This window comes from Streptomyces sp. IBSBF 3136, from assembly GCF_036815105.1.
Lineage (GTDB): Bacteria > Actinomycetota > Actinomycetes > Streptomycetales > Streptomycetaceae > Streptomyces.
The window spans coordinates 263-42,168 of sequence record NZ_JAJSZC010000054.1 but is presented as its reverse complement, the minus strand read 5'-3'; the positions used below and the strand labels follow the sequence as shown (position 1 = coordinate 42,168).

Here is a 41,906-nt window from a genome sequence, read left to right as displayed (position 1 = left end):
GCCAGGTGGGCGGTGCCGGGCGCGGTGGCGTAGGCGCCGTGGTCGGTACGGGAGCCGGGGCCCACGAGGTAGCCGCCGGCGCCCCGGATGTCGATGCCGGGGGCCAGCCGCCCGGCCGAGTTGGGGACGGCGACGTCCGGGGGGCCGGTCAGCCACAGGTGGCGGCCGCCGCTGGGGGTGAGGACCACGACCGTCTCGGGGATCGTGAACAGGTGGCGCAGGGCCAGCTCGCGCAAGGCGGTCGAGGAGTCGGTGCCGGTCTTGGTGTCGAGGTCCACGCCGATCAGGTGGTATGGCGGCAGGCCGCAGGCGATGCCGTAGCCGGTGGCCCAGGGCGCGGCGGCGAACAGGGCGCGGATGCGGGCCGGGTCGGTCGAGGCGTCGTACACGCCGTGGCCGTAGCGGCCGCACTGGCCGTGGCAGGGCGTGGGGCCGGGGGCGTCGCGGTGCGGGGAGCGCAGGGCCGGGAGCTTCGTCCGGGACAGGGGGATGACGGCCAGTCCGCGTTCGGCGGCTGACAGGGCGTGTGCGAGGGCCAGCGTCGTGGCCTGCCGGTCGGTGGTGGCCATGGGTCCATGTTCGTACTCATGTTCGAAAAAGGGAAGCGGGAGTCCCATGCGGCGCGCCGGACCAGGGGAAATGGCCGGAAGGGACGGCGGAACGATTCGCCTCTTGTGGTGCTTGGGTGGCCGAAGGTCTGCTCTGTTGCTTGTTGTGGCGAGAGGAGATCAAAAGTGGCGATAGGGGTTTATCGACTTGTCCTCACGCTTGCGTGGGAATCACGGCTTCCGGGATGGTTCGCCGGGGATTCGGTGGGCAACTCTGGTCTCGCGACGTCGTTCACGAAAGCCTGAGGCGGTCGGCCAACCGCCCTGCTGATAGCCGTAGTTCACGTGCTGTCGGTCCCCGGACCGATGAGCGCCCTGTTCTGGAGGAACAACATGGCAGGTATCCGTACCGCCCGCGTCATCGCCGCCGTCTCCGCGCTCCCGCTCGCCGCCGCTCTCTTCGCCGGTGTCGCCGCGGCGGACAACGGCGCCCTCGCGGGCGACGGATCGAACGCCGGAGTGGCCAGCGTCGTCGGCAGCGGCGTCGGACACGACAACAACGGAAACTCGTCCACCACACAACAGAACGCGGTCGGCTCGGGGGCGACGAACCAGAGCAATACCGCGCAGGTCAACGGGTCCGCCTGGACGGCCCTCCAGCAGGGCAACGGGAACGTGGCCGTCCACTTCACGCCGCTGTGGTGGTGAGTCCAGGCTGAGGTCCCTCGTGGGGAGGGCCCTCAGGGGTGTGCTTCGGGGTCGCAAGGCGTCTGCGCGGCGGTGCTTCGGTGCCGCCGCGCAGGCGTTTCCCGGTGCCGCCCGGCCTTGACAGGGCTGCGTATCTGACGGACAGTCAGAAATCGTCGCGGCGAAGCGGCTCGGGACGACGAGGGGGCCTGGGTGAGCGGTGAGGCGGACCCGCTGGGGGCGCGGCTCAGGACGTACGAGGGGCGCGCGGCCGCCGTCGGGGGCGTCGGCAAGGACCCGGTGAACACCCCCATGATCCGGCACTGGTGCGAGGCGATGGGCGACACCGGCGCGGCGTACCGCGGACCGGACGCCACGGCCCCGCCCACCATGCTCCAGGTGTGGACGATGGGCGGCCTGTCCGGGCACGACGGCCGCACCGGCGCGTACGACGAACTCCTCGCCCTGCTCGACGAGTCGGGCTGCACCTCGGTGGTGGCCACCGACTGCGAGCAGGAGTACCTGCGGCCCCTGCGCCCGGGCGACCAGGTCACCTTCGACGCGGTGATCGAGTCGGTCTCCGGCCGCAAGTCCACGAAGCTCGGCACCGGGTACTTCGTCACGACCCGCATGGACGTCAGGGTCGGCGCCGACCTCGTGGGCACGCACCGCTTCCGCATCCTCAAGTACGCCCCCGCCGCCCGCGAGACCCGGGCCGGGCGTCCCCGGCCGGTCGTCAACCGGGACAACGCCGGCTTCTGGGAGGGCGTGGCCGCGCACCGGCTCCTCGTCCAGCGCTGCACCGGCTGCGGCACCTTGCGCCACCCGTGGCTGCCGGGCTGCAACGCCTGCGGGTGCCTGGACTGGGACACGGTCGAGGCGAGCGGCGAGGGCACGGTCTACTCGTACGTGGTGATGCACCACCCGCCCTCCACGGCCTTCGCCGAACCCGGTCACGGCACCGAACCCGGTCACGGCACCGGCACCGGCACCGGGGGCCCCTACGCCGTCGGCCTGATCGAACTCGCCGAAGGAGTGCGGATGGTGAGCAACGTGGTGGGGGTGCCGCCCGACAAGGTGCGCATCGGCCTGCCGGTCCGGGTGGAGTTCCGCACGTACGACGCCCCGGGGGGCTCGGCGTCCTCGGGGGCCCGGGGCACCCCGGACCCCGGTGGCGCCGGGGAGGGCGCGCTGGTCCTGCCGGTCTTCCGGGTGGTCGGGGGTGAGGGCTGACATGGCCCGGGAGCCGAGGCCACCGGCGCCGGGCGCCGCGCTGCCGCCGCTGGAGATCCCGATCACCCGCACCCTGATCGTGGCAGGGGCCATCGCCTCCCGTGACTACCAGGACGTGCACCACGATCCGGAGCTGGCCCGGCGGAAGGGGGCGCCCGACGTCTTCATGAACATCCTGACGACCAACGGGCTGGTCGGCCGGTACATCACGGACCACTTCGGCCCGGCCGCGGTGCTCCGCGCGGTCGCCATCAGGCTGGGGACGCCCAACTACCCAGGGGACACCATGGTGCTGACGGGCCGGGTCGAACAGGTCGACGGGGACACGGCCACGGTACGGGTGACGGGCGACAACGCCCTGGGCCGGCACGTGACCGGCACGGTGACCGTCACCCTGCCCGCCGCCCTCCCCGGCCGGGGGACCGCGTCATGAGCGCCCGCGCACGGGACTTCCTCGGCGGCCGTGCCGCGATCGCCGGCATCGGGGCCACCGAGTTCTCCAAGGACTCCGGGCGCAGCGAGCTGCGGCTGGCGGTGGAGGCGGTGCGGGCCGCCCTGGACGACGCGGGGCTCGCCCCGGCGGACGTGGACGGACTGGTGACGTTCACGATGGACACCAGCCCGGAGATCACGGTGGCCCAGGCCTGCGGGATGGGGGAGCTGTCCTTCTTCTCCCGCGTCCACTACGGAGGCGGGGCGGCCTGCGCGACCGTCCAGCAGGCGGCGCTCGCGGTCGCGGCGGGCGTGGCGGAGGTGGTGGTCTGCTACCGGGCCTTCAATGAGCGGTCGGGCCGCAGGTTCGGCGCGGGCGTGCGGCACCGGGAGCCGACCGCGGAGGGGGTGGCACTCGGCTGGGCGCTGCCCTTCGGGCTGCTCACCCCGGCCTCCTGGGTGGCGATGGCGGCCCAGCGCTACCTGCACGCCCACGGCCTGACCCCGGAGGCGTTCGGCCACGTGGCCGTGGTGGACCGCAAGTACGCGGCGACGAACCCGGCGGCCTGGTTCCACGGCCGCCCCATCACCCTCGCCGACCACGCCGCCTCCCGCTGGATCGCGGAGCCGCTCAGGCTGCTGGACTGCTGCCAGGAGACCGACGGCGGCCAGGCCCTGGTGGTGACGTCGCTCGAACGGGCCCGGGAGCTGCCCCGGCCGCCCGCCGTGATCGCCGCGGCCGCCCAGGGCGCGGGCCGGGCGCAGGAGCAGATGACCAGCTTCTACCGGGACGACCTGACCGGCCTGCCGGAGATGGGGGTGGTGGCCCGGCAGCTGTGGCGGACGTCGGGGTACGGCCCGGGCGACATCGACGTGGGCATCCTCTACGACCACTTCACCCCGTTCGTGCTGATGCAGCTGGAGGAGTTCGGCTTCTGCGGCAGGGGGGAGGCGCCGGGGTTCGTGGCGGCGGAGCGGCTGCCGCTGAACACCCACGGGGGCCAGCTCGGGGAGGCGTACCTGCACGGGATGAACGGTGTGGCGGAGGCGGTCCGTCAGGTGCGGGGCACGTCCGTCAACCAGGTGCTGGGGGCGTCCCGGGTGCTGGTGACGGCAGGCACCGGGGTGCCCACCTCGGGGCTGGTGCTGACGGCCGACGGGTGACGACTCAGGGGTGAACCCGTAGAGAGGTACACCCGCAGTCCACCTTCAGGAGGTGCAGGAAGCCCCACCCCTACAACCTGAGGGGGACGAGGCTTCGGGACCTGGGGCCGATCCCCGGCGCACGGTCCGCTCCTAGCGTGGAGCCATGACCACACCCGTCTGCACCAGCGCCTCGGCCGTCGCCGATCCAGCGGGACAGACCCGCCGGCTCCGCGCGGCCGGGGGGACCCCCACGTACCCCTCGTTCTCGTCGTACGTGCGGGCCCGCCAGCCGGTGCTGCTGCGCACCGCCCGCTCGCTGACCGCCAACCCCAGCGACGCCGAGGACCTGCTGCAGACCGCGCTGGCCAAGACGTACGTGGCCTGGGAGCGGATCGAGGACCACCGGGCGCTCGACGGCTATGTGCGCCGGGCGCTGCTGAACACCCGGACCTCGCAGTGGCGCAAGCGCCGGGTGGACGAGTACGTCTGCGACGAGCTGCCCGAGCCGGACCCGGCGCCCGGCGCGGACGACCCGGCCGAACGGCAGGCGCTGCACGACGCCATGTGGCGGGCGATCACGAAGCTGCCCGCGCGGCAGCGGGCCATGGTCGTCCTCAGGTATTACGAGGACCTCAGCGAGGCGCAGACGGCCGAGGTGCTCGGGGTCTCGGTGGGCACGGTGAAGTCTGCGGTCTCGCGGGCCCTGGGCAAACTGCGCGAGGACCCCGAGCTGGTCCTCGTCCGCTAGCGCCGCATTTCGTCCCCTCCCGCGGCCTCCCGGGGCCTCGCGAGGCCCCGAGTTTGCCGCCCCCTAGTGACATACCGCGCGGTATGTGCGCAGAATCAGCGCAACCTCTACCACCGCGTAGGCAATGTCGCCCGGGAGGACGCCGTGCTGAGCACCATGCAGGACGTACCGCTGCTGATCTCGAGGATCCTGACCCACGGGCAGGCGGTCCACGGCTCGTCGCGGGTGACCACCTGGACCGGCGAGGCCGAGCCGCACCGGCGCACCTTCGCCGAGATCGGCGCCCGCACCGCCCGGCTGGCACACGCCCTGCGGGACGAACTGGGCGTCCGGGACGACGAGCGGGTCGCCACGCTCATGTGGAACAACGCCGAGCACGTCGAGGCGTACTTCGCGATCCCCTCCATGGGCGCGGTGCTGCACACCCTCAACCTGCGGCTGCCCGCCGAGCAGCTGGTGTGGATCGTCAACCACGCCGCCGACCGCGTGGTCATCGTCAACGGCTCGCTGATCCCGCTGATCGCGCCGCTGCTGCCCAAGCTGCCCACGCTGGAGCACGTCGTCGTCTCCGGCCCCGGCGACCGCACCCCGCTGCACGGCGGCACCGCCCGCGTGCACGAGTACGAGGAGCTGATCGCCGGCCGGCCCGACACCTACGACTGGCCCGAGCTGGACGAACGCCAGGCCGCCGCGATGTGCTACACCTCCGGCACCACCGGCGACCCCAAGGGCGTGGTGTACAGCCACCGTTCGATCTACCTGCACTCCATGCAGGTCAACATGACGCAGTCGATGGGCCTCACCGACCAGGACACCTCGCTGGTCGTGGTGCCGCAGTTCCACGTCAACGCCTGGGGCCTGCCGCACGCCACCTTCATGACCGGCGTCAACATGCTGATGCCGGACCGGTTCCTGCAGCCCGCCCCGCTCGCCGAGATGATCGAGCGGGAGCGGCCGACGCACGCGGCCGCCGTCCCCACCATCTGGCAGGGCCTGCTCGCCGAACTGACGGCCGAGCCCCGGGACGTCTCCACCCTGACCCAGGTCACCATCGGCGGATCGGCCTGCCCGCCCTCCCTGATGGCCGCCTTCGACCGGCTCGGCATGCGGGTCTGCCACGCCTGGGGCATGACGGAGACCTCCCCGCTCGGCACGGTGGCCCGCCCGCCGGCCCACGCGGTCGGCACCGAAGAGGAGTTCGCCTACCGCCTCACCCAGGGCCGCTTCCCGGCCGGCGTCGAGGCCCGGCTCACCGGACCCGGCGGCGAACGCCTGCCCTGGGACGGCGAGTCGGCGGGCGAGCTGGAGGTGCGCGGCCCCTGGATCGCGGGCGCCTATTACAACGGCCCCGACGCCGAACCCCTGCGCCCCGACGACAAGTTCAGCGAGGACGGCTGGCTGAAGACCGGGGACGTCGGCACCATCTCCCCGGACGGCTTCCTCACCCTCACCGACCGCGCCAAGGACGTCATCAAGTCCGGCGGCGAGTGGATCTCCTCGGTCGAGCTGGAGAACGCGCTGATGTCCCACCCGGACGTCGCCGAGGCCGCCGTGGTCGCCGTGCCCGACGACAAGTGGGGCGAGCGCCCGCTGGCCACGGTCGTCCTCAGGGAGGGCGCCACCGCCGACTTCGAGTCCCTGCGCGCCTTCCTGTCCGAGGAGGCCGCCATCGCGCGGTGGCAGCTCCCCGAGCGCTGGACGATCGTCGAGGCGGTGCCGAAGACGAGCGTCGGCAAGTTCGACAAGAAGGTGCTGCGCCGGCGGTACGCGGAGGGCACGCTGGACGTCACCCGGCTCTGACCGGCACCCGGCAGGGGAGCGCGGCCGCCGTCACCGACGGGCCGCCGTGCTCCCCCAGCCCAGCACCAGCCAGATCCCCGCCACCGCGCTGACCCCGCCCCAGCCCCAGTGGGCGTAGGCGAGACCGGCCAGGACGGAGGCGAGGGCACCGCCGGTGAAGCCGGCGACCACGTAGGCGGTGTTGGCGGTGGCCGGCGCGGAGGTGGTCGTCAGGGCCAGCGTCTGATTGGCCACGTGGGAGGCGACCAGGGCGGCGTGCAGGGCGACGGCGGCCACGAACAGCGCGACGAGGATCTGACCGCCGAGCCAGAACAGCGGCACGGAGACGGCGGCCAGCAGATAGGCGTACCGCACGACCTGGGCGGCGCCGAAGCGGTCGACGAGGCCGCCCGCGAGCGGGGCCACCGCGGTGGCCGTGAGGCCGAAGAGGCCGAACAGGCCGGCGGTCGCGGTCGACAGGCCGTAGGCCGGGCCGGTCAGCAGCAGGGCGAGCGAGGTCCACAGAGCGCTCCAGGCGCCGAACATCCCGGCCTGCCGCACGCACGCCCGCCACAGGTCCGGGGAACGGCGGACGAGTCCGGGCAGTTCGGCGATGCCCGAGAACAGCGCCCCTGTCCGGTGGCGCCGCTCCCGCGGCAGGGCCAGGGCGGTGGCCAGGCCCAGGACGAGGGTCAGCACGCCGGATCCGGCGAACACCCAGCGCCAGCCGAAGGCCTGCCCGGCCAGACCGCCGGCCACCCGGGCCGCGACGATCCCGGTGAACAGACCGGCGATGACGGCCGCGACATGGCGCGCCCGGCGGTGGGCCGGGGCGCGTGCGGCGACCAGCGGGACCAGCAGTTGCGGGATCACGGTGGCCGCGGCGGCCACGAAGACGGCGGCCGCGAGTGCGGCGGCGCCGGGCGCGGCCGCACCGAGCCACAGCGCGGCCGCGGTGGCCAGCGAGAGCAGGGCGACCAGCGGGCGCCGGTCGACCCGGTCGCCGAGCGGGGCGAAGAAGAGGAGTCCGGCCGCGTAGCCGAACTGGGCGACCGAGGCGATCCAGGTGACGGCGGAGGGGGCGGTGCCGAAGTCGTGGGCGATGAGCGGCAGCAGCGGCGCCGCGAGGTAGATGTTGGCGGCCGTGACGGCGGTGCAGACGGCGATCAGCAGGAGGAAGAGCCGGCCGGAGGCGGCCCGTTCGGGGACGGGGACCCGGGTGCGCGGTCCCTGGTGGGTGGTGGTCGCTGACGGCATGAGCGGCGGCACTCCTTGGAGTCGACTCTCGTAACCAACTGGTTGGTTGCCTCAACAGACTGCACCGCTCGCCAATTCCATGTCAACCAAACAGTTGGTTACTTGGGCGGTACGCTGACCGCATGGGAGCAGTCAGGGACCCCGAGGCCACCCGGGCCCGCATCTTCGAGGCGGCGGTCGCCGAGTTCGCCCGGCACGGCATCGCGGGCGCCCGCATCGACCGCATCGCGGCCGCTGCCAAGGCCAACAAGCAGCTGATCTACGCCTACTTCGGCAACAAGGCGGAGCTGTTCACCCAGGTCCTGGGCCGGTGCATGGTCGATCTGGCCGCGGCCGTGCCCGTCGACCCCGACGACATCGGGGGCTGGGTCGACCGGCTCCTCGACTACCACGCGGCCCACCCCGAACTGCTGCGCCTGCTCTTCTGGGAAGGCATCGAGTACGGCAGCGCCGAACTGCCCGACGAGACCGAGCGCCAGGACCACTACGCCCGCAAGGTCGCCGCGATCGAGGACGGCCAGGCCCGCGGGGTCATCACCGACGCCATCCCCCCGGGCGACCTGCTCTTCCTCCTGGTCGCCCTCGCCAACTGGACCGCCGTCGTCCCGCAGATGCGGCGCGTCCTCACCGGCGGCGAGGACTCCGACCGCGCGCGGCTGCGCGCCTCGATCAAGGAGGCGGCCCGCCGGTTGGTCGCCCCCGGGGGCACGTCCTAGTTGGTGCCGATGCCGGCCAGCAGGTCCACGATCCGCGCCTGCACCTCGGGGCTGGTGGACCGCTCCGCGAGGAACAGCACCGTCTCGCCCGAGGCCAGCCGCGGCAGGTCGGCCTGGTCGACGGCGGCGGTGTAGACGACCAGCGGGGTGCGGTTGAGCTGCCCGTTCGCCCGCAGCCAGTCGATGATCCCGCTGAACCCGGCCTGCCGGCGGTGCACCTGCATCAGGTCCATCACCACGAGATTGGGCCGGAACTGCCCCGCCAGCGTCACCGCGTCGTTGTCGCTCGCGGCCCGCGCCACCTGCATCCCGCGCCGCTCCAGGGTCGCGGTCAGCGCCAGCGCGATCTCCGCGTGCTCCTCGATCAGCAGGACCCGCGGCGGGTGCTGCTCGCTGTCCCGCGGCGCCAGCGCCTTCAGCAGCACGGCGGGGTCGGCGCCGTACGCCGCCTCGCGCGTCGCCTGCCCGAGCCCGGCCGTGACCAGCACCGGCACCTCGGCCGCGACCGCCGCCTGGCGCAGCGACTGCAGCGCGGTACGGGTGATCGGACCGGTCAGCGGGTCGACGAACAGCGCGGCGGGGAAGGCCGCGATCTGGGCGTCGACCTCCTCGCGCGAGTGCACGATCACCGGCCGGTAGCCACGGTCGCTCAGCGCCTGCTGGGTCGTCACGTCCGGCGCGGGCCACACCAGCAGCCGGCGCGGGTTGTCCAGCGGCTCCGGCGGCAGCTCGTCGTCCAGCGGCTGCGGGCGCGGGGTGTCCGCGACCTCGACCGCCCCGCCGGGACCGTCCAGCGGCTCGGGACCCTCGGCCGCGTTCGCGTCGGGGGCGCCTATGGCGTACGACCGTCCGGCGCCCTCGGTGGCCGGGGCGAGCCGGGACTGACCGGCCAGCGAGGGCTGCGCGGGCGGCTGTTCGGCCGACGGGTGCGGGCGGCCCGGCTGCTCCGGCTGCTGCTCCGGCTGCGCGGCCGGGTCGGGGCGCGTGCCCAGCTTGCGCCTGCGGCCGGAGCCGCCCGGCGCGTGCGGGGGCGGGGTCGCCGTCGGCAGCTGCACCTGTGCCGCCTGCCGGGCGAACGGCACGCCCTGGCCGAGTGTGCGCACGCTGATGGCCCGGCCCTGGGTGGAGTTGGGGTCGACCGCGGGTCCCGGCGCCTCGGCGGGCAACGGCTGGGCCGCCCGCTGCGCGCCGGTGTGCTCCGCGGGGAGCGGGGCGCCGGGCGCGGGGGTGGCGGAGCCGGGCTGCGCGGCCTGCGGCGCGGGGCCCGCCTGGGGCACCGGTACGCCCGCACCCGAGGTGCCGTCGCCGCCGGGCCACTGCTGGGGCACCGGGGCGGCGGCCGGCGCGGCCTGTGCCGGGAGCGGCTGACCTGTCCGGGGCGCGGCCGGGTCACCGGCCGGCGGAGCCAGCGGGGCGGGCACGGCGGGCGCCTGCTGCCCCTGGGGCACGGCGGCCTGCGCGGGCACGGCCTGCGCGGGCACCGGTCCGCCGGTAGCGGGCTGCGCCGGAACCGGCTGTCCCGGTGCGACCGGCACGCCCTGACCGGCGGTGCCCTGGGCGGGCACGGTCACGTCCGGTACGGCGGTGCCGGGCGCGGCGGCCTGGGGCGCACCGGTGGGAGGCACCGATGCCTGGGGCACGGCGGTGTGCGGCGCGGCGACCGGCTGACCGGGTGTCGGCTGACCGGGAGCCGGCTGCGCCACCGCGGGACCGCCGGGACCGGCCGGAGCCGCGCTGCCCTGGGCCGGGACACCCGCGCCCGGAACCGGCGGGACCTGCCCGGGCCGAACAGGGGCCGCCTGGACGGGAGCCGCCTGGGCCGGAACGGTTCCGGCGAGCTGGCCCGGCGCGCCGGGGACGGCGGGCGCCGCCTCCACGGCCTCCCCCGGGTGGGCCACGGCCCGCCTGCGGCGACCGGTCGGCGCACTCGTGGGATGCGGCTGCGGCGGGGTGTGGTCCTCGGCCTGGTCGAGCGGTACGGCGTCGTGCCCGCCGTCCTGCCCGGGCGCCCCGTCGGCCGGCACCCGCACCTGGCCGGGCACCTGAACGCCCGGGGTCACGGCCGTACCGGCGCCCGCCGCGGCGTCCGCCGGCTCCGGGGAGCGGTCGGCCTCGGCCGGGGGCAGGGCGAACACCGTACGGGAGCCCGCCTCCTGCGCGGCGGCCCGCTCGGCGGCGGCGGCCAGCGCGCGCCGGCGTCGTCCGGTCGGCTGTCCGTCCTCGCCCTGTACGGGCCCGTCCGGCAGCACCCCGGCCGCCGGCAGCGCGGGCGGCAGGGCGGCCTGCGGTTCGTCGGAGTCACGCCGGGCGCGGCGCCCGGTGGGGGCGGGCACGCCCTGCGGCGGCACGGCCGTGCCGCCGAGTCCGCTGCCCGCGGCGGCGGTTCCCGCGGCGTGCTCGGCCGCGGTCATCACGGCGCCCTCGGAGACACCCGGGTCCGCGTTGTTCTCGGCGGGCCGGCCGCGGCGCCGTCCGGTCCCGCCGGACCCGGTCTCCGGGCCCTCGACGATGGCCGGCGCCGCCTCGACGGCGGCCGCCGCGCGCCGCCGGCGCCGCCCGGTCGGCAGGTTCTCCCCGGCCTCGCCGTCGCCCGGGTCACCGGGAACGTCGCTGTCCAGGAATGCGTCCGTGGAGCCCCGCCGGGCCCGTCGCCGGCCGCCCACGCCCTGCTCGGCGGTCACCGGGCCGTCGGTCGGCCCGGGTGCCGCCTCCAGGGCGTTCCCGGGGGCGGGAGCCGGTGCGGCGACCGCCCCGGCCCCGCCGCCGAGCGGGACCTCCAGGACGTACGCGCTGCCGCTCATGCCGGGCACGTCGTGCGTCTGCAGCACACCGCCGTGCGCGCGCACGATCCCGCGCACCATCGGCTCGTGCACCGGGTCGCCCCCGGTGTACGGCCCGCGCACCTCGATGCGCGCGACCTCGCCGCGCTGCGCGGCCGCGACCACGACCGTGTTGTCCAGGTAACCGCCCGCGGAGACGGGCGTGTTGCCGGTGGCGTCGACGCCCGCCACGTCCGCGACGAGATGCGCGAGCGCGGTGGCGAGCCGCTGCGGGTCGACCTCGGCCTCGATGGGCGGCGCGTGCACGGCGAACTGCACGCGGCCGGGGCCGATCAGCTCGACGGCTCCCTCGACGCCCGCGGCGACGACGGCGTCCAGCATCACCTTCGTACGGGTGATGTCCTCCAGGCCCGCGTCGAGGCGCTGGTAGCCGAGGACGTTGTCGATGAGGGTGGTGATGCGTGAGTACCCGGCCGAGAGGTGGTGCAGCACCTGGTTGGCCTCGGGCCACAGCTGCCCGGCGTCGTCCGCGGCCAGCGCGGCCAGCTCGCGGCGCAGCTCGTCCAGCGGCCCGCGCAGGGACTGGCCGAGCAGCGTGAGGAGCTGCTCGTGCCGGCCGGCCAGGGCCTCGTAGCGGTCCTTCTCCCGCTCGCCGAGCGCGGCGTACCGCTCCTCGCCGGCCGCCAGCTCCTCCTCGTGCTTCTCGCGCAGTTCCTCGACCTCGGTGACGTGCTGCTGGCGCAGCGCGGTCAGGTCGGAGGCGTGCTCCTCGGCGAGCCGCTCCAGCTCCTCGGCGTGCGCCTTCTCCAGCGCGGCCTTCTCCTCGGCGAGGCTGTCGTAGGGGCGCCGGTCGGTGAAGGTCATGACCGCGCCGACGAGCTGGTCGCCGTCGCGCACGGGCGCGGTGGTCAGGTCGACCGACACCTTCCGGTCGCCCTTGGACCACAGCACCTGCCCGCGCACCCGGTGCTTGCGCCCGGAGCGCAGGGTGTCGGCGAGCGGCGACTCGTCGTACGGGAACGGGGAGCCGTCGGCGCGGGAGTGCAGCACGAGGGTGTGCAGCTCCTTGCCGCCCAGCTCACCGGCCCGGTAACCCAGTATCTGGGCGGCGGCCGGGTTGACCAGGACGATCCGCCCGTCGGTGTCGGTGCCCACGACGCCCTCGGACGCGGCCCGCAGGATCATCTCGGTCTGCCGCTGCGAACGGGCCAGCTCGGCCTCGGTGTCCACGGTCCCGGACAGGTCGCGCACGACGAGCATCAGCAGCTCGTCGCCGGTGTAGCCGTAACCGTCGTACGCCTGCTGGCCGTTCTCCAGGTTCGCGCTCGTGACCTCGACCGGGAACTCGGAGCCGTCCGTCCGGCGCGCGACCATCCGGGTCGGCTTGGTCCGGCCGCGCGGGTCCATGTGGTCGGGCCGTCGCATCGAGCCGGGGATCAACCGGGAGTCGAACTGGGGCAGCAGATCGAGCAGCCCGCGCCCCACGAGCGCGGTGCCCGGCGCCTCGAACGCCTCCAGGGCGATCGTGTTGGCGTTGACGACGGTTCCGTTGGCGTTGACCAGGACCAACGCGTCGGGCAGCGCGTCGAGTATGGCTGCGAGGCGAGCAGCGCCTCGGGATGGCCTGCTGCTCACGAGACGCTTCCTCCCTGTTACCGCACCTAGCCGACCGCTCGGGCCATCTTGCCAACCGGCCCGCGGCGTGTCACGCGAGGGAGTCTAAGGGCTTCGGTTGCGCTCGCGACGCCGGATGAGAGGGAGGTCGCACGAGGAAGTGACGGCGAACATGTGACCGCAGGGTTCCCCGGCGGGGCCCACGGGCCCCGGCTCCGCAGGTCCTTCGCCGGTCCTTCACGAACCGGGCGGTCCCTAGGAAATCGTCCGCGGGCGCCGTGACGCGGGCTGTCGCGGGGGCTGCCACGGGGTCGTTCGCGAGGTCGTTCCCGAGGAGGAACCGACCCGTGGCAGGAAGGGCACCATGCGGTCCCACCGCGCGATCTCGCACCCGTTGCCGCGGTCGTAGCGGGCGTCGACGGGCCGGCCGGCCCAGGTGCCGGTGACCCGGGCGGTGGCCGGGCCGCCGTAGATCAGGGTGCAGACGCTGTCCGGGTCCACCGGGGCGAAGGTGTCCCGGCCCCACTGGGTGTTCGCGTCCAGCACCCGGCAGGCGCCCGCCACGTCCGGGTGACGGCCGGCCCCCGGGTGGCAGAACAGCTCGTACCTCCCGTCACGGGCCGGGCCCGCGTGCCGCACCACGAGGGTGAGGTGGTCGCCGGCCCGGTCCTCGGGCCGTACGGGCGTGGGGGCGGCGGACGCGGTCGCGGCGGGTACGGCGGTGAGCGCGGCCAGGGTGACCGAGGCGGCGGCGAGAGCGGCGGCCCGGGCGCCGCGCGGGAGGACCGGCAGGAAAGAGACGGAGACCATGTGCTGCCCAACGCCGCCGGGCCCCGCACGTTGCGCCCGACACGCGCCCGCCGCCCCGCCGGCCGAAGCCCTTTGCCCTGTGGCCCTCGCGCCTAGTACCGTGGACGTCGATTGGTGACAGCACGCTCGACTGTGTCATCATCTGCACGCACCGGTCGCGCGCTCGCGTGAGTGGTTGTGCTGGAGGCGTCGCCTAGTCCGGTCTATGGCGCCGCACTGCTAATGCGGTTTGGGCCTTAAAGCCCATCGAGGGTTCAAATCCCTCCGCCTCCGCGCCTGATCCCGAAGCCCCGGTCCCAAGGACCGGGGCTTCGGGCGTTCCCCGGCCGGTGTCCGTAGGCCCCCCGATCCGGCCCCGGATCGGTGTTTTCGCAGGTCGCAAGGGGTATGCGAATCGGATTTCACATGACGGCGGCAGTCATGTAATGTTCTTCCTGTCGCCGCGAGCGGGCCGAAAGGGCCGGGAGCGAAGGCAAAACAAAAGAACAAGCACTCGTAGCTTAACGGATAGAGCATCTGACTACGGATCAGAAGGTTGCAGGTTCGAATCCTGCCGAGTGCACACAGATCAGAGGCCCCGGAGAGATCCGGGGCCTCTGGCGTTTCAGGGTCGTACAGCAGCTGAGTACAGCAACGGCATCAGCCGGCGCCGCCCATGGCATCGGAGAGCTTGCCGACCGCGGCCCGCACCTCTTCCTCGCTGGCTTCGGCGTAGACCTCCATCGTCATGGCGATCTGTGAGTGCCGCAGGATCCGCTGCGCGACTTTCGGGTGCACCTTGAGCGCCACCAGGAGCGAGCTGCAGGTGTGCCGAGTGTTCCGGAGCGGGATCACGCGGAGCCCGGCGCGCCGGGCCCGCAGGGCGAACATGCGGGTCAGGTTCCCCGGCTCGATCGGCGTTCCGTACTTCGTGGTGAAGATCAGCCCACGAGTGTCCTGCCACAGCTCCCCGGCCGCCTTCCGGTCCCCGGTCTGCTGGGCCCGCCGCATCCGGAGCGCCCGCAGACAGAACTCGGGGAGCGGAAGGAAGTCGTCGGACTCCTCCGTCTTGGTCTCCCGGTGGAGGATCTGCCGGCCCGCGCGCTGGATCTGGTGATCCACGTACAGCTCACCAGCCTCGAAGGCGATCGCCCTTTGTGAGGAGGATCGTCGCGGCGGAGGTCTCAACGCGGATGGTGCGCAAGGTACTGCCAATATCTACTCGTCTATACAAGAGTCGATCCGTGAGCCCGATCTCCGGGATCACGTGGATCACCTTGCCACACAACTTGCCCACTCGTCTATACGAGTAAGCGTGTCGGTGTGTACGAGTTCGGAGAAGCGTCCCCGCGCACTACCGCCACTCCTGGGATCAGGTCGCCGGGAGCTGGTACGACAGGACGTACGCGTCCGCCGCCATGACTGTGTCGCAGACCTCGACGGCGCGTCCCTCGGTGTCGAAGGCGGTCCGGATCAGGTGGATGACAGGCACGCCGGCCGCCAGGTGCAGGAGCTTGACCTCTGCGGGCGAGGGCATGCGGGCGCGGATCTCTTCCTCGAAGTGGTCGAGGTGGTGCCCCAGCTCTTCGAGGCGGGCGTAGATGCCGCCGGGACCGGGGTTGGGCTCGGCGATAGGTGTGCCGCGGGTGATGTCGAGCGGGAGGTAGGAGGTCGCGAACTCGACCGGCCGCCCGTCGAGGAGATACCGGCGCCGACGAGCGAGGACGCGCCGCACCGACCCGAGCCGGGTGGAGATGTCCTGACTGGGCTTCTCCTCCTTGACCTCAAGGCTGTCGACCGTCGGATGACTGCCTGCGGCGTCGGCCTCCACGATGAAGGCGGACTTGCCCTGCTCGCGGTGGCGCCGGGCGAACCGGTCGGAGGCGAGCCGGCGCACCGGGGGACGCGGCCGGACGAAGACGCCCTTGCCGTGCTCGGCGTGCACCAGGCCCTCGCCCGTGAGGACGGAGAAGGAGTTCCGGACGGTCATCCGGGAGACGCCGTAGTGCTCGACCAGCTCGGCTTCGGAGGGCAGCTTCTCGCCCTCACGGAATCGCCCACGGTCGATTGCCTCGCGCAGCTGGTCGGCGATCTGCCGGAAGACCGCACGATCGCTCGTGGGGTCGAGATCACCGAGGAGGCCCGAAGGAAGAGGGCTCACGTGAGTACTCCTTTAGGTATCTAGACGAGTGGGCGAGTTCTGTTGCTACGGTGGAGAGCCTAGCCAGCCGAGAGGGCCGAGGAACGTGAGCACTGAACGCCCGCACTCCGTGAGCGTTGCCGGGGTCGTCGTGGACGACCAGGGCCGGGCCCTCCTGATCCTGCGCCGGGACAACGGCCACTGGGAGCCGCCGGGCGGCATCCTCGAACGCGAGGAGACCATCCCGGAAGCCCTTCAGCGCGAAGTCCTCGAAGAGACCGGCATCAAGATCGCGCTTCCCGCGACTCTGACCGGCGTCTACAAGAACATGACGGGCTTGATCGTCTCGCTGGTCTTCCGCTGTGAAGCCGCCGACGGTGTGCCCACCACCGGTGACGAGACCTGCGCGCTGCGCTGGGCCACCCGCGAAGAGGTCACCGAGCTTGCCGACGAGGCGTACTCGATCCGCGTCCTGGACGCACTCGACGCGACGACCCCGCCGGCCATCCGCGCCCACGACGGCGTGAAACTCGTCTAGCCCGAACCCGCTGCACATGGCGGCCTACCAGCGTAAGGGAACTTGTATGCACGAGTATACGAGTGCAGCTCGGGTCTGGGGGCTGAGTTGCCCAGGATCCCCAGAAGAGGTGAGCCGGGCCCGCCGATGGACCCGTGACATCCTGCGCGGCTCCCCCTTAGCCGACGACGCCGAACTGATCGTGAGCGAGCTGAGCGCGAACGCGATCCTTCACACGGCGAGCGGCCGGGAGCACGGCACCTTCCACCTGGCCGTCGCGGTCTCCGCTCAGGTGGTGGCGGTCTCGGTCACGGACGACGGCGGCACGGGGACGGCCCCGAAGGTCGAGCACCAGGACCAGGACGCCGAGCACGGCCGGGGCCTGGGCATGGTGAGCGTCATCGCTCACCGGGTCGTCGTCCACAACAGCGACCAGGGCCACACGGTCACCGCGGAGCTGTACGCGGACGCTCGGCGTGGAGGCTTCCCATGCTGATGACGCCACCGCAGCGGGGCTACTGGTGTGAGTGCTGGACCGGGGAGTGGCCGCCGGCACTGCTGGCATCGTTCGACGCCTACTCCGCGCCGCAGGCGGACCGTTGGGTAGCGGTCGTACTCCGCACGATCTCACCGGCACTGGACGCGGACGCCTCCGACGCGGCGTGGGAGTGGCTGTACGAGGGCCGCATCGAAACGCGTCGAGCCCTGTTGCGGGCGGAGCCGTGCACGGTGTCTGTCACCCACGCCAGGACCCGGATCACGTGGACGATCCGACCGGTGCTCTTCCTGCCGCTGGCCCACCGAAAGGGCACCGAACTACCGGCGTGCGCATACCGTTTCAAGGCCCACGCGACCGACTGAGTTACAACTTTCTCTACTGGTTCAAGCCCCGGCTGCGCTCCGCTCCGCCGGGCGCGCTTCCCGGCTCCGCTGCGGGCGACGCTCCTGCCTTCGGCCCGCTCCGCCCGCGCTGCGCCGACGCGCGCCCACATGTGGATAGGGCCGGCGGCCATGAGTCGGTCACCGCATAGAGCGGCCGCGGTCAAGGCACTGCCTCCGGCGGGGGATCGGCCGGCACCGGGATGGAGGGGCGTCGTTTCCGACCGCGGGCCCGTAGTGGCGTGCGCGGGTGCTCTCATCCCGTCCACCGCCGACCCAGGCAGAGCCGAGCGGGCGTGGTTCAGGGCGTCAAGGTCGTTCGTACAGTGGCGCGCTCCACCTTGACGCCCTGAACCACGCCCGCTCCACGGTGTGTGGGTCGACGGCGGACGGGATGAGAGCGGGGCGAGTGGTGGGCGAGGCACCGTGCTCCCTCATCCAGTGCGTGAATGACCTGTACAGAACGGTACTTGACTACACATCACACACGCGAGTGTCAGTGGCGCACGCTACGCTTATAAAAATCGCCCCTCACCTGAGGGAGCGTTCTTATAACCCCACGGGAGGGGTGTGTGAGCGCGAACGCCTGGGCCAGACCCGATGCACGCGGTGGCCATGAAGCTGAGCTCGCGGAGTTGGGCCTGAAGTACGAGTACTTCGAGCGCCTCATCAGCGAAGGAGAAGAAGCCCGGGCCGGCGCCACGGAAGACGACGCCAACAACGCTGCGGGCACGATGGATTACTTCGCCCGAGTGCGCACGCTGCGCTACCTGCTCCGGACTGAGGGGCAGTGGAAGCGGTACGACCCCAAGCAGTCTCCGCTCAGCGTCAACCCCGACAGGACGATGGCCATCGGTGTCCTGCTGGGCGATGCTCGTACCGGCCTGCCCGGGAACCCGCAGCCGCGGAGTCACAGGCCGGCGGGGGTGGCGAAGGAGTCGTTGGTGGCTCGCAACCAGGATCTTGACCCCGGCCTCTTCCCGTTGCCCCCGCAGGATGATCCCGAAGCGGAACTCACCGACGACGAGTATGCGCGGTTGACTACCTGGTACTTGTTGACCTACCGGTACGCGGCGAGGAAGCAGGGCTTCATCGAGGTGCGGAGCGAGCTGTCCCTCCCCAGTAGGGTGGGAGCCCAGGGCAAGATCGACAGCTGGGACCGGAGGATCATCCTCCCCGCCATTCGATTCAAAAAGACGTTCGATTACCCTGACGGTGACACCGGCTTCGACGTTCCCGTTGAAGAGTGGTGAGATAGGGGCATTCCGGTCATATGTGAGGGTGGCGGTAGTAGATGGTTTTTTCTTCCTCGCGTATCGCCATCGCTCGCAAGCGAAGGGGGCTCACCCTCGCGGATCTCAGCGAGCGGGTGGGGGTGAGCCTCCAAAGCCTATCCAACTACGAGACGGGCCGCACAGATCCGACCCGCGAGACGCTCGCGAAAATGTCAGCTGCACTGGATTTTCCAGAGTCATTTTTCCGGAAACCTGACGTTGAGATCTTGCCTCCAGATGCTGTGTCATTCCGTGCTCGAAGTAAGCTAGCTGCGGCTCCAAGAGACGCCGCATTGGCTGCTAGCACCCTGGCATTGGAGCTTAATGAGTGGATCGAAGTTCGCTACAAGCTTCCGGCTGCCCAACTTCCGACTCTAGGTCGTCTAGATCCAGAGGGTGCGGCAAATGTCTTGCGCACGCGTTGGGGTCTCGATGATACTCCGATCTCCAACATGGTTCACTTGGTCGAATCGCGCGGAGTTCGCGTCTTCTCTTTGCCGCCGGAGTTTGCCGAGGTCGACGCATTTTCGTTCTGGCGAAATGGCACGCCGTTTATCTTCTTGAGCACGCTAAAGAGTCCGGAGCGTGGGCGATTCGATGTGGCTCATGAGCTGGGTCACCTCGTGCTGCACGGGGAGGAGCGGGGTCTTCAGGGGCCACCGGCAGAGAAGGAAGCAAATGCTTTCGCAAGCGCCTTTCTTATGCCCGAAGCCAGCGTAAGAAGTTATATTCCCAAATCTCCACTCCCGTCTCAGATCATCAGCGCCAAGAAGATTTGGAAAGTTGCAGCAATGGCGCTCACCTATAGGCTGCACGATCTCGAAATGCTTTCCGATTGGCATTATCGTAAGGCCTGTATTGAGTTGAGCAAGCAGGGTTATCGGTCATCTGAGCCTCGCGGTATCCCGACTCGCGAGAAGTCTCAATTGCTGGAAAAGGTGTTTAACTTGGCGCAAGTGAAGGGTATTTCAACGCGCCAAGTGGCGGACGAGCTAAACGTCAGTACTCAAGAGCTCAGTAGCTGGATATTCGGACTAGTAGTCACCATTCGGGCGGGCTCAGGGCGACCCGTGCCCCCTACGTCGGCTGCCAGGCCCCGACTATCCGTCGTCAGGTGAGCGCACCTGTGCGGGGCGCTTAGCGCTGCCTGAAGCCGTGCGGAGGCGATGGACGCCTCACCGATGCGCAACGCGGAAGCGCGGGTCACGCTCGTAGTCACGCGGCGCGTGAGGGCGACTTGGAGCAGGCACTCATCATGGGTGAGAGGGTTCTTGAAGTGGACCGTCAGTCGGTGCCCGTCCCTGATCACGACCAAGTGCGAGCTCACCGCCGAGAGGCGCCGCCGATATAGCTCCGAGCCGGCGGCACAAGACTATCTCGCTCTTGGCGCAAGGAACCGGGAGCTGTCGGATAGCAACCAAGGGAAGTTCGGCGAAACCGGTGGCGAACGCAACCGCCATCCGCCACACTCCTTAGGTGACGTCTGAACCTTCAACCACCGAAGGCAACTCTGTCTATTCAGGCAGGCCCTTTGAACTGGTGACCAGGGTCGAGGATCTGACCCTTCGACTCCTCGGCAGTAATTGGAACACCCCAAATGACCTTTGGCAGTTCCAATTGGATCTCCTTCAGCTGCAACAAGACATACAGAAGGAAATCGCCGCCACGAAATGGCGGCTCAAGACGACTAAAGCTAGCTCCGGGCCACTGGAATCGCTGAAGCTATGTCGATGGCTGGCCAGACGCCTCGGCGATGCCTTCGCATGGGCACTTCTCAACGACAGGCGCTCCCTTTACCCATTTTCAAACAATGACCCGGTTCCGGTTCCACAGGAGGGTCATGGAACCAAGGGTCTCCTAGCGATTTCACAACACCTAGCTAATGACGGTTGGGGATTCCCCCTCCTGCATGACATCACAGATATTATGCGAATCGGGGACGTCACGTTCGTCAAGCCTGATACCAGCGAGAAGCGAACGATCGAGGTTAAAACGCGGCACCTCGGGAACTTCGTCGGCGATGACGGTAAGGATTCGGCGCGCTATAACGTCGACATCAGTTTTTTGGAGATGCGACGAGAAACTTCCGATGCGGACAGTAGCCATGCCCGGCCCCCTCGCCCTACTTCCGGCGACATCGACAGAGCATCCCAGAGCAAGCGCCCCGATAGGAGGATCGGCCGTCAGACGCAACGCATGGCTGATGTAGTCACGCTCAGCGATGCAGAAGTCGACAAGATCTTTGAGGTGTACGGCCGTAAGTCCATCAAAACTTACGTTGACTCAACCCCCAGTCACCATTGGGAGGATGTTAGGCGGATAATCGCGGACGCAAGAAGCACCGGTTACGCGAGCACATGCATAGACGGATCATTCCTGTACGCCGCTGTGTATTCTCCAACAGGACTCACTCCGGAGATCATAGATGATGAACGCTTCGTAACCGACGTGCGAGACTCCGGAATTCTCACAAACGAAGGGCGGCACGAAAGTAGCGTTACGATCTCAACGATTCCCGAGGAGCAGGGACGTGGCGCCCACTTGTATCTCCCCTTCTACCTCTACAAAATTCCCCATGAGGCGATATCTGATCTGATTCACGGCCGCCTCTTCATTACCGTCTTCACTAACGCCGGAAAAATAGCATCGGCGCTTGAGGGGAACGGTATTGAAGTTAGCATTTCAGACGCGAAAAACCCTCTTCACTCCATGGTATTCTCTCATGAAGAAGTAGACAGCGCCGGATTGAGATACCGAGCCGAATTGCGTAACATGCAACGGCACATACGGGAAAGCATTTACGAGTTTCGCGGCGTTAACTATCTGCGAGACATAATCGTTAAGATGCGCAATACTGCAAGCATAGCTGCCAATGAGGTATCACCGCTCAAGCGTGATGACGCGAATCCCACGTCAGGCACCTAGCTTGGACGGCTACAGATGCACAAGACTGCACCGACCTCAGGGGTGTAGCCGGCTAGGTTCCGGCATTGTGTCCCGCGACGAGCGCTGAGAGCCTTTCGGCGAGTGCCTAGGAGTAGGTGCCGGGGAGGGGCGCGTGTCTGTCGTTCTTACAGTCATTCTCGTGATGGCGCTGACATTGTGCGTGATCGGCGTATTGGCCATGACGACTGGGCGCATCGCACTCCCTTGGGTGCGCAAGGGAGTGAAACAGCCTCGCGTATGGAGTGCAGGGACGCTGCTGATCGCGGCGAGCCTCACGGCGGCGTGGCTGGTGCCCTTCCGTGGCCAGAGTCTGCTCATGCTGGCTGGCCTCGGGCTGACTTGCTGGTCCCAGGGCTGGCGTCATCGGGAGAGGCCACAGGGGACTGATCTGTCAAAAACAGCGCTGACATCTGACACCAACGGCTGACACCAACAGCGGCGAACACGACCGCACGAGAGCGGCCCTCAGCGGTCGGTGGACAGTCGTAGGGCTGGGAACCCTCCAGCCCTCAGGTCTTCTGTGATCGACCTGATGAGGATGCGGCCAGATCCTCAAGTAGGCGTCTAAGACGTCGTTTCTTATGGCTGACGCTCGCGCCGTTGACTGACTGCGCGGATGTCAGTGCGGTATGGGAGCCTCCCGGGCATGAGTTACGACCTTGCTGTCTGGGAAGGCGAGAGACCAGCGGATGACAAGACCGCCGGCCAGATCTTCAGCGATCTGTACGACCGCTACATCGATGGGGAGGTGGAGGAGCCTCCCTCCGAACGCATTGCGGCCTACGTCGCTGCGTTGCTTGAGCGGTGGCGCGACATCACCGAGGACGACGAGGACACCTCGCCCTGGTCCACCGGTCCGCTGATCGACGAGGCAAGCGGTCCGCTGATCTACTTCGCCATGCGGTGGAGCATGGCTGAAGAGGCATCGGCCTACGCGGCGGCCGTCGCGCAGTCCATGGGGCTGATCTGCTTCGACGTTCAGCAAGACCGGCTCAGGCCGTGAGCGCGCTACTGGACGGTCTGCACCACTTCGTGACCGCATACTTTGGCTGTGGTGCACAGACTCAGCACCTCGCATCTGAACCGAGTGGGAGCCCACGGTCCGTACACGAAGGGAGGCCCTGACTTGTGAGCCAGGGCCTCCTGTGTGTCCTCAGGTGCCGCTTACACGGGTTCTCCGTGTAGTCCCTCTAGTCGGTCCTAGGGATGGCGGAACGACCAGGTAGAGCTGTGCCGTGCTTGGTGATCAAGACTGTCCCCGGGCGAACCGCACGATCCCGATGATGAAAAGGGTCAGTCCGCTCGTGGCGAGCACTGCCGTGGTACCGGCCTGGTAGTACGAGACCTTCTCCATCGCCCGATGGAGACCGCCTGCAAAGACTCCGCCGAGGAGCCCCACCAGGAGAATGATCGCGGTCTCGTACTTCCGCATCGTCCTGGACTTGTCGTCGTCCTCGTTACTGCCGCCGCCGTTACCGACGTTGCCAGTACCCGGACCCTGTGTGCTGCCGTGTGCCGCACTCATTGCAACCGATCCTTCGTTGATCGCCTGCGAGGTGAGCTGTCGGATTCGGACCGGTTGAGTTGCCCGGCCGCATCCCTGATCGGGACACGGCTTCACCCCTAGCCGCACCAGCGATCGACGCTGGCTTCGGCACCTACCTTGGGTCCCCCGCTCCTGCCGTGTCCGTGTGAAGCGACTGGGCATCCGAACGGCGGCAGGATTCGGCGTTCCGCCCGGACGGCCCCACCGTTCCTGTGATGGGGACTTGTCGTGATGACGGATCTTGACGCACCGATGACCGAAAATCCCAATCGATTCGGTGATTTGTGGCGATGCTCACGGGAGGCACTCAGTGCCACGACATCATCCCTAATTCCCGTTGTGTGCAGGGAAGTTGGGGCTCCGCATGGACACGTTGGCGAGCGCCCCAGGCCGGGGCTCGTACACGCGCGTAGACGGTTCAGAGTTACCGCACGGTACGGCGCCATGTGGATGTAGGGAGCGTCACTTGCCGCACGCCGGTGCGGACCATCAGCGTCCTGCCGTCCTCGTGGAGAGCGGCGGTGCTGCCGTTGTACCGCCCGGATGACGTGAGAAGCGCCCTTGGGAGAGCAGGCAGGGCGGCCGACGATGCCTCGTCGCCGTCACTCGGGAACTGTTCGAGCTTCAGGCCCTCAGCGCGGAGGGGATGCTGCTGTACAGCTACGAAGTACAGCAACGCCAGCAACCGCCAGCGTCCAACGGTGGTCGACCTGCCCCTCCCCGGAGCCTGCATGACCTTCTGTGACCGTCCTACTTAGAGCTACGGATCAGAAGGTTGCAGGTTCGAATCCTGCCGAGTGCACAGCAGACCAGAGGCCCTGTGGAGTGATCCACAGGGCCTCTGGCTTTTGCCTTGACGGCAGTGTTTGACGGCACCGCCTCAGAGGGCGGGTGTAGGGCCGATCAGGGATGTCATGTGGATCATGGGACTCACCTGGGTGGAGCTGAGTACTCCTACTCATGCGCCCGCCTCGCCCGCACGAGCAAGGTGACGAGTATGAACTTACCCGTCGCCCCGCCGGCCTTCGACGCGACCACCGGCCTGGGACAGCGCCCCCGTGCCGACCGGGGCGCGGACATCGGAGCCGGATGCGGTCTGGTGTTCCTGGAGCTGATCGCCCTGGCGGTGATCTTTGGGCTCTGGTTCCTGTCCGGGTTCAACCTCGACCCAGGCAAGACCGTCACGACCGACTCGTTGTGGAACTACCTGGCCGCCGCTGGCGGAGTCGGAGTCCTGGCCATCGCGGCAGCCGCGATCGCCTCGCGGGCCGGGGCCGTCGTGACGGTTGCCACCCAGGCCATCATGGCCGCCCTGATCTGCTTCATCGTCTTCGGTGGGGCTGCGGCGCAGTCCCATCAGGACCGGCTATGCCGCGACATGCCATCAGCCGCGGGCTGCAAGGGCAGCAGCTAGTCGGCCACGAGGACACCGCTCATGCCGTTGTCATCATGCGGCCCGTTGTCGTCAGCTCGCAGGGCGTCCCCGACGCGGTCGAAGGCGGAGCGCTGGGAGTCGAGCCGTACGAAGGTGTAGATGTCCATGGTCACGCGGATCGAGCTGTGGCCGAGGACTTCCATGATCATGCGAGCGTCGGCGCCCTGTTCGTGGAGCAGCGAGGCGCAGGTGTGGCGTAGGTCATGAAGTGGACCTTGCGGACCTTGCGGACGCCGGCACGGACGCACAGGGCGTCGAAGGAGCGATTCAGGTTGCGGGGCTCGACGGGGGTCCCGTTCTTGGTGGTGAAGACTCGGCCCTGACCCGTTCCCTTCCAGTTGGCGCCCGCGGCCTTTCGGTCCGCGATCTGTGGGGCCGCTGGGCGCGGAGCGCCGTCACGCACTCGGACGGCAACGCCACGCGACGGGCCGAGCGCTGCGTCTTCGGCGCGACGATCAGCAGCTCACCGCCGACCCGCTGTAGAGCCTGCCGGACAGTGAGGACCCCTTCCTGGAGATCCACATCCGACCAGCGCAGCCCCAGCAGCTCACCACGCCGCGGGCCGATGCGGATCGCCAGCTCGTACGCGGCCCACAGCCGGTGGGTCGTCCTCGTTCCGGCAACCGTCTGCGCAGAAAGCGTCATCGAGATTCCTGGGCGGCGCCAATGCTCGTCCCGGACTCGGGTCACACCTCCGCTCGCCCTCCGTGTGCTTTCACAGACCGGCATCCTCTCCTTCTGCGGACCGGGGAGGCTGTAGAAACAGCAGAACATGGCTGCACCGGTCACACACCAAGACCCTGGTCCCGCGCTGACGCGCCAGCCTCTTACCCGCCAGACGGACCTTTATGGACAGCGGGTGCATACCCGCGGCAACTCCCTCCGCCCTGACGAGCGGCCCCTCACACAGCGGACATTGAGACGGATAAAGGCCTCGCACTGGCTCACCACTCAGCTCGTCAAGCACCAATGCTCCTTGATCTCCCAGCAGTTCGTAGCCTGGAGGCTATCCATGGCAGACAACACCGATGCGCCGTGGTCCCCACCCCATAGCGTCCCCTTGGGACCGATGCGCGACCTGTATGACCATCCCCGACCGACCTCTGCAGAGCTGCGGATCAGAAGGTTGCAGGTTCGAATCCTGCCGAGTGCACACAGACCGAAGGCCCCGGAGAGATTCGGGGCCTTCGGCGGTTTCGCCGGGCCGGGCCGGGCGGCCCCTCGGGGGCCGGGGGTCAGCACTCCTCCTCGGGGTCGTTCCGGTTCAGCTTCTCCAGGTAGTCGTGGGCCAGGGCCGTCGCCCGGGTGAACCAGTCGGTGATGATCGCCAGTTCCGCGGGGGAGTAGTCGGCGAACAGGACGGTGAGGCGCTGGTAGTGGCCCGCGTACACCGCCTCGACGCGGGTCACCGCCTCCGGTACGGCGGCCACCCGGACGCGCCGGCGGTCGGCGGGGTCGGGGCGGCGGGTGACGTAGCCGGCGCGTTCGAGGCGGTTGAGGATGCCGGTCACCGCGCCCGTGGTGACGTGCGCGCGGGCCGCGAGGTCGCCGGCCGTGAGCAGGTCCTCCCCCGCCTCCAGCACGAAGGCGAAGCACGTCAGGTCGGTGACGTTCAGTCCCAGCCGCCGGGCCAGTTCCTGCTGCCCGATCAAGTGCGCGGCGATGAGGTGGTCCATTGCCGACAGGGCCTGCGCCGGGGAGGCGGGCGGTCGGGGCGTGCCGTCCATCTTCCTAAATCCCTTAGCTCGTGAGATATTCAGTTCGGTAAATCTCTTAGCCCGTGAGGGAATCTTTCCCGGAGGCACGCCATGAGTCTGTACGAAGAGGGTCACACGATCGCCGGCTGGACCGGCGTCGGTATCGCGACCGTCGGGAGCGCCGTGGTGGGGCTGGGGATCTGCGCAGGCTCGGGGCCGCTCGTGGTGGGCGGTCTGGTGATCGTGGCCGTGAGCGCGCTGGTCACCTGGGCGCTGCATCTGACGGGCTGGGGGAAGCCGCCGGGCATCCGGCCGAGAAGCGAGTGGGGCCTGCGGGTCCGTGACGAGCAGGCCCGGCACGGGCACCCCGGGTGTCTCGGCTGCCGGCTCGCGGGGCGGGGCCGGGCCACGGCCGCCGTGGTGCCGGGGGAGGTCCGCGCGGAACCGGTCCCCGTCCCGGCCGCGGAGTGATCTCCGTCCGGCGCGCCGAGTGATGCCCGTGCGGCGCGCCGAATGATCCCCGCGGCGCCCGCCGGGCGACCGCGCGCCGCCCACTGTCGTACCCGCCTTCTACGCTCGACGGCGATGGCACGGACATGGAGCTGCTCGGGGCTGCGCTGGACGCCGGAGGGCCCCGCACTGGTGTGGGACGGCGGGCGGCGCAGCGCGCTGTCCTGGGGGAAGCGGGTCGCGTTCGCGGTCCCCGCCGACTCGGTGCGGCGCTGCGTCGGGGCGCGCGGGCACGCCTGTCCGGTGCGGGCGGCCGTACCGGAACGGAGCACCGGGGCCCGGTGCGAGGAGTGCGCGCGGCTCGACCGGGCGCACTCCGTGGCCGCCGACACCCTCGCCGACGATCCGCGGCCGTACCGGGTGTACCTGGCGTGGTTCGGGGCCGGCATGGTCAAGGTCGGCATCACCGCCGTCGAGCGCGGTCCCGCACGGCTGCTGGAGCAGGGGGCCGTCTGCTTCAGCTGGCTGGGCACGGGGCCGCTGATGGCCGCGCGGCGCGCCGAGGAGCTGCTGCGGGCGGCCCTGCGGGTCCCGGACCGGATCCCGTACGCCGACAAGCGGGCGGTGCGGGCGGAGTTGCCGGATACCGAGGACGAGCGGGCGTCCGAGGTGAGGGAGTTGCACGCCCGTGCCGTCGCGCTGGGCGGGTGGCCCGAGGCGCTGACCGCCGAACCGTGCCGCCCCGTCGACCACGTGCGCGACTTCGGGCTGGCCGGCGCGCCGGCCGCCGCCGGCGCCGTGGTCCGGCTCGTCGCGGGCGGTGCCCTCGGCGGCCGGCTGGTCGCCGCCGCCGGGCCCGACCTGCACCTGGCGGTCGCCGGACGGGGGGCCGTGGTGCTCGACACCCGGCTGATGACCGGCTGGGAGCTGGTCCCGCTGCCCCCGGCCGCCGACGTCCTCACGCTCCCCGTACGGGAGTTCAGGAGGGAGCAGGACGGCCTGTTCTGACGCCTGTCCCGATCGTGAGGGGCACCCAGGCGTTCGCTGAGAGGCTCCTGTGTGTTTCTCAGGAGAATCACAGATTCGTGAAAGCGTGTTCTCAGAGGCCCCCGACAGGGTGTCCACCATGACCACGACCTCGCCCCAGGGGCGCACCGAACTGCTGAGGCCGGACGGGAGCCCCGTCCGCGTGCTTGTGGTGGACGACGAGTTGTCGATCACCGAACTGCTGAGCATGGCCCTGCGTTACGAGGGCTGGCAGATCCGGAGCGCGGGTGACGGGCAGGGCGCCCTGCGGACCGCGCGCGAGTTCCGGCCCGACGCCGTCGTCCTGGACATGATGCTGCCCGACATGGACGGGCTCTCCGTGCTGGGCCGGCTCCGCCGCGACCTGCCCGACGTGCCCGTCCTCTTCCTCACCGCCAAGGACGCCGTCGAGGACCGAATCGCCGGGCTCACCGCGGGCGGCGACGACTACGTCACCAAGCCGTTCAGCCTGGAGGAGGTCGTCGCCCGGCTGCGGGGTCTGATCCGCAGGTCCGGGGCCGCCGACCGGCGCTCCGACTCCGTCCTCGTCGTCGGCGACCTCAGCCTGGACGAGGACAGCCACGAGGTCGCGCGGGCCGGGGAGTCCATCCACCTCACCGCGACCGAGTTCGAGCTGCTGCGCTTCCTCATGCGCAACCCGCGCCGGGTGCTCAGCAAGGCGCAGATCCTGGACCGGGTCTGGTCGTACGACTTCGGCGGCCAGGCCAACGTGGTCGAGCTGTACATCTCCTACCTGCGCCGGAAGATCGACGCAGGACGCGAGCCCATGATCCACACCCGGCGCGGCGCCGGTTACCTGATCAAGCCCGCCGTGTCATGAGCGGACGGCGACGGCCGCGCCCGCGGCAGCGACGCGCGGCCCAGCCGCGCACCCTGCGGACGCGGCTCGTCGTCGCGTGCGTGGTGCTGGTCGCCGTGGTGTGCGCGGTGATCGGCACGGTGACCACGCTGGCGCTGCGCTCGCACCTGTACTACCAGCTGGACGGCAAGGTGTCCGAGATCGCCCGGCGCGCCACCGGCCACATGCAGCAGGGCCCGGACGCACCGGCCGTCCCCGGCCCCGCGCCGCAGACGAACGACACCCCGGCCGAGAAGGTCACCAACCTGCTCACCAGGGGGCCCACCCAGCGCAACACCGTCGCCGCCTACGTGCGCGACGGCGCGATCACGAGCGCCGCCGTCTCGGAGCAGCTGGACTACGACAACGGCTTCTTCCGGAAGATGCGCGCCGACGACCTGAGCACCGCGCAGAAGAACGCCCTGAACACGGTGCCCAAGGACGACAGGGCGTACACCGTGGAGCTCCCCGGGCTCGGCGACTACCTCGTCCGCTACCGGGTGTCCATGGACAGCGCCGACGCCTTCTACGTCGCGCTGCCCACCAAGGACGTCGACGACAACGTCAACGCCCTGATCCTCATCGAGGCCAGCGTCACCGTGGCCGGGCTGGTGGCCGCCGCCATCGCCGGGTACGTGCTCGTCGGCGTCGCCACCCGCCCGCTGCGCAAGGTAGCCGCCACCGCCACCCGGGTCTCCGAACTCACCCTGCACACCGGCGAGGTGAACCTCAGCGAACGGGTCCCGGAGTCCGAGTGCGACCCGCACACCGAGGTCGGCCGGGTCGGCGCCGCGCTCAACCGGCTGCTGGACCACGTGCACGGCGCCCTGCACGCCCGCCAGCAGAGCGAGACACGGGTACGGCAGTTCGTCGCCGACGCCAGCCACGAGCTGCGCACCCCGCTCGCCTCCATCCGCGGGTACGCCGAGCTGACCCGGCGCGGCCGCGAACAGGTCGGGCCCGACACCCGGCACGCCCTCGGGCGGATCGAGTCCGAGGCCGGCCGGATGACCCTGCTCGTGGAGGACCTGCTGCTGCTGGCCCGGCTGGACGCCGGCCGTCCGCTCCAGTTCGAGCGGACCGACCTGCTCCCGCTGATCGTCGACACGGTCAGCGACTCCCGCGCGGCCGGCAGGGACCACAGCTGGCGGCTCGACCTGCCCGACGAACCGGCCCTGGTCACGGCGGACGCGGCACGGATCCAGCAGGTGCTGGTCAATCTGCTGGGCAACGCCCGCAAGCACACCCCGCCCGGCACGACCGTGACCGCGCGCGTGCAGCGGCGCGGGCCGTGGATGTGCGTCGACGTCGAGGACAACGGGCCGGGCATAGCGCCGGAGTTGCTGCCGCACGTCTTCGAGCGGTTCGCCCGCGGGGACTCCGCGCGCTCGCGCGCCACCGGGTCGACCGGGCTGGGGCTCGCCATCGTGCAGGCCGTCGCCGCGGCGCACGGCGGTGCCGTGACCGTGGACAGCGTGCCCGGCCGCACCGTGTTCACCGTGCACCTGCCCGCGTCCGCCCCGGCCGTCCCCCGGCCGGCCGCCGAAGTCACCGGGCGGTCCCCCTCACAGGCGCAGCACAGCACCACCACATGGGTGCGACAGGGCGCCTGACGACAGTCGGTGCATGCGAACCGACTCTTCTCCCGGCACCCTGCCGGCGCGGGAGCACCTCCCGGCCACAGACGCCGGAACGCCTGTCCTGGACGTAGTGATCCCCGTCTACAACGAGGAGAAGGACCTCCAGCCGTGCGTCCGCCGACTGCACGAGCACCTGACCCGCACCTTCCCGTACGCCTTCCGCATCACGATCGCGGACAACGCGTCCACGGACGGCACCCCGCTGGTGGCGGCGCGGCTGGCGGCGGAACTCCCCGAGGTCACCGGCTTCCGGCTGGAGCAGAAGGGCCGCGGCCGCGCCCTCGGGACCGTGTGGTCCGCCTCCGAGGCGCCGGTCCTCGCGTACATGGACGTCGACCTGTCCACCGACCTCAACGCCCTGCTGCCGCTGGTGGCACCGCTGATCTCGGGCCACTCGGACCTGGCGATCGGCTCCCGGCTGGCCCGCGCCTCCCGGGTGGTGCGCGGCCCGAAGCGCGAGTTCATCAGCCGGGCCTACAACCTGATCCTGCGCGGCTCCCTGCAGGCCCGCTTCTCCGACGCGCAGTGCGGCTTCAAGGCGATCCGCCGGGACGTCGCCCAGGTGCTGCTGCCGCTGGTGGAGGACACCGGCTGGTTCTTCGACACCGAGCTGCTGGTGCTCGCCGAGCGGGCCGGGCTCAGGATCCACGAGGTGCCGGTCGACTGGGTCGACGACCCGGACTCCACCGTGCACATCGTGCGCACGGCCACCGACGACCTCAGGGGCGTGTGGCGCGTCGGCAGGGCCCTGGCCACCGGCTCGCTGCCGTTGGACCGGCTCACCCGGCCGTTCGGCGACGACCCACGCGACCGCGACATCCAGGACGTGCCCCGCGGCCTGGCCCGCCAGCTCGTCGGGTTCTGCGTGGTCGGCGGCCTCTCCACGCTGTTCTACCTGCTCCTCTACAGCGGCTTCCGGCAGTTCGCCGGCTCGCAGCCGGCCAACGCGCTCGCCCTGCTGGTCTCGGCGGTCGCCAACACGGCCGCCAACCGGAGGCTTACCTTCGGGGTGCGCGGCCGGGGCGGCGCGGTCCGCCACCAGGCGCAGGGCCTGGTGGTCTTCGCCATCGGACTCGCGCTGACCAGCGGCTCCCTGGCCGCCCTGGACGCGGCCGGCGGCAGCCCGGCGCACTCCACCGAACTGGCGGTGCTCGTCGCCGCCAACCTCGCGGCGACCGTACTGCGCTTCCTGCTCTTCCGCGCCTGGGTCTTCCCGGACCGCGGTGCGGAGCACGGCGCTTCGGCGCCGGCCGCCCCGGACGCCCCACGCGCACCGCACATCCCGCACGCCCCCCACGCCCCGTACGCGCCCGCCGGCGCGACGGCCGTGCCGTACCGGCCGGTTCCGCACCAGCCCTACCCCTCGTACCCGACCACCCAGATCCGCGCCGACGAGGCAGCGGACACCGGCTGGAGGGACGCCACCATGCGGCTCCAGCCGGTGCACCCTCACGACACCGACCCGGGGGACCTTCGATGACCACCGACTACGACCGGACCGAGGCGCACGGCGCACCCGACTGGGGCCCGCCACCCACGGCTCCCCCCGAGGCCCCCGGGCCCGGCGCGCCCCGGCGGACCCCGCCGGGCAGGCTGTGGCGGGGCCGCCCCGAGGACCCCCGCTGGGCCCGCCCGGCCTTCCTCGGCCTGCTGGTCCTCACCCTCGTCACCTACCTGTACGACCTGAGCGCCTCCGGCTACGCGAACTCCTTCTACTCGGCGGCCGTCCAGGCGGGCAGCACGTCCTGGAAGGCGTTCTTCTTCGGCTCGCTGGACGGGGGCAACGCCATCACCGTCGACAAGCCCTCGGCCTTCATGTGGCCGATGGAGCTGTCGGTGAGGATCTTCGGCCTGAACTCGTGGGCGATCCTCACCCCCGAGGTCCTCATGGGCGTCGGCACGGTGGCGGTCGTGTACGCGGCCGTACGACGCCGGTTCGGTCCGGTGGCCGGTCTGGTCGCGGGCGCGGTGCTGGCGCTCACCCCGGTCGCGGCGCTGATGTTCCGGTTCAACAACCCGGACGCCCTGCTGGCCCTGCTGATGTCGCTGGCCTGCTACTTCGTCGTACGGGCCGTGGAGGACGGACGCACCCGGTGGCTGGTGTGGGCGGGGGTCGCGATCGGCTTCGCGTTCCTCGCCAAGACGCTCCAGGCGTTCCTGATCCTGCCGCCGCTGGCGATCGTGTACGCCGTCTGCGGTCCGGTGCGGCTGCGCAGGCGGCTGGCGCAGCTCGGCCTCGCCACGGCCGCGCTCGTCGTGGCCGGCGGCTGGTGGGTGGCGGTCGTCGAGCTGTGGCCGGCCTCCTCACGCCCCTACGTCGGCGGTTCGCAGGACAACAGCTTCCTGGAGCTGACCTTCGGCTACAACGGCCTCGGCCGCATCAGCGGCGACGAGACCGGCAGTGTCGGCGGCGGCGGTGGCGGCAACGGCGCCGGGCGCTGGGGCTCCACCGGCTGGGACCGGATGTTCAACTCCGAGATCGGCGGCCAGATCTCGTGGCTGATCCCGGCCGCGCTGATCCTGCTGGCCGCGGGCCTGTGGGCGACCCGCAGGGCCCGGCGTACGTCCGTCACGCGCGCCTCGTTCCTGGTGTGGGGCGGCTCGCTGCTGATCACCATGGTGGTCTTCAGCTACATGGCGGGCATCTTCCACCAGTACTACACGGTGGCCCTCGCGCCCTACGTCGCGGCCGTCACCGGCATGGGCGCCGGGCTGCTGTGGGAGAAGCGCGCGAAGACCTGGGCGTCGATCACCCTCGCGGGTGCCGTGGTGGCCGCGGCCGCCTGGGGCTACGTCCTGCTGAACCGCACCCCCGGCTATCTGCCCTGGCTGAAGTGGCTGGTCCTGGTCGGCGGGCTCGCGGCCGCGCTCGGCCTGGTCTTCGCCGGCCGGCTCACCCGGCGGCTCGCGCTGGGCGCGGCGGCGGTGGGTCTGCTGGCCGCGCTGGCCGGCCCGACGGCGTACACGCTCAGCACGGTGAACTCCGCGCACACGGGCTCCATCCCGACGGCCGGCCCGGCGGGCGCGAGCATGATGGGCTTCGGCGGCGGTCCGGGCGGCGGGATGCGCGACGGGGCGCGCGGAGGCTTCGGTGGCGGCATGCCGGGCCCGGGGCAAGGCCAGGGACAAGGCCAGGGCCAGGGCTTCCCGGGCGGCGGCATGCCGGGGCGGAACGGCGGCACCCAGGGCCAGAACCAGCCGGGTCAGCAGGGACAGCAGGGACAGCAGGGACAGCAGAACGGGAACGGGTTCCCGGGCGGTGGCTTCCCCGGCGGCGGTGCGGCAGGCGAAGGCGGCCGTGCGGGCGGCGGCGGTGCCGGCGGCCTGCTCGACGGCGCGAAGGTCAGCTCCGCGGCCAGGAGACTGCTGGAGACGGACGCGGGCGACTACACCTGGGTCGCCGCCTCCATCGGCTCGCAGAACGCGGCGGGTTACCAGCTGGCCACCGGTGACCCGGTGATGGCGATCGGCGGCTTCAACGGCACCGACCCGTCTCCGACGCCGGCCCAGTTCGAGAAGTACGTGGCGGAAGGGAAGATCCACTACTTCATCGCCGGCGGCGGCATGGGCGGCGGCATGGGCGCCGGCACGGCAGGAGGCACCGGCTCGGGCTCGAAGATCAGCTCCTGGGTGCGGAGCAACTTCAAGAAGGTGACGGTAGGTTCGGCCACCTTCTACGACCTCACCCGGAAGGCGAGCGGCTGACGAGCGGCTGAGGAATCCGCCCGCGAGCGGCACGGGACGGGGAAGGCGGTGGCCGGAAGGCCACCGCCTTCCCGTGTCCGCGCCGTGCGCCGTGCGCCGCGAAGGAGCCGGGCGGGGTAGGCGCACGGCCCAAGGGGTATGTGGTGGATCGCGCAGTTTCCCGCGCTCCCGGGGCGGCCCGCGCGCCTGGCATCCCCGGGAAGGGGCCGGAGTTCGAGAGAGGTGCGTCGGTGGCGAAGGCTGGTGCTGGGGCGGCGCGGGAGAGCGTCTGGCTGGAGGGCGGGGCGCGGCGCGGCGGGCGCAGCGCGCAGCCCTCGGGTCTCGACCGCGAGCGGATCACCGCCGAGAGCGTGCGGCTGCTGGACGCCGGGGGGCTCGCGGGCTTCTCCATGCGGCGGCTGGCCGCCGCGCTGAACGTCACCGCGATGTCCCTGTACTGGTACGTGGACACCAAGGACGACCTGCTCGAACTCGCCCTCGACGCGGCCTACGGCGAGCTGCGGCTGCCCGCCGAGCGGGACGGCGCCGACTGGCGGGCGGAACTGCGGGAGCTGGCCACCGGGTACCGGGCGCTGCTGGTCCGCCATCCCTGGCTGTCGCCGCTGGCCGGCCGGTACCTCAACATCGGCCCCCACGCGCTCGCGTTCTCCCGCGGTGTGCAGCACGTCGTCCGCCGGGCCGGGCTGCCCGCGCACCGGGTGACCGGTGCCATCTCCGCCGTGTCCCAGTTCGTGTACGGCTACGGCACGCTGGAGGGCCAGTTCCTGTCCCGTATCGCGGACTCCGGTCTGACCCCGGACGACTACTACCAGCGGGCCATGAGCTCGGCCCGGCGGGACCCGGGGGCCGCGGACTACCTCCAGGAGTCCCAGGAGATCAGGGACGCGCGCGGCGGTGACACGGTCGCCGAGATGATGGACCGCGACTTCGCCTTCGCCCTCGACCTGCTGGTGGCCGGCATCGAGGCGATGGTCGAACGCGGCTGACCGGGACCTGTCGTCCGGATCGTGCCGCGCGGCGCGGGGCGGGCCCTACGCGTCGCCGGCCAGCCGAGCCGGGAAGCCGCCCGTCGCCACCGGCCCCCAGCGTTCAGGTGTCACCCGGATGATCGACTTTCCCTGCTTGAGCATGGCCGCGCGGTACTCGTCCCAGTCCGGGTGCTCGCCGGCGATGTTCCGGTAGTACTCGACCAGCGGCTCCACCGAGTCGGGGCTGTCGACGACCTCCGCCGTGCCGTCGATCTGGACCCAGGGGCCGTTCCAGTCGTCGCTCAGCACGATGAGGCTGACCCGGGGGTCACGCCGGGCGTTGCGGGTCTTCGCGCGCTCCGGGTACGTGGAGACCACGATCCGGCCCGAGTCGTCGACCCCGCAGGTCAGCGGGGAGCCCTGCGGGTCGCCGTCGGCGCGCCGGGTGAGCAGGATCGCGCGGTGGCGGGGGCGTACGAAGTCCAGCAGTTCGGCCGGGGACACACGGGTGTTCGTCGCGATGTTGGGTGCCATGGGCGCAGCCTAGAGCGAGCGGGGTCCGCTCAGCCTGACCCTGCTGGGCACAGGCTCGGGATGTCGCCGCGGCACGGCGGCCGCGGGCGGTCCGGGCCGGTCGGGCATCACCTCACCTCAATGGAGCAGCTAAAGTGCAGGTGTCGTGTGCTCGCAGTCGGGAATGTGCTGCGGAGCTCTCCTGAGCATGGCCGTGGGGCCGTGTCATCCGAGAGGTTCGTGGTGGCTTCGTCTGACATTTCTGATCTCGAACGCTTTGCGGACGGCCTTGAGCTGGCCGAAGCGCTCACGGTGGCGGCTCAACAGCTGCATGAGACCACCACCCCGCACGCCACGCTCAGCACCGCCGTCCAACTGGCCGTGCACCTGCTGCCCGGAGCCGAGCACGCCGGGGTCAGCGAACTGGAGCGTGGCGAGAGCCTGCGTACGGTCGCCTGGACCGACGACGTGGTGCGGGACGCCGAGAACCCGGCCCTGCCGCACTGGGAGCGGCTGTGGACCTCACCCGTGGTGCGGGTGGCGGACGGCAACGGCGCACCCGGGCAGGGCGCGCTGTCCGGGTACGGGCTGCGCTCGGTGCTGTCCATGCGGCTGCGCTCGGACAAGCGCCGGCTGACCGCGCTGACGGCCTACTCCCGTGATCCGCACGCCTTCGACGAGACCGCCACCCGGCTCGGCCGCCTCCTCACCACCCATGTCAGCCTCGCCCTGAACTCGGTGACGGTCCGGGAGCAGCTCACCGAGGCCATGCACACCCGGGACCTCATCGGCCAGGCCACCGGCATCCTCATGGAGCGGCTCGACATCGACGCGGCGGCCGCTTTCGAGAGCCTGGTCCGCGCCTCCCAGCGGGAGAACACCAAGCTCCGTGACCTGGCCCGGCGCATCGTCCGGTCGGCCGACTCGTAGGTTCCCGCATCGGCGGCCGCAGCCGGGATACCCGTAGGACATGAGACCTGACACATCGGAGGCGCTGGAGCAGGTCATGGCGCGCGGCGGCGGACTGGACACGCTGTTGCGCGACCTGACCGACCGCGCGGTGGGCGAGGTGGCCGGTGCCGCCGCCTGCAGCATCACGGTGAGCCGGTCCGACCGGCTGCTGACCCTCGCCGGGAGCGGGACGCTGCCCGGCGGGCTCGACCAGCGGCAGTACGAGAACGGGTCGGGCCCGTGCGTCGACGCGGCCGAGACCCGCCAGGAGCAGTACGCGCCGGACCTGGCCGACGAGGCGCGCTGGCCGGAGTACACGGCGTACGCCCTGTCCACCGGGGTGCGCTGTGTGCTGGCGCTGCCGCTGGACGTCGAGGACGAGGCGGGCGCCGCGCTCAACCTGTACGGCACCGTGCCGGGCGCGCTGGGCGAGGACCGGCCGCGGGCCCGGGACCTGGCGGCCCGGGTCGGCGCAGCGGTGAACACCGCGCTGCGCGTCGAGCGCGAGCGCTCCTCCGCCGCCGACGTGCGGCTCGCGCTGCTCTCCCGCAGCGTCATCGACCAGGCCGTCGGCATCGTCATGGCGCGGGAGCGGCTCGACGCCGAGGCGGCGATGCGCCGCCTCGTGAGGGCCTCCCAGGACCGCAACGTCAAACTGCGTGACCTGTGCGCCCGCCTGGTGGCCCGGGTCGGGGGCCGGGCGCCGTCAGGCGGTGGGCAGTGACTCGCCCTGGACCGCCTGCACGTCCAGCTCGATCCTGAGCGTCGTGCCGATGGCGGCGATGCCCGCCTGCAGGACCTGGTTGTAGTTCATCGCGAAGTCCTCGCGGTGCAGTTCGGCGGTGGCGCGGAAGGCGGCGCGGGTGCCGCCCCACGGGTCGGCGCCGGTGCCGAGGTAGGCCAGGTCCAGATCGACCGGGCGCACCACCCCGCGCATGGCCAGTTCGCCGTGGACCGTCCAGCGGTCCGGGCCCGCCTGGGTCAGACCGGTGGAGCGGTAGGTGATCTCCGGGTGCCGCTCGACGTCGAGGAAGTCGCCGGAGCGCAGGTGCGTGTCGCGCATGCCGTTGCCGGTGTCGACGGACGCGGCCCGGATGACCGCCTCCACCCGGGACTTGGTGATGTCGTCGGGGGCGATCTCGATGGTGCCGCCGAACTCCGTGAACCGGCCGTGCACGCTGGAGATGCCGAGGTGCTGGGCGACGGCGGCGACCGAGGAGTGCGCCGGGTCGATGGTCCAGGGGCCGGGCGGCGGCAGTTCGCCGCCCCCCTGCCGGGCCAGCGTCACCGTCCCGACCTCGGCCCGCCCGCTCGCGGTGACGATCGCGCTGGAGGCGGCGGGCGCGTACCCGACCGCGGTCACGATCACGGTGTACGCCCCCGGCGTCAGCTCGGTGGTGTCCCGTACGGCGCCCTCGGGGTCCGCCTCGGCGCGCAGCACCTGCGTACCGGTCATGTCGGTCACCGTGACGACCGCGTGCGAGACGGCCCATCCGTCCCGGGTGCGGATCCTCGCGGTCAGTCCCATCCCGTTTTCTCCCTGGAAAGCCATACAAATCGGTCGGATGAAACCGGCCCGGGGGGGGGGGGGGGGGGGGGGGGGGGGGGGGGGGGGGGGGGGGGGGGGGGGGNCCCCCCCCCCCCCCCCCCCCCCCCCCCCCCCCCCCCCCCCCCCCCCCCCCCCCCCCCCCGGGCCGTGGGTCGAACTACTCGCCGGGGTGGGCGAGTTCGACGTCGTGGTCGTCGACACCGGCGCCGGCGACGGTCAGTGCGGTGGCCACCGGGGGGTAGCCGGTCGCGATGACGGTGTACTCGCCGGTGTCCAGGTCGGTGAAGGCGTACGCCCCGTCCGTCCCGGTGGTGGCCGTGCCGACCACGTTGCCCGCCTGGTCCACCAGGGTCACCCGGGCGTCGGCCAGCGGGCCGTGCGGGGCCCGGACGACACCCTGGAGCCGGGCGCCGGCGTCCAGGTCGACCTCGACCCGGGTGATCCCGGTGGTGGCGACCTCGACGGGCAGCGCGCGCGGCCGGTAGCCGCTCGCGTTGACCGCGACGGTCACCGTGCCCGGCACCAGGTCGGTGAAGGCGAACTCGCCGTGCTCACCGCTGGCGGCGGTGGCCAGCAGGTCCCCGCGCACGTCGGTGACGATCACCATGGCGTCCTTGACCGGCAGCGCGCTGCCGGCCGCCCGGACCACACCGGTCAGGCCGCTGGTGCCGCTGAGCAGGATGTCGTACGCCAGCGGCTCCTCGCCCACCACGACCGTGGATGCCTGCGGCTGGTAGCCGTCGGCGGAGGCGATCAGCACGTACGAGCCGGTGCCCGGCGCGTCCACCGCGTAGGAGCCGTCGGCCTGGGCGACCGCGCGGCCGAGCTGGCGGCCGGCCAGCGAGATCAGGGTGACCGCGGCCTGCGGGACCGGGGCGCTCTCGGCGCCGCGGACGAAGCCGTGCACCGGGGTGCCGTCGGCGGCGCCGGACCCGGCGACCGTGGCGACGGCGGCGAGCTGCTGCGTCGCGGTGGCGGCCGCCGGGGCCGTGGCCGCGGGCGCGGTCTCGGCGGCGACGGCGAGCTGCGCCGGGATCTGCTGCGCCTCGGCGACGGCCGGGGCGGCGGCCGGGTCGGTCACCGGGGCCTCGCCCTCGGCGGCCTGGGCGAGACCACCCTTGGTCCGCAGCGGGACCTCCTTGATGAACAGCGTGATCAGGAAGGCGACGGCGGCGAGGGCGGCCGCGATCAGGAAGACGTCCGCGATGCCGTGGCCGTAGGCGCTCTCCAGCAGCGTCCGGATCGGCTTCGGCAGCGCGTTCATGTCCGGGATGCTGTCGGTGGAGCTGGAGCCGGCCAGGGCGGCCTGGTACTTGGGGCTGAGCGCGGAGATGCCGTCCTTGACGTAGTGCGTGATCCGGTGGGACATCACCGCACCCAGCGCCGAGACGCCGACCGCACCGCCGAGGGAGCGGAAGAAGGTGACCGTGGAGCTGGCCGAGCCGAGGTCGGAGGGCGCCACCTGGTTCTGCGTGGCGAGGACCAGGTTCTGCATCATCATGCCGATGCCGAGACCCAGCAGGGCCATGAAGATGGCCATCTTCCAGTAGTCGGTGTCGTACCGGATACCGCCGAGCAGCGCCAGGCCGGCCGTCACCAGGACGCCACCGCTGACCAGCCACGCCTTCCAGCGGCCGGTACGGGTGATGAACTGACCCGAGACGGTCGAGGAGATGAACAGGCCGCCGATCATCGGGATGGTCAGGACGCCGGACATCGTGGGGGACTTGTCGCGGGCGAGCTGGAAGTACTGGCTGAAGAAGACCGTGCCGGTGAACATCGCGACACCGACGAACAGCGAGGCCAGCGACGCGAGCGTGATGGTGCGGTTGCGGAACAGGCGCAGCGGGATGATCGGCTCGCTGGCCTTCGCCTCGACGAGGACGAAGAGCGCGCCGAGCAGGACCGAGCCGCCGACCATCGTGTACGTCTGCCAGGACACCCAGTCGTACTTGTCACCGGCGAAGGTGACCCAGACGAGCAGCAGGGAGACGGCGGCGGAGATGAGGGTCGCGCCGCCCCAGTCGACCTTGACCTCGCGCTTGACCACGGGCAGGTGCAGGGTCTTCTGCAGCACGATCAGCGCGATGATCGCGAAGGGGACACCGACGTAGAAGCACCAGCGCCAGCCCAGCCAGGAGGTGTCGGTGATGACACCGCCGAGCAGCGGGCCGCCGACGGTGGCGACGGCGAAGGTGGCACCCAGGTAGCCGGAGTAACGGCCGCGCTCACGCGGGGAGATCATCGCCGCCATGACGATCTGCGCCAGGGCGGACAGACCGCCGACGCCGATGCCCTGCACCACACGGCAGGCGATCAGCATGCCGGGGTTCTGCGACAGGCCGGCCGCCATCGAGGCGACGACGTAGATGATCAGGGCTATCTGGACGAGCGCCTTCTTGCTGTACAGGTCGGCGAGCTTGCCCCACAGGGGAGTGGCCGCGGTCATCGACAGCAGGGCGGCGGTGACCACCCAGGTGTAGGCGGACTGACCGCCGCCGAGGTCGCCGATGATGTGCGGCAGGGCGTTGGAGACGATCGTGGACGACAGGATCGCCACGAACATGCCGAGCAGCAGCCCGGACAGGGCCTCCATGATCTGCCGGTGCGTCATCGGGGCCTGGCCTGCGCCTCCCCCGTGCTTGGCGTGAGCCCGCACACCGGCTGGTGTGGTCGTTGCCATGGGCTTCCTTCTCTTACGTGCTTGCGGGTGTACGGGTGGTCTCTTCGAACACGGGGGCCGTGGCGGACGCGTGCCGCGGCGGGGCGGACCGGCAGTCGCCGAAGCTGGCGCGCAGCCGCGTCATCAGCCGGATGAGCTGACCGACCTCGTCGTCGGTCCAGTCGCTCAGCCGCTCGGCGAGCAGGTGCGTGGTCCGCAGGGTCAGCTCGTCGAGCTGCTCAAGGCCCGCGGGCGTCAGGCGCAGGATGCGCGAGCGCTTGTCCGCGGGGTCCGGGTGCCGCTCTATCCAGCCGCGCGCGGCGACGTGCGCGACGTGCCGGCTGGTGACCGACATGTCCACGGCTAGCAGCTCGGCGAGCTTGCTCATGCGCATGTCGCCGTGGCGGCCCAGCAGGGTCAGCACGGCGGCCGACCCGGTCGGGCAGTCGGGCGGCAGGATGCGCCCCAGGTCCCGCTTCACGGCTCCGACGGCACTGAGCTGACGCACCAGCTCTTCGTACTGCGCCTGCTCGGCCATCACACCTCCCGCATTCGTTGCTTAGGGCAACCATAGATAGGTTGGTTGCTGCAGGCAAATACATGGGGTCGACTGGGCGCAAAAACTCGGCAAAGGCAAGTATTGCGAACGTAAATATGCAGGTGCGCGCGGGCGGGGTGCCCCTGTCTGTCCCGGTGGCCCCGCACTTGGGCCGGACCCCCGGATTCGCTAGTGTCTCGGGCCATGGCTAACACCCAGGGCCCCCAGGGCAACTACGACCCCGCAGGCAGCACCCAGATGTTCCGCGCGTTCGTCGACGAGGCCCCCCAGGGGCGGCAGCAGCAGGCGGCGGCCTCCTCCTCGGGCCCCCGCATCGGTCTGATCATCGGCGTCGTCGTGGCGCTCGTCGTCGTGGCGGGGGTCGCCGCGCTGGCGTTCGCCAAGTAAGGCCCCGCGGCCCTACTCCCACCGGACGGAGGCGTCGCGCGTCTCGATGTGCATGCCGAGCGGCACGCGCCAGGCGTCGACGCACACCGTCCAGGTGTGGTCCGTGCGCGCCCCCGGGCCGATCGGCACCGGGAGCGCGGCGGTCGACTCCACCGTCCCCCAGTCGACGCCGAGCGCGCCGATGACGTGCGTCCCGAACGTCACCGTGCCCGAACGTACGGGCTTACCGCCCGAGTTACGGAAGGGCACGGTCACCTTCTCGCACCAGCGCCGGTCCGTGTCCGCGCGCTCGGCGGCACCCCAGGTGAGGTCCGCCGGCGCGGGCGACGCCGTACGGGAGGACGTCGGGCCCGGCGCCGGGCGGCTCGGAGCGGCCGTGCCCCGGCCGGTCGCGCTCGGCGCGGCAGTCGCCGGTCCCGCGTGCCCGGAGGACTGCGACGGCCCCGACCCGCCGGGCGGGGGGGGGGGGGGGGG

At 71.1% G+C, this 41,906-nt stretch carries 39 protein-coding genes, 2 tRNA genes, 2 pseudogenes and 1 riboswitch; of the genes and pseudogenes, 29 read left to right on the top strand and 14 right to left on the bottom strand.

Going from position 1 to position 41,906, the window contains the following annotated elements:
• The coding region (locus V7E45_RS14595; protein ID WP_333774571.1) for a bifunctional DNA primase/polymerase at window positions 1–569 on the bottom strand (569 nt) is incomplete at its 3' end.
• Window positions 570–941: 372 nt separating this feature from the next.
• Here V7E45_RS14595 and V7E45_RS14590 point away from each other — a divergent pair.
• The 6 genes from V7E45_RS14590 (at window position 942) to V7E45_RS14565 (ending at window position 6,594) form a co-directional block, all read left to right on the top strand.
• Window positions 942–1,256 carry a hypothetical protein gene (locus V7E45_RS14590; RefSeq protein WP_333774570.1) on the top strand — a complete coding sequence of 105 codons (315 nt, stop codon included), beginning with the start codon at window positions 942–944 and terminating at the stop codon, window positions 1,254–1,256.
• Window positions 1,257–1,448: 192 nt separating this feature from the next.
• The gene (locus V7E45_RS14585) at window positions 1,449–2,468 is read left to right on the top strand and encodes a bifunctional MaoC family dehydratase N-terminal/OB-fold nucleic acid binding domain-containing protein (RefSeq protein ID WP_333774569.1); all 1,020 of its coding nucleotides are present in this window, start codon (window positions 1,449–1,451) and stop codon (window positions 2,466–2,468) included.
• A 1-nt stretch (window position 2,469) separates the two neighbouring features.
• Window positions 2,470–2,901, top strand: coding sequence for a MaoC/PaaZ C-terminal domain-containing protein (locus V7E45_RS14580; RefSeq protein ID WP_333774568.1), 432 nt, complete (start codon window positions 2,470–2,472; stop codon window positions 2,899–2,901).
• Window positions 2,898–4,064: a lipid-transfer protein gene (locus V7E45_RS14575; RefSeq protein ID WP_333774567.1), complete on the top strand. Its 1,167-nt coding sequence runs from the start codon at window positions 2,898–2,900 to the stop codon at window positions 4,062–4,064. Before V7E45_RS14580 ends, V7E45_RS14575 begins: the two co-directional genes overlap by 4 nt.
• Window positions 4,065–4,209: 145 nt before the next feature.
• Complete coding sequence (locus tag V7E45_RS14570; protein ID WP_333774566.1) at window positions 4,210–4,794, top strand: SigE family RNA polymerase sigma factor; 585 nt, start codon at window positions 4,210–4,212, stop codon at window positions 4,792–4,794.
• Window positions 4,795–4,938: 144 nt separating this feature from the next.
• Complete coding sequence (locus V7E45_RS14565) at window positions 4,939–6,594, top strand: long-chain fatty acid--CoA ligase (protein WP_333774565.1); 1,656 nt, start codon at window positions 4,939–4,941, stop codon at window positions 6,592–6,594.
• A 30-nt stretch (window positions 6,595–6,624) separates the two neighbouring features.
• Here V7E45_RS14565 and V7E45_RS14560 read toward each other — a convergent pair whose 3' ends face one another.
• Complete coding sequence (locus V7E45_RS14560) at window positions 6,625–7,830, bottom strand: MFS transporter (RefSeq protein ID WP_333774564.1); 1,206 nt, start codon at window positions 7,828–7,830, stop codon at window positions 6,625–6,627.
• A gap of 122 nt (window positions 7,831–7,952) precedes the next feature.
• Here V7E45_RS14560 and V7E45_RS14555 point away from each other — a divergent pair, with 122 nt between their 5' ends.
• Window positions 7,953–8,546: a TetR family transcriptional regulator gene (locus V7E45_RS14555; RefSeq protein WP_333774563.1), complete on the top strand. Its 594-nt coding sequence runs from the start codon at window positions 7,953–7,955 to the stop codon at window positions 8,544–8,546.
• Here V7E45_RS14555 and V7E45_RS14550 read toward each other — a convergent pair.
• Entirely contained in the window at window positions 8,543–12,961 is a 4,419-nt protein-coding gene (locus V7E45_RS14550; RefSeq protein WP_333774562.1) for a hybrid sensor histidine kinase/response regulator, read from the bottom strand. The two genes, V7E45_RS14555 and V7E45_RS14550, sit on opposite strands and share 4 nt — an antisense overlap.
• Before the next feature lie 234 nt (window positions 12,962–13,195).
• On the bottom strand, window positions 13,196–13,750 hold the full coding sequence (locus V7E45_RS14545; RefSeq protein ID WP_333774561.1) for an SSI family serine proteinase inhibitor: 555 nt from the start codon (window positions 13,748–13,750) through the stop codon (window positions 13,196–13,198).
• Window positions 13,751–13,932: 182 nt separating this feature from the next.
• On the opposite strand from V7E45_RS14545, the gene V7E45_RS14540 reads away from it, so the two are divergent.
• A tRNA-Ser gene (locus V7E45_RS14540) sits at window positions 13,933–14,023 on the top strand.
• A gap of 216 nt (window positions 14,024–14,239) precedes the next feature.
• Window positions 14,240–14,312: transfer RNA gene (locus V7E45_RS14535), tRNA-Arg, on the top strand.
• Window positions 14,313–14,389: 77 nt separating this feature from the next.
• Here V7E45_RS14535 and V7E45_RS14530 read toward each other — a convergent pair.
• Window positions 14,390–14,881 (bottom strand): annotated as a pseudogene (locus V7E45_RS14530) (tyrosine-type recombinase/integrase); the annotation flags it as partial.
• Window positions 14,882–15,101: 220 nt separating this feature from the next.
• Entirely contained in the window at window positions 15,102–15,890 is a 789-nt protein-coding gene (locus V7E45_RS14525; protein WP_333774560.1) for a GntR family transcriptional regulator, read from the bottom strand.
• Window positions 15,891–15,999: 109 nt separating this feature from the next.
• Here V7E45_RS14525 and V7E45_RS14520 point away from each other — a divergent pair, with 109 nt between their 5' ends.
• The 8 genes from V7E45_RS14520 (at window position 16,000) to V7E45_RS14485 (ending at window position 22,488) form a co-directional block, all read left to right on the top strand.
• Window positions 16,000–16,407 carry an NUDIX hydrolase gene (locus tag V7E45_RS14520; protein WP_333774572.1) on the top strand — a complete coding sequence of 136 codons (408 nt, stop codon included), beginning with the start codon at window positions 16,000–16,002 and terminating at the stop codon, window positions 16,405–16,407.
• Window positions 16,408–16,453: 46 nt separating this feature from the next.
• On the top strand, window positions 16,454–16,882 hold the full coding sequence (locus V7E45_RS14515) for an ATP-binding protein (protein WP_333774559.1): 429 nt from the start codon (window positions 16,454–16,456) through the stop codon (window positions 16,880–16,882).
• Window positions 16,876–17,247, top strand: a complete 372-nt coding sequence (locus tag V7E45_RS14510; protein ID WP_333774558.1) for a hypothetical protein — start codon at window positions 16,876–16,878, stop codon at window positions 17,245–17,247. Before V7E45_RS14515 ends, V7E45_RS14510 begins: the two co-directional genes overlap by 7 nt.
• Before the next feature lie 590 nt (window positions 17,248–17,837).
• Complete coding sequence (locus V7E45_RS14505) at window positions 17,838–18,518, top strand: hypothetical protein (RefSeq protein WP_333774557.1); 681 nt, start codon at window positions 17,838–17,840, stop codon at window positions 18,516–18,518.
• Window positions 18,519–18,559: 41 nt separating this feature from the next.
• On the top strand, window positions 18,560–19,657 hold the full coding sequence (locus V7E45_RS14500) for an XRE family transcriptional regulator (protein WP_333774556.1): 1,098 nt from the start codon (window positions 18,560–18,562) through the stop codon (window positions 19,655–19,657).
• Between the two features lie 358 nt (window positions 19,658–20,015).
• Entirely contained in the window at window positions 20,016–21,464 is a 1,449-nt protein-coding gene (locus V7E45_RS14495; protein ID WP_333774555.1) for a hypothetical protein, read from the top strand.
• Between the two features lie 133 nt (window positions 21,465–21,597).
• Window positions 21,598–21,912 carry a hypothetical protein gene (locus V7E45_RS14490; protein WP_333774554.1) on the top strand — a complete coding sequence of 105 codons (315 nt, stop codon included), beginning with the start codon at window positions 21,598–21,600 and terminating at the stop codon, window positions 21,910–21,912.
• A 219-nt stretch (window positions 21,913–22,131) separates the two neighbouring features.
• Window positions 22,132–22,488, top strand: a complete 357-nt coding sequence (locus tag V7E45_RS14485; RefSeq protein WP_333774553.1) for a hypothetical protein — start codon at window positions 22,132–22,134, stop codon at window positions 22,486–22,488.
• Between the two features lie 243 nt (window positions 22,489–22,731).
• On the opposite strand, the gene V7E45_RS14480 is transcribed toward V7E45_RS14485, so the two are convergent.
• Window positions 22,732–23,010: a hypothetical protein gene (locus V7E45_RS14480; RefSeq protein WP_333774552.1), complete on the bottom strand. Its 279-nt coding sequence runs from the start codon at window positions 23,008–23,010 to the stop codon at window positions 22,732–22,734.
• A 6-nt stretch (window positions 23,011–23,016) separates the two neighbouring features.
• Window positions 23,017–23,202, bottom strand: a riboswitch (cyclic di-AMP (ydaO/yuaA leader).
• Window positions 23,203–24,028: 826 nt separating this feature from the next.
• Here V7E45_RS14480 and V7E45_RS14475 point away from each other — a divergent pair.
• On the top strand, window positions 24,029–24,445 hold the full coding sequence (locus V7E45_RS14475; protein WP_333774551.1) for a DUF6234 family protein: 417 nt from the start codon (window positions 24,029–24,031) through the stop codon (window positions 24,443–24,445).
• Here the strand turns inward: V7E45_RS14475 and V7E45_RS14470 are convergent.
• On the bottom strand, window positions 24,442–24,714 hold the full coding sequence (locus V7E45_RS14470) for a tyrosine-type recombinase/integrase (protein ID WP_333774550.1): 273 nt from the start codon (window positions 24,712–24,714) through the stop codon (window positions 24,442–24,444). The two genes, V7E45_RS14475 and V7E45_RS14470, sit on opposite strands and share 4 nt — an antisense overlap.
• A 987-nt stretch (window positions 24,715–25,701) precedes the next feature.
• Entirely contained in the window at window positions 25,702–26,193 is a 492-nt protein-coding gene (locus V7E45_RS14465) for a MarR family winged helix-turn-helix transcriptional regulator (protein WP_333774549.1), read from the bottom strand.
• Window positions 26,194–26,274: 81 nt separating this feature from the next.
• Between V7E45_RS14465 and V7E45_RS14460 the strand changes: the two genes are divergently transcribed.
• From V7E45_RS14460 to V7E45_RS14430, 7 genes are all read left to right on the top strand, one after another.
• Window positions 26,275–26,634: an HGxxPAAW family protein gene (locus V7E45_RS14460; protein WP_333774548.1), complete on the top strand. Its 360-nt coding sequence runs from the start codon at window positions 26,275–26,277 to the stop codon at window positions 26,632–26,634.
• A gap of 114 nt (window positions 26,635–26,748) precedes the next feature.
• Window positions 26,749–27,621 (top strand): DUF2797 domain-containing protein, encoded by an 873-nt coding sequence (locus V7E45_RS14455; protein WP_333774547.1) that lies wholly within the window; start codon window positions 26,749–26,751, stop codon window positions 27,619–27,621.
• A gap of 118 nt (window positions 27,622–27,739) precedes the next feature.
• Window positions 27,740–28,480, top strand: a complete 741-nt coding sequence (locus V7E45_RS14450) for a response regulator transcription factor (RefSeq protein ID WP_333774546.1) — start codon at window positions 27,740–27,742, stop codon at window positions 28,478–28,480.
• Window positions 28,477–30,111, top strand: coding sequence for a sensor histidine kinase (locus tag V7E45_RS14445; RefSeq protein WP_333774545.1), 1,635 nt, complete (start codon window positions 28,477–28,479; stop codon window positions 30,109–30,111). Before V7E45_RS14450 ends, V7E45_RS14445 begins: the two co-directional genes overlap by 4 nt.
• A 13-nt stretch (window positions 30,112–30,124) precedes the next feature.
• Window positions 30,125–31,618 carry a bifunctional glycosyltransferase family 2/GtrA family protein gene (locus tag V7E45_RS14440; protein ID WP_333774544.1) on the top strand — a complete coding sequence of 498 codons (1,494 nt, stop codon included), beginning with the start codon at window positions 30,125–30,127 and terminating at the stop codon, window positions 31,616–31,618.
• The gene (locus tag V7E45_RS14435) at window positions 31,615–33,843 is read left to right on the top strand and encodes a glycosyltransferase family 39 protein (RefSeq protein WP_333774543.1); all 2,229 of its coding nucleotides are present in this window, start codon (window positions 31,615–31,617) and stop codon (window positions 33,841–33,843) included. Before V7E45_RS14440 ends, V7E45_RS14435 begins: the two co-directional genes overlap by 4 nt.
• 230 nt (window positions 33,844–34,073) lie before the next feature.
• A complete protein-coding gene (locus V7E45_RS14430) occupies window positions 34,074–34,829 on the top strand; it encodes a TetR/AcrR family transcriptional regulator (protein WP_333774542.1) in 756 nt (251 codons plus the stop codon).
• 45 nt (window positions 34,830–34,874) lie between these two features.
• Here V7E45_RS14430 and V7E45_RS14425 read toward each other — a convergent pair whose 3' ends face one another.
• Entirely contained in the window at window positions 34,875–35,345 is a 471-nt protein-coding gene (locus V7E45_RS14425) for a PPOX class F420-dependent oxidoreductase (RefSeq protein ID WP_333774541.1), read from the bottom strand.
• A gap of 222 nt (window positions 35,346–35,567) precedes the next feature.
• Between V7E45_RS14425 and V7E45_RS14420 the strand changes: the two genes are divergently transcribed.
• A complete protein-coding gene (locus tag V7E45_RS14420; RefSeq protein ID WP_333774540.1) occupies window positions 35,568–36,254 on the top strand; it encodes a GAF and ANTAR domain-containing protein in 687 nt (228 codons plus the stop codon).
• A 40-nt stretch (window positions 36,255–36,294) separates the two neighbouring features.
• Window positions 36,295–36,999 (top strand): GAF and ANTAR domain-containing protein, encoded by a 705-nt coding sequence (locus tag V7E45_RS14415; protein ID WP_333774539.1) that lies wholly within the window; start codon window positions 36,295–36,297, stop codon window positions 36,997–36,999.
• Here V7E45_RS14415 and V7E45_RS14410 read toward each other — a convergent pair.
• The 3 genes from V7E45_RS14410 to V7E45_RS14400 all read right to left on the bottom strand — a co-directional run bounded on the left by V7E45_RS14410 (window position 36,982) and on the right by V7E45_RS14400 (window position 41,024).
• Entirely contained in the window at window positions 36,982–37,803 is an 822-nt protein-coding gene (locus V7E45_RS14410) for a YceI family protein (RefSeq protein ID WP_333774538.1), read from the bottom strand. The two genes, V7E45_RS14415 and V7E45_RS14410, sit on opposite strands and share 18 nt — an antisense overlap.
• 178 nt (window positions 37,804–37,981) lie before the next feature.
• On the bottom strand, window positions 37,982–40,507 hold the full coding sequence (locus V7E45_RS14405) for an MFS transporter (protein ID WP_333774537.1): 2,526 nt from the start codon (window positions 40,505–40,507) through the stop codon (window positions 37,982–37,984).
• Between the two features lie 13 nt (window positions 40,508–40,520).
• Complete coding sequence (locus tag V7E45_RS14400) at window positions 40,521–41,024, bottom strand: MarR family winged helix-turn-helix transcriptional regulator (RefSeq protein WP_333774536.1); 504 nt, start codon at window positions 41,022–41,024, stop codon at window positions 40,521–40,523.
• A 204-nt stretch (window positions 41,025–41,228) separates the two neighbouring features.
• On the opposite strand from V7E45_RS14400, the gene V7E45_RS14395 reads away from it, so the two are divergent.
• Window positions 41,229–41,432 carry a hypothetical protein gene (locus V7E45_RS14395; protein ID WP_333774535.1) on the top strand — a complete coding sequence of 68 codons (204 nt, stop codon included), beginning with the start codon at window positions 41,229–41,231 and terminating at the stop codon, window positions 41,430–41,432.
• 12 nt (window positions 41,433–41,444) lie between these two features.
• Here V7E45_RS14395 and V7E45_RS14390 read toward each other — a convergent pair whose 3' ends face one another.
• Window positions 41,445–41,636, bottom strand: coding sequence for a hypothetical protein (locus tag V7E45_RS14390; protein WP_333774534.1), 192 nt, complete (start codon window positions 41,634–41,636; stop codon window positions 41,445–41,447).
• A gap of 73 nt (window positions 41,637–41,709) precedes the next feature.
• Between V7E45_RS14390 and V7E45_RS14385 the strand changes: the two are divergent.
• Window positions 41,710–41,906, top strand: a pseudogene (locus V7E45_RS14385) (AraC family transcriptional regulator); the annotation flags it as partial.

What these genes read in the sequence shown, in the direction of transcription:
- V7E45_RS14590 (WP_333774570.1), top strand. Translation starts at nt 942, where the DNA reads ATGGCAGGTATCCGTACCGCCCGCGTCATCGCCGCCGTCTCCGCGCTC.
- V7E45_RS14580 (WP_333774568.1), top strand. Translation starts at nt 2,470, where the DNA reads ATGGCCCGGGAGCCGAGGCCACCGGCGCCGGGCGCCGCGCTGCCGCCG.
- V7E45_RS14575 (WP_333774567.1), top strand. Translation starts at nt 2,898, where the DNA reads ATGAGCGCCCGCGCACGGGACTTCCTCGGCGGCCGTGCCGCGATCGCC.
- V7E45_RS14570 (WP_333774566.1), top strand. Translation starts at nt 4,210, where the DNA reads ATGACCACACCCGTCTGCACCAGCGCCTCGGCCGTCGCCGATCCAGCG.
- V7E45_RS14560 (WP_333774564.1), bottom strand. Translation starts at nt 7,830, where the DNA reads ATGCCGTCAGCGACCACCACCCACCAGGGACCGCGCACCCGGGTCCCC.
- V7E45_RS14555 (WP_333774563.1), top strand. Translation starts at nt 7,953, where the DNA reads ATGGGAGCAGTCAGGGACCCCGAGGCCACCCGGGCCCGCATCTTCGAG.
- V7E45_RS14545 (WP_333774561.1), bottom strand. Translation starts at nt 13,750, where the DNA reads ATGGTCTCCGTCTCTTTCCTGCCGGTCCTCCCGCGCGGCGCCCGGGCC.
- V7E45_RS14515 (WP_333774559.1), top strand. Translation starts at nt 16,454, where the DNA reads ATGCACGAGTATACGAGTGCAGCTCGGGTCTGGGGGCTGAGTTGCCCA.
- V7E45_RS14510 (WP_333774558.1), top strand. Translation starts at nt 16,876, where the DNA reads ATGCTGATGACGCCACCGCAGCGGGGCTACTGGTGTGAGTGCTGGACC.
- V7E45_RS14500 (WP_333774556.1), top strand. Translation starts at nt 18,560, where the DNA reads ATGGTTTTTTCTTCCTCGCGTATCGCCATCGCTCGCAAGCGAAGGGGG.
- V7E45_RS14485 (WP_333774553.1), top strand. Translation starts at nt 22,132, where the DNA reads ATGAGTTACGACCTTGCTGTCTGGGAAGGCGAGAGACCAGCGGATGAC.
- V7E45_RS14480 (WP_333774552.1), bottom strand. Translation starts at nt 23,010, where the DNA reads ATGAGTGCGGCACACGGCAGCACACAGGGTCCGGGTACTGGCAACGTC.
- V7E45_RS14475 (WP_333774551.1), top strand. Translation starts at nt 24,029, where the DNA reads ATGAACTTACCCGTCGCCCCGCCGGCCTTCGACGCGACCACCGGCCTG.
- V7E45_RS14465 (WP_333774549.1), bottom strand. Translation starts at nt 26,193, where the DNA reads ATGGACGGCACGCCCCGACCGCCCGCCTCCCCGGCGCAGGCCCTGTCG.
- V7E45_RS14460 (WP_333774548.1), top strand. Translation starts at nt 26,275, where the DNA reads ATGAGTCTGTACGAAGAGGGTCACACGATCGCCGGCTGGACCGGCGTC.
- V7E45_RS14455 (WP_333774547.1), top strand. Translation starts at nt 26,749, where the DNA reads ATGGCACGGACATGGAGCTGCTCGGGGCTGCGCTGGACGCCGGAGGGC.
- V7E45_RS14450 (WP_333774546.1), top strand. Translation starts at nt 27,740, where the DNA reads ATGACCACGACCTCGCCCCAGGGGCGCACCGAACTGCTGAGGCCGGAC.
- V7E45_RS14445 (WP_333774545.1), top strand. Translation starts at nt 28,477, where the DNA reads ATGAGCGGACGGCGACGGCCGCGCCCGCGGCAGCGACGCGCGGCCCAG.
- V7E45_RS14440 (WP_333774544.1), top strand. Translation starts at nt 30,125, where the DNA reads ATGCGAACCGACTCTTCTCCCGGCACCCTGCCGGCGCGGGAGCACCTC.
- V7E45_RS14435 (WP_333774543.1), top strand. Translation starts at nt 31,615, where the DNA reads ATGACCACCGACTACGACCGGACCGAGGCGCACGGCGCACCCGACTGG.
- V7E45_RS14425 (WP_333774541.1), bottom strand. Translation starts at nt 35,345, where the DNA reads ATGGCACCCAACATCGCGACGAACACCCGTGTGTCCCCGGCCGAACTG.
- V7E45_RS14415 (WP_333774539.1), top strand. Translation starts at nt 36,295, where the DNA reads ATGAGACCTGACACATCGGAGGCGCTGGAGCAGGTCATGGCGCGCGGC.
- V7E45_RS14410 (WP_333774538.1), bottom strand. Translation starts at nt 37,803, where the DNA reads ATGGGACTGACCGCGAGGATCCGCACCCGGGACGGATGGGCCGTCTCG.
- V7E45_RS14405 (WP_333774537.1), bottom strand. Translation starts at nt 40,507, where the DNA reads ATGGCAACGACCACACCAGCCGGTGTGCGGGCTCACGCCAAGCACGGG.
- V7E45_RS14400 (WP_333774536.1), bottom strand. Translation starts at nt 41,024, where the DNA reads ATGGCCGAGCAGGCGCAGTACGAAGAGCTGGTGCGTCAGCTCAGTGCC.
- V7E45_RS14395 (WP_333774535.1), top strand. Translation starts at nt 41,229, where the DNA reads ATGGCTAACACCCAGGGCCCCCAGGGCAACTACGACCCCGCAGGCAGC.